A 57,671-nucleotide genomic window follows, 5' to 3' on the forward strand; every position below is an offset into this window, starting at 1 on the left:
CTAAGCGTGAAGCCTGTCCCGAGATGAAGTATCTCATGGAGTAATCCAGTAAGATTCCTTGAAGAAGACAAGGTAGATAGGTTGGGAGTGGAAGTGCCGTAAGGCATGCAGCGGACCAATACTAATAAATCGAGGGCTTATCTTTCAAGAAACTGAAATGTTCAATACAAACGATTTCTTCTGTATAGTTTTGAATGTGCATAACATTCAAAAGAATATCTGGTGACGATAGCTGAGTGGTTCCACCTGTTCCCATACCGAACACAGTAGTTAAGCACTCATACGCCGAAAGTACTTGTCTGGAGACGGACTGGGAGGATAGGGCGTTGCCAGTTTCATGGCGGCTTTGGTGAAGCGGTTAACACACTGGATTGTGGCTCCAGCATGCATGGGTTCGATCCCCATAAGTCGCCCCATTTTTAATATTTAGGGGTATAGCTCAATTGGTAGAGCAACGGTCTCCAAAACCGTAGGTTGTGAGTTCGATTCTTACTGCCCCTGCCATATATACGGAGTGGTACTCAAGAGGCTGAAGAGGACGGTTTGCTAAATCGTTAGGCTGGGTAACCGGTGCGGAGGTTCGAATCCTCTCCACTCCGCCACTTGAAATGATAGGTCATTGCTGAGCAATGGCCTTTTTGTTTATTTCCGCATTTCTCATTTTGCCATAAAAAATGACTGGTCAAACAATTGGCCAGTCGTTTTTTTATTTTACTATATGTTTGCCGCCTAAATAGCGTGGAGCCCAGTAGTCATCTTTGAGCGTATCGACACGTACGCCCCGGCTGGAGCTGGCGTGGATGAATTTATCCTCGCCCAGATAAATACCGCAGTGTGAGGCACCGGCTTCGTAGGTGGTGAAAAAGACCAAATCTCCGGGAACAAGCTGCTGGCTGCTCTTGGTACGCAGTCCCAGCTTGTACTGTTCATCGGCTGTGCGGGGAATATTGATGCCGTTTTTGGCAAAGACGTATTGCAGATAGCCTGAACAATCGAAAGCTTTGGGGGTAGCACCGCCAAATTGATAGGGAACGCCGATATAGGAACGGGCAGTTTTTAATAAGGCATTGACCTTGCTGCGGGCGAGAATCGGTGTATTATTTGGAGCCAATGGCCCTTTCGATTTTAGCGTTGAGCTGTTTTTAGTAGGGAGGGGCTTATGAACATCGCTGCCCCATTTTACCTTTTTGGCCTTTTGCAAAGCCCGCCAGGTGGCATTATTGACGATACCCGTGATGCGGATCTTATTGTCACGCTGAAATTCTGCCACAGCTCGTTCGGTTTCTGCACCATAAATACCATCCACAGAGGATATGGTATAGCCGACAGCCTGCAGTTTTTTCTGCAAGAGCAGTACATCATGCCCATGAGAGCCTTCTTGCAGGGTAGGGGACGCGAAAACCGTCTGGGCAGCAAACATCATGCTAAGTCCCAGGATAGCTCCGGTTTTTAGAGCAAACTTTTTCATCATCATCGTCCTTTCGGCAATATTTTATGCTTGTCTTTCCCGAACATGGTCAAGACCCTGCAGCATCAAGGTAAGTACATGGTCATCGTCAAGGGAATAAAAGGCTTCCTTGCCTGCCTTGCGGAATTTTACCAGCCGGGCAGCGCGGAGCACACGCAGCTGATGGGAAATGGCTGACTGTCCCATTTGCAGGGATTCTGCAATATCGCATACACATAGTTCATCTTCTGCTGCCAACAAAGATAAGAGCTTGATGCGGGTTTTATCCCCGAGAATTTTGAACAGGTCTGCAAGCTCCAGACTGGTTTCATCATCAAGCTTGTGCAGAGTACAGTGCTTAACCTTATCGGGATGAACATGATGTATATCGCAAATATCTGTTGTATTGGTTTCAGACATAAAATTTGTATCCTTCCTAGTTTAGACTTACTGCTAATTATATCACAATTTTTACTGACGGTGAAAATTTTCTTAATACACAGTTAACAAGTTTCCGATCATAAATATCCCTATGTATATCTCATACACACTTAAATATTATTCAGACTAATTGTAATCAATAGAAAAATAAGATATAATTATGTTTGCATAAATTATTTCAGTGAGCTTAGGAGGTATTTATATGTTACTCGCTGGCGGTATTATCGTTGTCCTGACTTTTGCGCTGATTATCAAGAAGATTGAAGCGCGGCTGGTACTCTTTCTGGCAGGCGTTATCATGTGTTTGATTGGCGGTTTGCCGGAAGATATCATGAAAGCCTTTATGAAGGCCATGACGAATAATTCTTTGGTGCCAACTATTTGTACGGTAATGGGTTTTTCCTATGTGATGAAACTCACCGAATGTGACCAGCATCTGGTGCAGTCGATTTCCGGAATTCTCAAAAAGGGACGTACGGTTTTGGTGCCCCTGTCCTTTTTCCTGACTTGGTGGATTAGTCTGGCCATTCCTTCAGCTGCCGGCTGCTCGGCTGCGGTGGGCAGTATTCTGATTCCGACCTTGATTGCCGCAGGTGTCCATCCGGCGATGGCAGCAGCTACGGTGCTGGCCGGAACGTGGGGCAGCGCCATCAGCCCGGGCAATGCCCATAATCCCTTTGTGGCAGATTTAGCCGGTACGGATATGATGACGGTCATCATCAACGAAACGCCGGCATCGATTATTGCATCGTTTGCCTGCATAGCGGTGATGACGGCTTATGCAGTGTTCATGAAAGAAGGTGCCAGTGAAGAACGCCGTGAGGCATATCTGGCCACGCTGGAAAAGGAACAGCACCATGATATGCATGACTTTAAGGTAAATCCGCTGCGGGCTGTTGTTCCTTTGGTACCGCTGTTACTGCTGATTTTGGGTTCCAAGCAGGTTGCGGTTCTGCCGGAAATGAGCGTGGCTCTGTCCATGATTATCGGTGTAGTTTTGGGACTCCTCGCTACCTGGTCCAACGCGCAGGAAGTCTGCAAGAATTTCTTTGATGGTATGGGCAGCGCCTATGCCAATGTTATCGGTTTGATTGTCTGCGCTAGTGTATTCACTACGGGGATGGCAGCAGTGGGCCTTACGGGGGCACTGACGGAAGTGATGAAGGGTTCCCAGTCGGCAGCTGCTGCTGCGGGTACCTTTGGCCCGTTCCTGATTGCTGTAATTTCCGGTTCCGGTGATGCGGCAGCCTTTGCCTTCAATGGTGCGGTGACGCCCTTCGCGGAAAGTTTTGGCATGAGCATTATGGATTTGGGGTCGCTCGCGCAGATTGCCGGGGCGATGGGCCGTTCCATGTCGCCTGTGGCTGGTGCTGCGATTATTTGTGCAGGTCTTGCCAAGGTCAACCCCATGGAAGTTTCCAAGCGCAATGCTCTGCCTTGTCTGGCAGCGGCGTTGGTACTGATGCTGTTCCTGTAATTTTAGCTTGATGGAAGAAGGTATAACAGATGATTAATGAACAGCGTGTATTGGATGAATTTTTGGAACTGGTGCAGATTCGCTGCTCCACCCATGATGAGCGGGAAGTTGCTGACCTGCTCACGAAGCGTCTGACGGATTTAGGCGGCAAGGTTAAGGAAGACAACGCCGGTGAAAAAATCGGCGGCAATACCGGCAATCTGGTAGCGGATTTTCCGGGAACGATAGAGGCACCAACCGTCATGCTGACCGCGCATATGGATTGCGTGGAACCCTGTGCCGGTGTGAAGCCGGTGGTAAAAGACGGCATTATCCGTTCGGATGGCACGACGATTTTAGGCGGTGACGATAAGGCAGGCGTAGTGGCGATTTTGGAAACCCTGCGCCAGCTCAAGGAAAAGAATATTCCGCATGGGCCGCTGCAGGTTGTCTTTACCGTAGCTGAGGAAAATGGCGTACATGGTTCGCAGAACCTTGACCAGAGCCTGTTGCATGCCGATTTTGGCTATACGCTGGATACCCATAATCACCCGGGGAATATGACTTTTATGGCACCGGGCAAGAATCAGATTAAGATTCATATTGAGGGCAAGGCCAGTCATGCTGGTGTAAATCCCGAAGCGGGTATTAATGCGATATGTGCCGCAGGACTATTGATTGCCGATGCCCCGCAGGGACGTATTGATGAGGAAACCACCTGCAATCTGGGCAAAATTGTCGGTGGTTCTGCTACCAATGTCGTAGCCGAAACCTGTGATGTGTTCTACGAAAGCCGCAGCCGCAACAAAGCGAAACTGGATAAGATTACGCAGGAAATCTGCGACCATTTTGTAAACGGCGCGGAAAAGACCAGCTGTAAGATTACAGCCGAAGTCAGTCCGGACTATGGCCCCTATCTGCTGGACAAAGATGCTCCCGCTATACAGATGGCCATTAAAGCAGCTGAAAGGCTGGGCCTGCCGGTGAATCTGGAAGAATCCGGCGGTGGTTCGGACGCAAACCATTTCAATACCTATGGTATTCCTACCGTAGTGCTTTCTGTAGGGATGGAAAATGCTCATACCAAGGACGAATACATTGAAGAAAAGGATTTGTATGATGCCGCCAGATGGGCGCTGGAAATCGTCAAAACCGCAGCGGAAAAGTAAATAGACGAAAAAAAGGCCATGGAGCGGGATTAACTCCATGGCCTTTTAGGGAAGGGATGATAAAAAATTTGAGAAATGGGAAGCAAGAAGGGTGGGATATTCCTTCTTGTTTAGGGAATCAATAAGAGCATGTAACTTGGGGGATTAACCAAGTATCTCTTACCGACAAGCTTATTATAGCGAAGTTTTATGAAAACAATATGTAACTGAGGTTACAAAACACAAAAAAATGATATTTTTTTGCCGAAAAATTTTCAGCTAGCTTTAATATTAGTGTGATAAAATGGAAACGATAAGAAAATTTGGATGTAATGAGGTGATTCCTTTGTTTATTCGCAGCTTGCATAAAAAAATAACTACGATTGTAGCTACCGGTTTAGTGGGGGCTGGTATATGGCTGCCCTTGCCTAAAGCTGAGGCCGTAGATGCCTGGGGAGCGGCGGCACAGGCTTTGGGCGTATTTGCAGCCTATCAGTCCAGCCTGGCCAGTATTTTGGATTTGGGTAACAATGTCAGTGCGCAGGTGCAAAGCCGGGCGCAGGATTTGGAACAGAACGGCCTTGACCCCAATGCCCATGATGTACAGGTGGTCGACCAGGTGATGGAACAGCTGGTTAATAAGGGGGATTACGTGCTGAAGGTTAATTCCCTGCCGTTTATTTGGGCAGTGAACGATAGCAAGGACTTTAATGCGGCCTGTTATCCGACCAATTATATCAGCATTAACCGGGCACTGGTGCGGGGGCTGAATCTCGAACCAGATGAACTGGCGGCGGTATTTGCCCATGAAATGACGCATGGCCTGGAACAGCACAGTGCCAAGAATTATGCCAAGGCCGTAGCCCAGTATATGGGCATGAGCATGATCAATATGGAAACCGGCTCCATGGACTGGAATAAGCTCAATGGGCTGGCAGGTTACTCCATTGCCAAAAACATCACCCTGCCCACGGAGAATGAAGCCGATGAAGGCGGTTTTTACATCATGACCAGCGCCGGTTTTAATCCCGGCGGCGGTGCAGCGGCCATGGCTCGTATGGGATATTATCTCACCTACGAAACCCAGAACTTTTTGGAATATCAGGACCCTGACCCCAAAAAACAGGAACGGGAAAGCTACAGCGATCACCCTGAGACCAGGCAGCGTGAGGAACGGCTGGCAAAACTCATGTCCGACTATGGCTGTGGCCATGTGACGGTGCAGAACAGGCAGGATATCTATATCGATGGCGAAAAACTCCTGACGGTGACGCCCACCTCTGAGGATTACGATAACACTGTGGAAACGGCCTATCTAACGGCTGGTGCACTGGCCAAAGCCTTTCATGACTATGATCGTATTCAAGGCTGGAATTTCCGTACAGATAGTACGGGCCGCATAACCTGTCTGTCCAATGACCGGGTCAATGTTGCATTGTTGGATAATTTGGCGAAAACACAAACTGGCGAAAAATTGCAGGCACTCGTGGAGAAAGCCTATGCGCGTGAAGCGGTTGACGGCGCCCGGAATAAAATGTGGGCGGCTGCTGTGAAACGGGTACAGGCATTGGATAACCGGCGGGAAGATGTGCTCAATGCCGATGGCAAAGCCGTAAAAAAGATGCGGGAAAACGCCGATGCCTACAGCGATTTCGGCTGGGGTGAAAAGGCCAACTTGCAGATGAAACGCGTATTTGCCAGCCGCAAGCTGGACAATCTGGCGGAAAGCCAGGCCATCAGTGCCCGTGCAAAGGCGGTAAATGGTGACTTTGCCGGAGCACTCAGCGAAGCGGATAAGGCCGTAGCAACGGACAGCAAGAACATCTACACCTACCTCAACCGGGCAGATATCTATCATATGCAGGGCGAATGGGATAAAGCCCTGGCCGATTTGGCCAAAGCCAAGGAAATCGACAAGAAAAATGCCATTTCCTATTACCTGGCAGCCGTGATTGAGGACGAACAGGGAAACAGTGAGGCAGCCAAGGCGGATTTTGCCGAACTTTACCGCCTGCAGCCCAAATCGGTGAGCAAAATTCCTGATGTTTATTTGCAGGACATTGCCCCCAAAGAATACAATGCACGGGAAAAGAAAAAAGCCGAGGCGCGGAAAAAATACGCGGAAGAGTGGAAGAAGTCGCATAAAGACAAATAGATAAAAGCGATTGCAGAGGAACTATTGCTGATGCAATCGCTTTTATGATGCAAAAAACATTCAATATATAGGTGTAGTTTCCTCCCTCAAAAGTTATGTATATCTATTAGAAGGTACATTATAATATTATTGGGAGGGGAAACTATGCAAACTTATGCGTATATCCGTGTATCATCGTTAGACCAAAATGAGGCCCGGCAATTGGAAGCAATCCAGGAACTGGCCATACCACAGAAGAACATCTATATGGACAAGCAGTCGGGAAAGGACTTTCATCGGCAAAGTTATCAAAAATTGCTCAAAAAAATGCAGCGAGGGGATTTGCTGTATGTGCTGAGCATTGACCGGCTAGGACGCAATTATAAGGAAATCCAGAATCAGTGGCGTTATCTTACCGAAGATATCGGCGTGGATATCTGCATCCTCGATATGCCTTTGCTGGATACCAGACAGTATAAAGATTTGCTGGGCACTTTTATCGCCGATTTGGTCTTGCAAATCCTGTCCTTTGTCGCCGAATCCGAGCGGGAGAACATCAAAAAACGTCAGTCGCAGGGCATAAGCGCGGCCAAAGCCAAGGGAATCCGCTTTGGCCGTCCCGGAGCCTATGTCCCTAAAAATTTCGCCAGTCTCGTCAAACGTTGGCGTAACCGCCAAATTCCTTTGAAGGTGCTGCTTAAAGCCTGCTCCATCAGCCGGTCTACCTTCTTCCGGCGGATTCAGGAAATGGGGCTCTAACAGCAAAAAATGAGCCTGACCGCTAAATGGTGGTCAGGCTCAAAATTTTATTGGTCATTTGTGGAGATTAGAGGTTTTCAAAGAGTTTTATTTCATTTTTGTAAATGAATTCCTCTTTTTCCGGCAGCCGTCCATGTACCAGGTATTCAAAGGCTTTGTTGACAGCACTGAATCCTTGCCGGTAGGGGTGCTGGTAGATGGTGGCCTTGATGATGCCGAACTGCATCATTTCTACGGTGGTGGGAACGGTGTCGAAGGCGATGATCAAGGGCCGTTTTTCTTCCGGCAACTGCATGACGGCACGGCAGGTGCCGTAGACACCGGCGGCCAAAATGCTGATGGCATTGATTTCCGGATGAGCGGTTAAAAGCTCCTTGGTTTTTTCGTAGGCGTAAATGTCATCATCATTGTTTTCCAGCACGGTTGCCAGCTGAAAATCCGGCAATCGCTGCATGCGGGATTTGAAACCTTCCAGACGGAGGCGATGACCGCGCAGTTTCAGGCTGCCGAGGATAATGGCCAGATTGGCTGTTTTGCCCACGAGCGCTTCCATCAGTGCACAGGATGTTATGCCGCCGTTGTAGTAGTCACTGCCCACATAGCAATGGCGCTTTGTACCTTCAATATCGTTGTTGACGGTTACCACGAAGACGCCTTTGTCAATCATGCGATTGATTTGGCTGACAATAGCTGGGTCATCAATGGGGTTGATGATGAGCGCCTGTACCTGGTCTTCGATTTTTTGCAGGGTTGCTAACTGTTTGGCCGGGTCATAACCTTTCATCGTATGGTATTTTATTTGGACACCATAGATTTGATATTGGGCAGCTGCTTCTTCCATGCCCTTTAGTACATCGTCAAAGAAGGGGTTGTTCTCAGAGGGGATTACAATGCCGATGACTGGTCTTTTTTTTCGGGCTGAAAGTGCTTTGCCGGCAGGGTTGGGGGTATAGCCTAATTCCTTGGCGATTTGACGGATTTTGTCAGCGGTTTCTGAGTTTACCCGGCCGCGGCCATTTAATGCGCGGTCTACTGTGCCTCGGGAAACACCGCATATTTCCGCAATACTTTTCATCGTAACCATGCCTGTACCTCCAGTTAGCTCTTTTATCTATTATTTTAACAAGTAACGTGAATTCAGTCCAGTTCCTTGTAAGTGAAATAATCAAAGTCAGCGGGAAGCGCTGTGCCGGTAATATCAATGGCGTTTATGCCGACGAAAGCACCAGTGAAGAATCCGCCGCCGCGCACATAGTCATCGGAGAGTTTCCAGCTGGGCAGTTCTATGGGCAGGGTGTGGAAGGTTTCGCCATCGAAGGAATAAGCGTATTGGTAGATTCTGCCGCGCACGGATACCTTGAAGTGGACGGTCTTTACTTCATCGGGAATGGGGATTTCTGCTCCGGCAAGCGGCATGGAGAAGGTGCCGTTGTCGGCGGTGACCAAATCGATGATACGGCCTTTTTCTTCGTTCCAGGTCACATGGATGCTGGACCAGTTTTCCGTATTGTAGTAGCAGGTAAGACCGGCCATCTGCTGGAAGGAGTTCGGAGAAAATTCCACGCTGGTTCCAGCATCGAAATTGAAGGACTGCCAGCGGCGGGCAATATGGGCCTGGGTAAATTTGGACTGCAGGGATTCGCGGCCGTACAGGCGCAGGAAGCCGGGACGGGCGGTGAGACTGCCCAAATGCTCACTGAAGGGGATACGCAGGGTCTGGAAGTTGATGTTTAAGGTGTCCTTATCGAAGTCATCGCGTTCTTCGTAAGTCGGTGCCCATTCCTGCTGGGGCAGGTCAGGTGCTTCGACTTCTAAGGAACCCTGCTGACCGCCAACGACTACGGGCCAGCCGTCCTGCCATTCGATTTTTTGGATGGCGGTTTCTCTGCCCAGCGGACAGAAGGCATGCTGTTCGCGTTCGCGGCTGGGGAAGCCGGCGGGGGCAGGCAGGGGTCTGCCAGTCAGATGGGCTAAGTACCACTGGCCGTTTTGCGTTTCGACTAATGATGCATGGCCGCATTTCTGCAGGGGGTTATGGACTTCCTTCCATGCCGACAGCAGGGGATAGTCCGGCTGTATTTCATAGGGCCCGTGGATAGTCTTGCTGCGGGCGATGGTCTCAGAATGCTGATACGTCGTGCCGCCTTCAGCTGTCATGAGGTAATACATATCGTTGATATAGTAAAGGTGGGGACCTTCGGTATAGGCAATATCGGTACCCTTATAGATGATTTCCGGCTTGCCGATGAGTTTTTCTTCGGCTACGGAATATTCCTGCAGGGCAATGCCGTAGAAATTATGATGGTAGACGCGCTGATCCCAGTACATATTGACCAGATATTTTTTGCCGCTGGGGTCATGGAACAGGGAGGCATCAAAGCCAGCACCGTTCAGGAGTATCGGTTTTGACCAGGGGCCTTTTATGTCTTCGGCGGTGGTCAGGTAGTTATGACAATCCTTCCACATGCCGTCTACGACCTTTACATCGGTGTAAATGAGCCAGAACTTGCCATCGGCATAGGAAAGGTCAGGTGCCCAGATGCCGCCGGAATCCGGATTGCCTTTCATATCCAGAAATTCCGTGGTGGAAAGGGGATGGGCAACGAGGTGCCAATGTACTAAATCTTTGGAATGATGAATCTGCACACCGGGGAACCACTCGAAGGTGGAGGTGGCAATATAGTAGTCATCGCCTGCCCGGACAATGCTGGGGTCGGGGTTAAAGCCTTTTAATACGGGATTTTGAATGTTCATCTTGAAGTCTCCAATTTAAACACGTTTTTACAAGGTGCTGGCAGCCAGCTGACTGTCATCTGTGTAATGCTTTTCCTGCTGGTGACGTTGTTCCAGTTCGGTAATGATCTGATGATAGCGCTTATCGTCAAGACCATAGAAGCAGATGTCGATAAAGGCCAGAGCCAAAAAGAGGATGGGGATGATGGTCGTGGTGAGAAGAATGCCTTCCAAAGCTTCCGGTGTCTGTACCTGATTGGCCACATAGCCGAAGTGAGCCAGCATAAAGCCGGGGACAATGCCGCCGAGTGCCAGGCCAAATTTGAAGAAGAAGCCGATGATGGCATAAATCATACCGCTCAGGCGTTTGCCAGTTTTGTATTCGCCATATTCGATGGTTTCGGGAATCAACGCCCACATAAAGCCGCCGGCGACGATAATGCCGCAGGAGCCGATGAAGCGGGCAACCATGATAGCCGTGATGTTTTCAGCAGGCACAACATAGGTAACGGCGCAACCGATGATACCCAGAGCGAGGGAAATGCGCAAGAGATTAATCTTGCCGACTAATTTATTGAACGTGGGGACGAGAGGGAGCAGGAAAAATGCGGGGAGGGTACCGATGAGGCCGTACCACTGAATGAGGTCAGGGCGGTTGCAGTTATAGGTGACGAAGTAGGTGCCGATGGAGTTCATTACCGCCATCATGCCAAAGAGAATGATGAAGAACAGGCTCAGGACAACCAGGGGACGGTTTACCTTGAACTGTTTGAACACGTCGACGAAGCGGAGTTTTTCCTCATTGGAGGGGTCAATCTGAATGCGCTCCTTAGTCTGGGAGAAGCAGTAGAGCAGCAAGAGGGCGCCAACAACGCTGTAAAGGCCCATGGTCACCTGCCAGCCAAAGCGGGATTCCTCACCGGTATAGCTGCCGGAAATCATGGTGACGAGAACGGGGATGCCGAAGGAAACGATAAGACCGCCTAAGTTAGCGCAGAGCATGCGGATGGAGGTCATGCTGACAACTTCCTTGTTGTCACGGGTCATAGCGGCAGTTAGCGCACCATAGGGGATATTGATGGTGGTGTATACCAACGACAGGCCGATGTAAGTCGCATAAGCATAGAGAATGCTGGCGCCTTCAGACAGTGCCGGGGTGCTGAAGCAGAGAATGCCCAGCACCGCAAAGGGGAATGCACCGTAGAGGAGATAGGGACGGAACTTGCCGTACTTAAATGTATGCTTATCGACGAAGGTGCCGACAATGGGGTCAACAATGGCATCCATTACGCGGACCACTAAAAACATGGTCGCCACAATTTCGGCGGGCAGTCCATAGACGTTGGTGTAGAAAAACAGCAGATAACTGCAGACTGTGGTGTAGATGAGATTGCAGGCCAAATCGCCCATGGCGTAACCTGTTTTTTCCCGCATTGACAGCTTGTAATTTTTCAATGCATCCATGTAGTGTTCTCCTTTCGTTTTTACAATATATTCATCCGTTTACAAAGAGAGGTTTTCGCCTTTCAGGCCAATCCAGGCGCCGGATTTATCCAGACCGCTTTCTTCATGGGCGATAAGCCATTTGTTTTCGGCAAACAGCAAACGTTCTTCGCCCTGTGCTTTGCTGGTATCTTCGGTAAGTTCCTCATTGGTGTGCCGCGGCAGAACTACGCCGCAGCGGAATTCTTTGCCGTCAACGCCGCAGGGAGCAAAATGCAGGGTCGTGGCATAGAGTTCCACGGCGGTTCCGGCAGGTACCAAAAAGCATTCGACGTTTTCCGTATCATAGGTATAATCGTTCAGGTCAATATCCTGCTGGAGTCCGACCATCAGTACAAGGTCGGTCGCGGCGATGTCGATTTCCGAGCTGCGGTGATATTCCAACGCATTGAGCTTGTTGTTCCAGCCGCTGCAATGACCAAATTCCACCGGCATCTGGCCGTAAACGATGTTTTCCATGGTCTGGTAAAGGGGAAGCTGTTCAAATTCAGCTACTGATGGTTCGTAAACCACTTCGCCCTGTGCCGTTACGGGATGGGCATTGATTGCCTTTACGAAATCCTGCGTATCGACATCCAAAACGCGGCCATAGATATTGAATTCTTTATCCATTACAGTTTTCATTTGTAACACCTCATTCATTAATCAAATACCGATATTTCTCAGTTTTTTGCCGGCCATCAGATTCTGTTCAATCTTTTCCAGGGAAACATTTTTGGTTTCCGGTACATAATACATGGTCAAAGCGATGAACAGGCCGTTGAGTACGGCATAGAGCCAGAACGTATGGGCAGAACCCAGCGTATCGACCAGGGAGAGGAAGGTCGCACCAACGATGGCGCAGGTAATCCAGTTGGTCATGGTGGAGCAGGCAATACCGAATTCACGGCTCTTTAAGGGCTGGATCTCGGAGCAGAGCACCCAGACAATCGGGCCGGCGCTCATGCCGAAACCGGCAATGCTGACCATCGTCATGATGGCGGCCAGATAGGATACGCTGATGGGGGCATTGCCGGCTTCGAGCAGGGACATGCAGACGCCTACCACAGCCATGGCAAGGGCCATAACGGCAAAACCAACTTTCAAGGCAGGCTTGCGGCCGGATTTATCCACCATCCAGATGGCAATAAACGTGGACAGGGTGAAGACAATACCGTTGATTACGGTACCAATCATCTGTTCTTCGGTAGTGGAGAAACCGGCAAGGCTTAAAATTTTCGGGGAATAATACATGATGACGTTAAAACCGGTGAATTGCTGCATGGCCTGCAACAGCACGCCTAAGAATACTGCACGGCGCACATTGCTGTTGGTCTTGAAGAGCTGCCAGCCGGCTTGTTTTACCTTCAGTGATTCCTCAATGTCAGTCATCTCCTCATGAGCTGCCTGAGGATCGGGGTTAAGACTTTTGATGACCGTATCAGCCTCTTCCTTGCGGCCAACGGCTGCCAACCAGCGGGGACTGTCGGGCAGTTTGGCTACGGTGAGAATCAATACGACGGCGGGGATGGCGATAACCGTCAGCATCATGCGCCAGTTACCGGTGTAGCTGAATGCTGTATCAGAAAGAAAGGCGGCGAGAATACCTACCGTGACCATGAGCTGGTAGCCGGAAATCACCTTGCCTCGGGCGTTTTTATCGGCCATTTCGGCCAGATAAAGGGGAGCGGTATAGGAAGCAATTCCTACGGAAAGGCCCAGAATCAGGCGGGCGGCAATCAGCATATCCGCACTGCCGGCAAGGCCTGAACCTACAGAACCCACAATGAACAGGGCGGCGCCAATCACGAGACTCTTTTTCCGGCCAATGGCTTTGGCCATAAAGGAGGCACAAATCGCGCCGACAGCTGCGCCGACCATCATGGAGCTTACCACCCATTCCTGGGCACTGCTGGAAAGATTCCATTCCTGGCTGATAAACGGCAATGCGCCGGAAATAACGCCCTGATCCAAACCAAAGAGAAGACCTGCCATACCGGCAGCAAAGTAAATGAAAAATTTAAGTCGGGAAGCCTGTTTTTCTAACTCGGTGTTTTCAATTGCTGAAGCAATGTTTTCCACGGTAACAATCCCCTTTCGTTCTGTAAACAGAAATGAAAATTTACAAAGCAGCTAAATCTCCATAGCATTCTTTGAGCTGATCATAAAGCTTGTTGTACAGTTTATGTACCTTGCCATAATATTCATGGGCATCCGGTTTGGGCTGGCAGACCGAAGCCGTACCGACAAATCTCCGGCAGGCCGTGGGCACATCTTCGTAGATACCGGCGGCAACACCGGCTAAAATGGCCGCACCCAAAACCGCTCCGCCGCCTTCGCCGCCTACTTTTACCGGGCAGCCATACATATTGGCCAGCATCTGCCGCCACAGGGGACTCTTGCTGCCGCCACCGCAGGCCATCATATCCTTGACTTTGATGTTCATTTCCTGCAAAATGTTCCAGCAGTCGAGCAGGGAGAAGCTTACGCCTTCCATAACGGCCCGCAGCATATCGGCACGCTTGTGCATAGCGGAAAGACCGAAGAATACGCCGCGGCAGTCTGGGTTGAGGTGTGGTGTGCGCTCACCCATCAGATAGGGGAGATAAATCAGGCGGCGGCTGCCGCGGGGGACGCCGGCAATGGCCTGATTGATGGCATCATAATCCATGTTTTCGGCCAGGTTTTCCCGGAACCACTTCAGGGAAAGGCCGGCTGCCTGCGTGACGCCCATGACGTGCCAGCAGCCCGGCACAGCGCAGCAGAAGGTGTGTACCCGGCCCTGCGGGTCGATAACAGGGGTATTGGTGTGGGCAAAAACTACACCGCTTGTGCCGATGGTGGTAAAGGCCTTGCCTTCCTCAACAATGCCTGTGCCAACCGCTGCGGCAGCATTGTCACCAGCGCCGCCGGCGACAACGCAGTTCACGGAAAGACCAGTTCTCTGGGCAAATTCCGTGGAGATATGTCCGGTGACTTCCGGTGATTCAAAGACTTTGGGCAGAAGATTTTCGTCAATGTCGAGCTTTTCCAGGATTTCCTTTGACCAGCAACGGTTCGGCACATCTAAAAGCTGCATGCCGCTGGCATCGGAAACTTCCGTAGCATATTCGCCGGTCATCACAAAGCGTACATAATCCTTGGGGAGCAGGATATGACGGCAGTTGGCGTAATTTTTGGGTTCGTGGTTGCGTACCCAGAGAATCTTGGAGGCGGTAAAGCCGGTCAGTGCAGGGTTCGCTGTGATTTCGATAAGCCGTTTCGCACCGACTTTGGCGGTGATTTCCTCACATTCAGCAGCTGTCCGCTGGTCACACCAGATAATCGCCGGCCGGATGACATCATTGGCTTCATTGAGCATGACCAGGCCGTGCATTTGTCCGGAAAGGCCGATGCCTTTGATGTCTTCGGCATTTACGCGGCTCTTGGCGATGACTTCACGGATGGTACTGGCGGCAGCTTCTTCCCAGTCCTGGGGATTTTGTTCGGCCCAGCCGTTTTGGGGCTGATACAAGGGGTAGTCCGCAGAAGCTTCGGCAACCGGACGGCACTCCTCATCGTAGAGCACGGTCTTGGTGGCCGAGGTTCCGACGTCTACACCAATCAAGTAATTCATTTCAAGTTCCTCCTAAAATGGTTCTATGATTGCTATTGGCGTGCTTGTGCACGCAAAATAACTGTAATCAATATAGCACAGGATAAAACAAGAATCAATACTTTTTGTGTGACAATTTTTTATTTTATGTGACCTTAGAAAAAACCACTAATAATATTAAACCTGGAAAATATTTTTATAGACCAATAAAAATCAAAATAAAACGATTGACAAGTGAATCCTATGGTGCTATGCTTTGTACATGGTTGGCGTGCACAAGCACGCAAGACCGTATTACATTCCATCCAAATCATTATGTGTCAAAAAAGGAGCGCTTAAACATGAGTAAGCTGACGAACATCCCTTCGGTCAAATGTGGTATTATTTCCGTAAGCCGTGACTGCTTTATTATTTCCCTGTCGGAAAATCGCCGTAAAGCAATTGTCGAGGCTTATGGCCAAAAATATGGTGAACTTTATGAAGTGCAGAAAACGGTAGAAAATGAAAAGGATATGTTAGAGGCTGTGGCAGAAGCCAAGGAAGCGGGTTGCAATGCGCTGGTGGTATTCCTCGGCAACTTTGGCCCGGAAACGCCGGAAACGTTGATTGCCAAGGTTTTTGACGGCCCGGTTATGTATGTGGCAGCTGCAGAAGAAACGGGCAAGAATCTCATCAATGGCCGTGGCGATGCTTACTGTGGTATGCTCAACTGCTCCTATAATCTGGGGCTGCGTCATCTGAAAGCCTTTATCCCGGAATATCCGGTAGGGACGGCTGAAGAACTAGCCAAAATGATTGCGGAATTCCAGCCGGTAGCGCGTACGCTCTTAGGTCTCAAAGACCTCAAAATCATCACCTTTGGCCCGCGTCCGCAGGATTTCTTCGCCTGCAATGCGCCGATTCAGCCGCTCTATGACCTCGGTGTGGAAATCGAGGAAAATTCGGAGCTGGATTTACTGGTGGCTTATCGTGCGCATCAGAATGACCCGCGCATCAAGGACGTGGCGGAGGACATGGCTAAAGAACTCGGCCAGGAGGGCAATCCTTATCCGGAGATGCTGCCCCGTATGGCACAGTTTGAGCTGACGCTCCTGGATTGGGCTGAGGAGCACAAAGGTGCCCGCAAGTATGTGGCCTTTGCCGATAAGTGCTGGCCGGCCTTCCCGAAGGAATTCGGTTTTGAACCCTGCTATGTCAACAGCCGTCTGGTCAGCCGTGGCATTCCGGTATCCTGTGAAGTGGATATCTATGGTGCGCTCAGCGAATACATTGGCCTCTGTGTCAGCGGGGATGCCGTTACGCTCCTGGATATCAACAACTCTGTACCGAGAGACATGTTTGAGGATTCCATTAAGCCGTTTGGGCTGTACAAGTTGGAAGATACCTTTATGGGCTTCCATTGCGGCAATACGCCACTCTGCAAACTGCGTAAAGGCGGCGTGAAATACCAGCTCATTCAGAACCGTCTGCTCGAAAATGGCGGCACGCCGGACTTCACGCGCGGTACGCTCGAAGGCGATATTGCCGATGGAGACATCACGTTCTTCCGCCTGCAGAGCACTTCGGACGGTCAGCTTAGAGCCTATATTGCGCAGGGTGAAATCCTGCCGGCAGCCACGAATTCCTTTGGCGGCATTGGCATTTTTGCCATTCCGGAAATGGGCCGATTCTATCGTCATGTGCTCATTGAAAAGCGCTTCCCGCATCATGGTGCAGTAGCTTTCGGCCATTATGGCAAAGCTATCTATGATGTGCTCAATTACCTTGGTGTTGCGGATATTTCCTATAATCAGCCTGCGGGCAATCTTTATCCTACGGAAAATCCCTTCCATAAATAATATATACTAACAACGTTTAATCCCCTTGGCGGTTGGACTGTGGCTTGGCAGCAGCAGTTCAGCCGTTTTTTTTCTGCACTTGCCTGAATTGACTTATGTACCTGTCTTTGTTAATATTGTAAGGTAGGTTTAATAATAGGATTGGAGTGATTTTGTTTGCTGGGATTTCTCAAAAGATTCTTAGGCGACAATAACGATAAAGAGATTGCCCGTTATCGCGAGGTTGTCGAAAAAATCAACGCCCTGGAGCCGCAGATGGCGAATCTGACGGATGACAAGCTGACGGGTTATACGAGAAAATTTAAGGAGCGTCTGGCTGAAGGTGAAACGCTGGACGATTTGCTGCCGGAAGCCTTTGCGGTAGTGCGTGAAGCTTCCCGCCGTACGCTGGGCATGCGTCATTTTGATGTGCAGATGATTGGCGGTATGTGCCTGCATGAAGGCCGTATTGCAGAAATGCGTACCGGTGAAGGTAAGACTTTGGTCGCAACGCTGCCGGTATACCTCAATGCGCTGACGGGCAAGGGCGTGCATGTGATTACGGTCAATGACTATCTGGCCCGCCGCGACAGCGAGGAAATGGGCAAGCTCTATCGTTTCCTGGGGCTGACGGTTGGTCTTGTGGTGCACGATATGGACTTTCCGGAACGCAAGTATGCTTATAGCTGCGATGTAACCTTCGGTACGAACAATGAGTTCGGTTTTGACTATTTGCGCGACAACATGGTCATTTATCCCGACCAGATGGTACAGCGGGAACTCAATTACGCCATCGTCGATGAAGTGGACTCCATTCTCATCGATGAAGCGCGTACGCCGCTTATTATTTCCGGCCCGGGCGCAAAGTCCACGGATATGTATGCGACCATGGCCCGCGCTGTTGCTACGCTTAAAGAGGGCGTGGATTACAAGGTCGATGAAAAGCAGAAGACGGTGGCGCCGGACGACAGCGTTGTGCCCAAAATTGAAAAGATGCTGGGCATTAGCAATCTCTATGCACCGGAAAATATCGAGCTGTCCCATTGCTTCACGGCAGCTCTGCGTGCCAAGGCGCTCATGAAACGTGACCGTGATTATGTGGTACGCAATGATGAAGTCATCATCGTCGATGAATTCACGGGCCGTCTGATGGAAGGCCGCCGTTATTCCGATGGTCTGCATCAGGCTATCGAGGCCAAAGAGGGCGTGAAGATTCAGCGTGAATCCCAGACGCTCGCGACGATTACCTTCCAGAACTACTTCCGTATGTACAACAAGCTCTCCGGTATGACCGGTACGGCCAAAACCGAGGAAGACGAGTTCCTGAAGATTTACAATCTGCCGGTAATCGTGGTGCCGACCAACCGTCCAGTACAGCGCATTGACCATCCGGATCTTATCTATAAGAACAAGGCGGCCAAATACCGCGCTGTGGGCAAGTTCGTCAAGGAACTGCACGAGAAGGGACAGCCGGTGCTTATCGGTACGACCTCCATTACGCAGTCGGAAGAACTCAGCAATGTGCTCAAGAAAAACGGTATTCCGCATAACGTATTGAACGCTAAGTTCCATGAAAAGGAAGCAGAAATCATCGCCGATGCCGGTCAGCGTGGTGCCGTTACCATTGCCACTAACATGGCTGGCCGTGGTACGGATATCAAGCTCGGCGAAGGTGTGCCGGAACTCGGCGGCTTGTTCATCGTGGGTACGGAGCGCCATGAATCCCGTCGTATCGACAATCAGCTGCGCGGCCGTTCCGGCCGTCAGGGAGACCCCGGTGCATCCCGTTTCTTCCTGTCCTTGGAAGACGATTTGTTGCGTCTGTTTGCTTCCGATAGAATTGCCGGCATGATGGATAAGCTGGGCATGGAAGAAGACGAACCGATTGAACATAAGCTCATCACCAACTCCATCGAACATGCACAGAAGAAGGTCGAAGCGCGTAACTTCGATATCCGCAAGCACGTGCTCGAATACGATGATGTCATGAATCAGCAGCGTGAGGTTATGTACGGCGAACGCCGCAAGATCTTGCTCGGCGAAAACCTGCGTGAAAACATCATGGGCATGGTCAATCATATCATCAAAGATGAGATGAACCAGTATGCCAATGAACAGCTCTATCCGGAAGAATGGCAGCTCGATGGCCTTATCGAGGATGCCGAAAAGATTTACGCGCCGGCAGGTGCTTTGAAGAAGGAAGAACTGGTTGAGCTTTCCCGCGATGAACTGAAGGAAAAACTCGAACAGACGGCTGCCGATGGCTATCATCAGCGTGAACTGCTGTTCGGTGAAGAGAATATGCGTGAGCTCGAAAAGGTTGTTATGCTCCGCGTAGTCGACAGCAAGTGGATGGAACATTTAGACCACATGGATATGCTGCGTGACGGCATCAACCTGCGGGCTTATGGCCAGCGCAATCCGCTCGTGGAATACAAGATTGAAGCGCTCGATATGTTTGAGGAAATGGAATCGGCCATCATGGACCAGATTGCTTCCCTGATGTATCATGTGAGCATTGTAACGCCGCAGCAGCAGGAAGCTGAAGCGGAAGGTCGGCCGGTCGAAGCCAGTGTCACGCAGAAGCAGAAGATGGAAGAAACCATTAAGGCACAGCGCTCTCAGTTGTCTGACCACCTGAGCAGTGCTCAGGCCAGCCATGGTGATGAAGTCAGCACGGCAACGGCACACAAGGCACAGGCTGCAGAAAAAGTCGGCCGCAATGACCCCTGTCCCTGCGGCAGCGGCAAGAAATATAAAAATTGCTGTGGGCGCAATAAGTAAGAAAGGTGTAAAGAATGCTTGAAGATTTGAAACCCCGCTTAGGCGAACTCAAGGAAAAACTCGACCATATGGGCGAGTCTTTGGAAATTCCCCGCAAGGAAGAGAAAATCGCCGAGCTCGAATATAAGATGGGCGAACCCACGTTTTGGGATGATGCGGAAGCCGCCCAGAAAATCAATCAGGAACTGGCGGACTTGAAATCCAGTGTGGATAAGTATAAGTCCCTGGTATCCAAGCACGAAGATGCGGAAACCCTGCTGGAAATGGGTCTTGAAGAAGATGACCCCAGCATGGAAGATGATGTGAAGTCCGAACTCGATGAAGTGGCCGAAGGTCTTGAAGCTTTGCAGCTCGAAGTGTTGCTTTCTGGCCCCTATGATGGCAATAATGCCATCCTGACCCTGCATGCTGGTGCGGGCGGAACGGAAGCTCAGGACTGGACGCAGATGCTTCTGCGCATGTACGGCCGTTGGGCTGAACGCCATGGTTTTACCGTGGAAACAGCCGATTTGCTGCCCGGTGATGAAGCGGGCGTAAAATCCGCTACGCTCTTTATCAAGGGCCATAACGCTTATGGCTTCCTGAAATCGGAAAAAGGCGTACATCGTCTCGTGCGTATTTCGCCCTTTGATGCCAATGCCCGCCGTCATACGTCGTTCTCGGCCTGCGATATCATGCCGGAAATTGACGATGCGGTGGAAGTGGATATCAACATGGCTGATGTGCGCGTGGATACCTATCGTGCATCTGGTGCCGGCGGTCAGCATATCAACAAGACGTCCTCGGCTGTGCGTATGACCCATGAGCCGACGGGCATCGTGGTACAGTGCCAGAACGAACGTTCCCAGCTGCAGAACCGCGAGCAGTGTCTCAAAATGCTCCGCGCCAAGCTCTTTGAACTCGAAATGGAAAAGAAGGAAGCAGAGCTGGCGAAGCTGGAAGGCGACCAGCAGAATATTGAATGGGGCAGCCAGATCCGCTCCTATGTGTTCCAGCCCTATACCATGGTCAAAGACCACCGCACGAGCCAGGAAACGGGTAATGTGCAGGCGGTTATGGATGGGGATATTGACCCCTTTATCCGCGCATTTTTGGCGGCAAAGGCCAATCACGAAATTTAAGCATTTCGATAAGCCTTCCCGGAGGGGAAGGCTTCTATTTTGAGGGGGAGGGCTGATTTTGCGAAAAGGCTTGACTATTCTGGGTGCTTTATTCATAATAATAATCGTGTTTAGTGAGACGCTGCTTCCCTGGCTGGCCAATGTGACCTTGCAGACCCGCATGAATGAGCGCCTTTCGACCAGTGATTCCCAGGTAGCGGCAGACAGCCAGCCGGGGCTTCTGCTTCTCTTTGGGCAGATACAGCATATGCATGCTGTGGCACATCAGGCCAAGGTGGGGCAGGTCTATTTCCGGGAAATCAGTCTTTCCGGGGAAAATGTGCGCCTGAATGTCGGGGATTTGCTGCAGGCGGGAAAGGTCGCGCTGAGGTCCGCAGATAAGCTGGTCTTAAAGGGCGTGGTCGATGAGGAAAATCTGCAGGAAGCCCTGACCCGCAAACTGGAAAAGGTGGAAAATGTTCAGGTCAGCATTAAGCCGGAGCGTGTATTGGTTACGGCCAATACCAAGTTATTGGGCCGTGTGGTGGACATTGAACTGGAAGGGAATGTCATTGAAGACAGTGGTTCCCTGTATTTTCAGATGACGCATTTGGCCTTTAAGAACAGCCGCATTGGTACGGCAAAGTTGGGGGATATGTTTGGCAATATCCAGCTGGCACCGCCGAGCAGGCTGCCCATGGGGATGCAGATAAACGATGTGCAGCAGACCGATGGTGCTATTGTGGTTACGGCTGCGCGAGATAATGTGGAATAAGGTGGAAAGAGGATAATGAAGGATTTTAAGTATAACCGGGGATTGGTACTGGTTATCATAGTCGGTTTGATCGCGGCGCTTATGATAAGTTTTGCCCGGCATGATGTGGAGGAAGCGAATCGTCAGATTGATTTGGCAACCAATTATGAGGACTTGCTGGAACTGGCTGATCGGGAAGGTCTGCCGGCAGACGAGGTGCTGGCTAAGGCCAAAGAGGCAGGAATCACCTCGCTGGCGGTTTATGATACCACCTTTAAGAAGCTCAATGCCAATGGCAAAGCTACGGCCATTGCCGGCAGCGAGATTCTGGCCAATTATCATAGTGGCACTTTATCTGACTCAATGTGGCGGCAGCTGGTCGCCAATGGCAAAATTCAGGGTAACGAAATCTACATCGTGGGGCATGATGCCCGTACCTGGAAAGAGCTTAAGGAAGATGTGCCCCGCCGCTTAGGCAAGGAACGTGTGGAACTTTTGCAGGTGGGCAGCGAAGAAGTGATGGCGGTCAAGGCACACTTTGAGTCCTTTGTGAAGATGGATATCGGTATGCCCACAGATGAAATGGAAGCGGTGAACAAAGCCGGTTTTCACGTCATCGCTCGTCCCAGCAATTTCAGCCAGTGCACCGATGACGATGTAAAAGCCATGTTCAAGCGTTTGGACGGCATAGATGTTTCCGAAGTGGTCTTCTCCGGCTCGCAGGTATTAGGTGCGAATAAAGCCCTGCAGACCACGGTTGATGAAATGAAGGCCCGCAACCTGACCATGGGACTGATTGAGGGGGTGACCCAGCTGCAGTTCTACAAGCAGGACGGCATGGACGAAGTGGTTAAGGGCATTGGTTATGATAAAGTTGCCCGCCTGTACGCTATTCCTAAAGATGAACAGCCGAAACTCAAAATCGATACGGCGGTGGAACGCTGGGCAAATACCGATGAGGAGCGCAATATCCGCATTGATTTGCTGCGCATTTACGATAAGCCCTCGCCGAATATGAGCCTGATGGAAACCAATATGCAGTATTTCCAGGATACGCATGATATCCTGGTTGCCCATGGCTATACGGTCGGCCCTTCTGGTACGTATGCTGCATTCTATCCGAGCAAATTCCTGCGTGCGCTGGTGATGGCCGGCGTAGCTGCAGCAGCAGTGCTGTACTTGAGCCTCGTTATTCCGTCGCTTAATACGGCCGTGAAAAAACAGTGGCTGCTTTTTGCTGTGTTTGCCCTGTGTGCAGCAGTGCCTGTACTGATGGGAACCGGTGCGAAAATCCGGGTGCTCGCAGCTTTGGCCAGCGCCAATTTATTCCCTGCGCTGGCGGTTATCTTCCAGTTGGATAGAATCCGCTATCTGCGGGATAAGATTTCCCTGGGCTTCGGCAAGATGCTCGTTACGGGGCTTGTTGCCCTCTTTGTAACCGGAGCACTTTCCTATATCGGCGCGGCTTATCTTTCCGCTTCTTTGGCCGATACGGAATATCTGCTCGAATTCCAGATTTTCCGCGGAATTAAGCTGACTTTCGTACTGCCGCTGATTCTGGTGGGCATTGCCTTCCTGCAGCGCTTTGATATCTTCGATGGCCGGATGGACGATACAGATGGCGTGATGAATCAGCTCAAAAAGATTCTGGATATGCCGGTGAAGATTAAGACGCTTTTCCTGATGTTTGCCGTGCTGATTGCCGGTGTCGTCTTTGTGGCCCGCAGCGGTCATACCTCCGGTATGCCGGTTTCGGCTACGGAACTGAAGTTCCGGGCATTCTTGGAACAGGCATTCTATGCCCGTCCGCGTACCAAGGAGCTTTTGATTGGGCACCCCGCCTTTATGCTGGCGGTGATGGCGTTCTGGCGCAAGTGGCCGACGATGGTCTTCTTCGGCCTGGTACTGATTGCGACCATCGGTCAGGGGTCTATGGTTGAGACGTTTGCCCATATGCGGACGCCGGTTTACATGTCCTTTATGCGCGGCATTGGGGGCATTGTCTTAGGTGCCGGAATTGGTGCAATTGCCATGATGCTGGTGCAGCTGTGGCAGACGGTTATTTCACGAGCAAAGGAGCGTAAAGCAGCGTAATGAGCAGAATCGTCGTATCGGGGTATTACGGCTCAAAAAACGCCGGAGATGAAGCCATGCTGGCTGCCATGCTGGAAGTTCTCGGCGACCTCGACCCAAAACTTCATATTACGGTGATTTCTGCCGACCCGGAGGACACCCGGAAACGTCATGGTGTTGATGCGATTTCCTGGCTGGGATTTCCGGCCATTATCCGGGAACTTCGGAAAGCTGACCTCCTTATCAGTGGCGGCGGCAGCTTGCTGCAAAATGTCACCAGCCGCCGCAGTCTTTACTATTATATGTTCATCATCATGCTGGCACATATTCTGGGAACCAAGGTTATGCTCTATGCACAGGGCATTGGCCCTATTATCGGCCGGGTAGCCCAGCTGGCCATGGGCTTTTTGGGCAATCATGTGGATTTGATCACGGTTCGGGACGAAGGTTCCTTGCGGGAACTGGCCCGGCTGGGTATCCATAAGACCGCTATTGAATGTACTGCAGATCCGGTGCTGGCGATTCACCCGGTGGGCAAAGAAGCCGGCAGAGCCATCTTCAAGGCCTATAATGCCGATGGTGCTAAACCGGTTCTGGGGATTTCGGTGCGGGAATGGCAGGGCTGGCGTCATTATAAGGAAGTCCTCGCGGAGGTTTCCGATATGGTGGTGCGGGAACTGGGGGCACGTGTAGTATTCATTCCCATGCAGTTCCCCGATGATGTAAAGGCGGCGCAGGCTATAGCGGCCCTTACACATGAAGAATGCACGGTATTGAAGGACGAATACACGACCAGCGAGTTCCTCTCATTGGTGGGCAATATGGACTTGATGCTGGGCATTCGCCTGCATGCCTTAATATTTGCCGGTGTAATGGGCGTGCCGATGCTGGGGATATCCTATGATCCCAAGATTGACCGTTTTTTGTCCTCCATTGGTGAGGAACCGGTGGGAAATCTGCGTGATGTAACCGCTGAGGAACTCATGGCGGAAATTCGCCGCAAATGGAATGACAAGCAGACCTTCCGGCAGAGAAACGGCGAGCTTTTGGCAGAACTTCGGGAGCTGGCTGCCCATAATGCGGAGCTGGCCGTAAATTTAGCACATAAGTAATGAATAAAACCTGCTCCGTACATTAGGGGCGGGTTTTTGTTTTGTTAGGGGGAATTTTTTTGCCCAATCATCACGATATGACCTATGAACACTTGCAGGCCCTGCGGCAAAATCACGCTGCCTGGCGGTTGCTGCGGGCGGACTACGCGCCTTTGGCAGCAGCATTTTTCTATCAGGTGTTTATTGCGCCTAAGCGGCGGGGGATTGAAGCGCAGGAGCTTTTGGATGCTCTGGATATGTTTCTCTACGATTGCAGTCAGCAGGACGGCGCATTTGCCCGCTCACCCAAGGATTATCTGGAAATGTGGGCAGACAGCAGTTACGGCTGGCTGCGCAAGTATGAATATCACGGGGATTGGTATTACGATTTGACGGCACCCGCTCAGAAGGCTGTGGAGTGGCTGGCGGGGCTGCAAAAGCAGGAATTTATCGGTACGGAGTCCCGTCTGCGTACGGTGTTTAACCTGCTGCATGAGATTGAGCAGGAAACGGATACCAATGCTGAACATCGTCTGGCCTGTTTGCGAGGGCAGGCGGAAAAGATTGCGGCAGAAATCCAGACAATTGAAGATACGGGGGAAGTAAGACCCCGCTTGGACGAGGTGCAGATAAAGGAGCGCTTCTTACAGGCTGAATCCACAGCCAAAGCGATACTGGCGGATTTTCGTGAGGTTGAGGAGAACTTCCGTGAACTGACCCGTCAGGTACAGGCTGATGTGGTGAAGTGGACCAAGGGAAAAGGGGAACTTTTAGAAAAGATTTTCAGTGAGAGCGACATTATCCGCAAATCTGAGCAGGGGCGCAGCTTTATGGCATTCTGGCGTTTTTTGATGTTCTCTCAGCAGCAGGATGATCTGCGGGAAACACTGGAGCGAGTGGAAAATACGCCGGCGGTGAAGGCGCTTGTTCAGGAGCACAGTCTGGCGGATATCCATCATGAATGGGTACAGGCGGCTGCTGCCGTGCAAAAGACCCTGGCGCAGCTTTCTGCGCAGATCCGCCGCTATGTCGATGAGGATTATCTGCGGGAAGAACGCAGTATTTATCAGCTTATTGGGCGCATTGAAAGCAAGGCTGTGGACAGGCGTAACGAGATGCCGCAGGGCGTGTTTATGGAAATGGATATTCTGCCCAAGGTGCAGCTGCCCATGGAGCGCCGGTTGTTTGCTCCGCCGAAGAAGACGCGGCTGGACAGCCCGGAACTGGTGGCCGGTGATGGCAGCCACGGCAGTATCGAAGCGATTTTTAATCAGGTTGTTGTGGATAAGGAAAAATTAAAGGCGAATGTGCAGGCGTGTCTGCAGGAACGGGCCGAGATAACTTTGGCTGAGGTTTTGGCGGTTTACCCCTTGGAACATGGACTGGCAGAACTCTTGGGCTATATGGTATTGGCCAGTAAGGAGCAGGCGGCTGCTTTTGCCGAGGATAAGCTGGAACATATTGTCTTTGCCCGTGATGGACATAAATTACAGGCGGTCTGCGAGCAGATTACCTTTCGGAGAGGAGCAGGGAGTTTTTGAGTACAGCAGAAGAAATCGCAGAGCGCAGCGAAGAAAATTTTTCGCGGGCGGCGATTATGTTATTAAAGGGAATTGTGAGCCGGGGAAAAGATGAGGTCCTGTGGCAGAGTATTGTAAATGAACGGGCAGCGCTGGGGGATTATTTCCATCGTTTAGGACTGGTGCTGATTCTTGATGAAGTTGATGAATACGCTTATTTGCAGCAGGAGGAAAACAGCAGCCTGCCTCATCTGGTGCAGCGTTATCCGTTGAGTTACCCGGTGTCCATGCTGTTGGTCGAACTGCGCAAGGCTTTAGGTCAGCAGGATACGGCCAGCGGTGATACCCGTCTGGTGCTGAGTTTTGCTGATATCATGCGGCGCATGGAGCCGTTTTTGCCCGTGAACACCAATGAAATGAAATACCGCCAAAATATTGAGCATATCATCAACCAGGTTGTGCAGCTGGGTTTTTTACAAAAGATAAAGGGCGGGGAAGAAAACTATGAGGTGCGGCCGGTGCTGCGCCGTTTCGTTGATGCCCAGTGGCTCAGTGACTTTGCCGCCAAACTGGCTGAGTATGAAGAGCATGGACAAAAGCTCCATGCCGGCAGCGGTACAGAACAGGCTGAGCGAGACGACAGCAGAGAGGAGGGGTTGTTAGGTGGATTTGTTCACCATGAATAATGCGGCAGAGGTGCCGCTGGGCTTTCGGCTGCAACGGCTGGAAGTTTATAACTGGGGAACCTTTGATGAGCAGGTATGGTCTTTGGAACTGAATGGGGAAATGTCGCTTCTGACCGGTGATGTGGGTTCAGGCAAGTCTACACTCGTAGATGCTCTGTTGACGCTGCTCGTACCGCCCCGCAAGGTAACGTACAACAAGGCTGCCGATGCCAGCGCCAAGGAACGCAGTCTGGCCTCCTATGTGCGGGGGTATTATGGCCAGAAACGTACGGAAAATGGCGGTGGCCGTCCGGAAGCCCTGCGTGATAAAAATAAGTACAGCGTGATTCTGGGGGTGTTCGCGGACAAAAACTTTGGCCGTACCGTGACGCTGGCGCAGGTATTTTGGTTCCCTGATGAAACGGCAGCTTCACCCAAGCGTTTTTATGTGCTCGCCCAAAAAACGCTGTCCATTACGGACAGATTTTCCGGTATCGGCGGAGATATGCGCACCTTCCGCAAAAATTTGGAACGAGACAGTTTTATCAAGACCTTTGATGATTATCCCCAGTATGGGCATGAGTTCCGCAAGATTTTTGGTATCCGGCAGGTACAGGCGATGGATTTATTCCAGCAGACCGTATCCATGAAAAAAGTGGACAGTTTAACCAGTTTTGTGCGGCAGAATATGCTGGAAGTGCCGGATACGGAGCAGGAAGTGCAGCTCATGCTGCGGCAGTATCACGATTTGGAAGCGGCCCATCAGGCGGTGCAGAAGGCCAAACAGCAGCAGAAGATGCTTCAGCCCATCGAAAAACTTGGACAAAGCTATGCAAAAGCCAGCCGCGAACAGGCAGAAACGCAGGCCATGCAGGCGGTTTTGGAAAGCTGGTATGCCCAGCAGGATTATCAGGCGCGGGCAGAGCAAATGACCTCCATGGAACAGTCGTTGAAACAGCTGGAACAGAAGATTGCTGAACAAAGCAGGCTGGTACAGGAGAAGCAGGGCGAACTTACTGCGTTACAGGGAAATATTGCCCGCAATGGCGGCGCCCGTCTTGATGAGGTGCGCCATCAGCTGGATATGGTCACGGAGAAAAAAGCCCGTTGTGAAGAAAAACGGGAAAGATTCCAACAGGAACTGTCCCTGCTGGATATGGACATACCGGCAGATGAGCAGTCGTTTGTCACTGTTCATGAGCACATGAATCAGCGTAAGACGGAATTGGAGGAACGACAGGAAGAATTAGGGCGTGAGGCAAGTGAGATGCGGGCCAATCGTCTGGAGATGGAACAGGAAGAACGGCGCATTCAGGCAGAAATCGATTCTCTGGCGCAGCGTAAATCCAATATCCCGCAAAAATTTATTGCAATCCGGGAAGAAATTTGCAGGACTTTGGATTTGGCTGAAAGTGAAATGCCTTTTGCCGGCGAATTGATTGCAGTCAAGGAAGAGGAAGCCGAATGGGAAGGCGCTATTGAACGGCTTTTGCACAGTTTTGGCATCTCACTCTTGGTGCCGGAGGCTCATTATGGCGAGGTCGCTGACTTTATGGAACAGCATGACCTCAAGATGCGCATGGTTTATTTCCGGGTGCCAGCCTATCCGGAACAGGTTCATGACAATGCAGCCGATGATGCCGTGTGCCGGAAACTGCAGCTCAAGGAAGACAGTCCCTTGTCGGCCTGGCTGGAAGCGGAACTGCTTACCCGCTTTAATCATATTTGTTGTGAAAGCATAAAGGAATTCCGACAGCAGCGGTTTGCCCTGACTAAGGCTGGTCAGGTGAAGGCAGGAGGCAAACGGCATGAAAAAGATGACCGGCATGATATCCATGACCAGCGTCATTATGTATTGGGCTTTTCCAACCTGAAGAAGATACAGGCACTGCAGGACGAAATCATCAGCAAGCGGGAAGAACAGGACTTTTTCCGTCAGAAGGAAAATCAGGCCAAACGGGCAGGGCAAAAACTGCGTAAGCAGAGCGAGGCCATTGTCCGGGCAGAAGTGGTGGCCTCTTTTACTGAAATCAATCTGGAGCCTTTGCAGCAGCGAATGGCACAGCTGCAGGAGCAGGTAGAGAAACTGCAGGTGGAAAATGATGTTTTACGGCAGCTGCAGGAAGAGGAACAGCAGCTGAAAGCCGAAATTGGCCGGGAATATGCCGGTCTGGAAAGTGCGCGGAACCAGCGCAGTCAATTAGAAGAGCGCATGCGGCAAACGAAGAATGAAATGGTTAACGATGAGGAGATTTTCGTGGGAACCGATGCGGCTGAACGGGAAAAGGGATATCCACTGCTGCAGCATTATGCTGCACTGGCCCTGGAAAAAATGGGCAGCCCGCAATTTGATCCGCAAAAACGCAGTATCCAGCAAAAAGAGTATAACCAGTGGTTAAATGCTCGGGCACATCAGGCAGGTGAAGACAAGCGCAAAAACGGTGAAGAACTGGTTACGGCGATGACGGAATTCCGTCAGGCCTATCCGGAGGCGGGCAGTGAACTGCTATCTGATCCGGACAGCTGTGCAGATTATGTGACCTTGCTGCAGCGGCTGCAGGAAGATGATTTGCCGAAATTTGAAAGCCGGTTCAGTCATCTTTTGCGGGAGAACACCATTAATCAGATTGCGCTCTTCCAGACGCATTTAGACGAGGCCTGTCATGAGATTCGTGACCGTATTGCGCTGATTAATGATTCATTGGCAGAAATTGACTACAACGAAGGTCGTTATATTCAGATTGAGTGCAATCCGGCAGTCAGTGATACGATAAGTGCTTTTCGCCGGGAACTGCGGGCCTGTACCGATGATGCCCTGTGTGATAATCAGGAAAACAGCTACAGCGAGGAAAAATTCCAGCAGGTAGCTAAAATCCTGGAACGACTGCAGGGCCGGCCGGGCATGACGGAGATTGATGCCCGCTGGCGGAATGAAGTCATTGATGTACGCAACTGGTTTGTCTTTGCCGCTTCGGAATTATGGCGTAATCCGGTATCCGGCACGGATGCGGAATATGAACATTATACGGATTCCGGCGGCAAATCCGGCGGGCAGAAGGAAAAACTGGCCTATACCATTCTGGCTGCCAGCATCGTCTACAATTTCGGTCTGCGGGGCCGCAGGGTGGGCGAACAGTCCTTCCGCTTTGTCGTGATTGATGAAGCATTCTTAAAGAGCTCCGATGAATCGGCAAGGTTTGGTCTGGAGCTTTTCCAAAAACTCGACTTGCAGCTGTTGGTGGTTACGCCTTTATTAAAGATTGCCACCATTGAGCCTTTTGTCCATCATGTAGGCTTTGTTTACCAGCGTGATGAGGAACACCGCTCCTACTTGCGCAACCTTACCATTGCGGAATTGCAGACAGAGAGAAACGCCCATAACCAAACGTGAATAGTTCGTGAGGAAGTATACAATAAACATTTTCATGAAATATTAATGAAAAAATAATGATATAATGCATTAAAATAAGCTAAATCAGAAAAATGACCATCAATCGAAAGGCGATTGATGGTTTTTTCTTTAATTTGTATGAAAATAGCAATCAATTAGCAGATTTTGAATAAACTTTCCTAGTGCAAAAGTCCTAAACCTGTGATATGGTTTAGCAAGTGTTCGGGATAACACTGTGGGATAAGACGTAAGTACACTCGAGCGGCCGCAGGGATACGGCCAATGTAGAAAGGCATGTGAGGAAATGAGATTGAAAGATGTTCGGATTGGAGCGAAGATTTTGGTGCTGGTGGTTATCGGCATCGTCGGTATGGCAATTTTGAGTTTTTCAGGTTACAGTGCAATGAGCAAGGCGGGGGATGACCTTGACAACATGTACAATCGTAAGCTGAAAGCAACCCGTATGCTGGGCGATGAAATCAACTATATGCGTATGATTCAGGTACGCATCGTAAAGCATATCATCGACCCCAAGGATGCAAAGATTAATGCCTCGATTGATGAGGCCATGAACAGTTATGAAACGAAGTGGCCGGAGTATAAGGAGCTGGGAATGCGTGCTGAGCAGGCCGCTGCCGAAATTCCTAATACGGAGAAAAAATGGGCAGAGTATAAAAATGGCATTCGGGAAGCCCGTAAGCTGGCTGATGCCGGTAAGCCTCAGGAAGCCTGGAACTATTACAAAGGCGTGGAAGCCGGTGTAACACAGGATCTTTTAAAGAGCTTGGTGGTTTTGCAGAAAGTGGCAGATGACAATGCCGAGGCCCTCAATGAGGAAATTGCAGAACGCAATGCCAGTGAAATGTATTTGATGATCATTACGACTGTGCTGTGTTTTGCTGTACTGATGGGGATTGCCTTCTTCATCGTCCGGGATATTGTGACGAATCTGGACCGGATGGTTATGGAATGCAACCGCATGAAAGATGGGGACTTCAGACTCAATGGTTCTTATGAGCCGCGTGGTGACGAAATCGGTCAGATGGAAGCGGCTATGCAGGATATGCGCAAGACGCTTAATAAGCTGATGCGTCATGTCAGTGAATCCTCTGAACAGCTGGCTGCATCTTCTGAGGAACTTACCGCCAGCGCCGGTCAGGCTGCACAGGCCGCAACGCAGGTGGCCCAGTCCGCTACGGAAGTCGTTGAGTCCGTAGAACATCAGCAGCAGTCCGTAATGGACAGCAATGAAGCGGTTCAGAGTGCTGAAGCATCTGTAGAAGAAATCCGCCAGAAATCCGACCAGGTAGAGGCAAATTCCAATGCAGCGGCAACGCGTGCGGAAAAGGGCAATCAGGCAATCGATGCTTCTGTCCGTCAGATCAAGGACGTTGAGGAAACCGTTACGGCTTCGGCTAAGATGGTTGACCGTCTGGGTGAGCGTTCCAAGGAAATCGGCGAAATCGTAGATACCATGACGGGGATTGCGGAGCAGACCAACCTGCTCGCGCTGAATGCTTCCATCGAAGCTGCCCGCGCCGGTGAACATGGCCGCGGCTTTACGGTAGTAGCAGGTGAGGTTGGCAAGCTGGCACAGGAATCCAAGGAGTCCGCTGAAAAAATCGCCAGAATCATCAAGGAGATTCAGGGCGATACGGAAGAAGCCGTGCTCTCGATGCGTGCGGGCCGGGAAGCGGTAGTCGAAGGTGCACAGAGCGTAGAATCCCTGCGTACCATGTTTGAGGAAATCAATCAGCTTGTAGTCGGTGTATCCGGCGAAATCACGCAGGTAACGGAATCCATCAATGCCATGGCCGATGCGACCAACGATATCGCCAGCGAAATGAACGATATCAACAGCTACAGCGGCAAGGTGGCCAGCGAAATGCAGGCCGTATCCGCTGCTACGGAAGAACAGTCTGCTTCGGCTGAAGAAATTGCTGCAGCCAGCGAGTCCCTGGCAAAACTTGCGCAGGACCAGCAGGAAGCATTGTCTAAGTTCCGTTTTTAACATCGAGCAATAAAGACGCGCGGTGACTGGTAATACCTTTCCTTCGCCATAGACAAGCTTGTCAAAAGCTGCGGAAAGGCATCACCAGTCACCGCGCTTAGTGCGTACATGGATTCCGGCGTGGTGCTAAGACGCCCGAGGGGGCCGGTCATATTTTTCCTCTGCTTAGACAAGCTTGTCAAACGCGACGGAAAAACACGACCGGCCCCCTCGGGCTTAGTGCATGCATTACATGGATGTGTAAAGGCGCGCAGCGGCTGGTAATAACGTCACTTCGCCATAGACAGGCTTGTCAAAAGCTGCGGAAAAACATCACCAGTCTCACGGGCTTATTGCGTACATTACAGTTATATGTTAAGACGATTCAAGAGGGCTAAAACTAAGGCGGGAGGGAGAGGCGATGGCTTTCGGCAGCGTTTGACAAGCCTGTCTAAGCAGACGAAAGTCATTGCCTCTCCCTTCCGCCGCCTTTCGCCTCGAAAAAAATTTTCTTAATCAAAAAAAAGCAAGCCGCGTTATGCAGCCTGCTTTTTGGGGGTTATTTCTTTTCCTTGCGGTCTTTAGCGCGCTTTTTAGCGGCTTCTTCTTTTGCCTTTACTTTGTCGCTGATTTTCTTTTCTTGCTGGAACTTGGCGTAATCTACGCCCATGCTGGCTAGTTTGTGTTTGATGGCCATCATCGGGTGGGACAGGAACATGCGTTTCTGCGTGCCGTTCATAATGGCCATGAATTCCTGTGCCTGTTTGGCGCCAAAGCACATAGCGGCACGGTCACAGCGGTCGCAGATGGGCTTGGTGATGCCGTATGGACAGCGGTTCATCTTGGTCATCACCGTGGCGAGCAGTGCTGTGCATTTGGGGCAGAGCTTATCGTCCTTGGTGTCATGGTGTTTGTGGCAGTAAAGGCCGAAGGTCTTTTTGATGTTTTCCTTTTCCTTCGGAATATTGTTTTTGATTTCTACCGGCTTGCGCTTGGGCAGAAAACGCGAAAAAATGCTCATGGTCGTATCACCTTTCGATTATGGATATATAATACACCCTCTTATTTTAATGGCATTTTAGGATAAAAGCAAGGGCAAGGGTGGAATACTCTTGACCTGCCGTGGTTTTTTAGTATAATTTAAAGTGTAAGATTGTATTTCGTAAAGAATTGAGGGTGGAGAAAATAGAATTCATTAAGACTCACGGGAAAGTTATTACCAATATCCTCGTTGTCCTTTTGGTCATTTTGGCAGTTTACACCAAATTGCAGGAAAATGGTATGGAGTCCCTGTTCAAACTGACGGATTTGTATATTTTGGCAGGGGGCATTTTGGGGCTGCTGGTGATTCGTTTTATCGGCAAGCGTAAAAAATAAGTTTTTATAACGAGGTGCGGCAGCATTAAGGAGGCCAATATGGCAGACCAGCATGGTGGGAGCCTCCCTGCCGAAATGGGCGGGATGCAGGCACAGTCCCTGAAAAAAATATTAAGCAACACCATAAACACCATAGAAGATAACAAAACACAGATTTTTGAAATCTACGAGACTGCCCGCTCGGAAGTGGAAAGCAGCCGCAAGCTGCTCGAGGATTTGCGGGAGCAGACCCGGAAGACCATAGAACGGGTCGATGCCCTCTCCAAACAGGAGCAGCAGGAAAAGCAAAAGCTGGTCAAGGTCAGCAGCAACTTTCAGAATTATTCTGAGGAAAAGGTGCGGGAAAGCTATGAAGCGGTAAAAAATGTGCAGGTATCCTTGGGCGTGGAACGGGAGAAGGAAGCAAATCTCCGTTCCCAGCGGGATAAGCTGGAACTGCGCCTGCGGAATTTGCAGATTATGCTGGCTCAGGCAGAGCATTTGGCCCTGGCTGTTGGTTCAGTTCTTTCCTATTTAAGTACACAGGTCAATGGCGTAATCTGGAAAATCGAAGCCGTACAAAAGGAAAAATTTGTGGGAGCACGGATTATCAAGGCGCAAGAGGAAGAACGCTACCGTATTTCCCGGGAAATTCATGATGGGCCGGCGCAGGATTTGGCCAACCTTATTTTCCAGACTTCGATTGCTGAAAAACTGGTGGACTATGACCCGGACGAAGCCAAGCACACCTTACAGGAACTGCGTCAGCAGATGCGGGACTGTTTGGGCAGTGTGCGGGAAGTTATTTTCGATATGCGCCCCATGGCTCTGGACGATTTGGGACTGGTGCCGGCACTTAATCAGCTTATTGGCCGTCTGGCTTCGCGGGGGACGCTGGCTATTGATTATTCCATGGACGGCAAGGTATATGATTTGCCCAAGCATGTAGAGATAGCTATTTTCCGCATTGTGCAGGAGGCACTGAATAATATCTGTCATCATGCGGAGGTGGACAGGGCAAAGGTCAGGTTATTGTACTCCAAAACGGCAGTATCGGTACTGGTGGAGGACAATGGCAAGGGCTTTGACCCGGAGGCAAAACCGGAAGCCTTAGATGAAAATGGTGAACCTTTGCCGCCGGAACTTGCGGAAGCACATAACCATTTTGGTTTAATGGGCATGGAGGAAAGGGCCAGAATTATCGGCGCGGATTTTAAACTCACGTCTGCACCGGGCGAAGGCACGCGGGTACATCTGCGTGTACCACTGCAGGTCCCGCAGGATGACACCAAAGAGGTAAAGGTAATCAAGACTCCCGAAAAAAAGGGCAGAGGTAAATGACAACAGAGCAAAACCAATTGCGAGCGCCGGTTGCGGAGGCGATGAAAGCCTACGCGGGAGACGGCGCTCTCGCATTTCATACACCGGGGCACAAGCAGGGGCTGGGGGCACATCCACTCCTGCGGCAGCTTATAACCCCGCAGGGATTAAAAGAGGAAGTCTCCCTGATGGAGGAACTCGATGACCTCCATGAACCGACCATGTGCATAAAAGAAGCGCAGGAACTTGCGGCGCAGCTCTATGGAGCCGATGCCGCTTATTTCATGATTAACGGCACGAGCGGGGCCATCCATGCGATGATTATGGGAACGCTAAGCCCCGGCGATACGGTACTGGTGCCCCGCAATGCGCATCGTTCAATGATTGGTGCACTGATTCTGGCCGGTGTTACGCCAGTTTATATTCAGCCACGTATTGATAAAGTTTTGGGAATTCCCATGGGGCTGGAATTAAAAGATATCGTGGCAACGGCAGACGAACACCCGGAAGCCAAAGCGCTTTTGCTGGTCTATCCTACGTATTATGGCGTAACCATTGATCTGGCGGCTGTGGCAGCGTTTGTTCATAGTCGTGATATGCTGCTGCTGGTGGATGAGGCACATGGCCCTCATTTGAAATTCAGCGATAAGCTGCCGCAGCAGGCATTAGATGCTGGCGCGGATATGGCGGCACAGAGTACCCATAAGATTTTGGGCTCTATGACGCAGACCTCCATATTACTGGCGCGTTCGGCTCGCGTGGATTTGGAGCGGGTGCGCTCGGCGGCCAGCCTTTTGCAGTCCACGAGTCCCAATCAGCTGTTATTGGCGTCACTTGATATTGCCCGCCTGCAGATGGCCGAGCAGGGAACGGAACTAGTAAACCGGGCGGTAAACCTCGCGGAAAAACTGCGGCAGGCGGTCAATGAAATTCCCGGCTTGTGTAGTTTTGGGGCAGATTATCTGCCAGACGGTGAGTCATTGGATTTGACCAAGGTCACGGTAAGTGTCCGCAGGCTGGGCATTACCGGTGTGCAGGCCGAGTCCATTCTGCGCCATCAGTATAAGATTCAGTGTGAGCTGTCCGATGCCTACAATCTGCTCTTTATCATTTCCTATGCAGATACGGAAGCACAGGTACGGATTTTGACCAATGCCCTGCAGGGGCTGGCTGAGCAGTTTGCCGGGGCGCAGGAACTTGTCCTGCCCGTGGAGATTCCGCCGGTACCTTCTTTGGGGCTTGAACCGCGGGCGGCGTTTTTTGCCGGACGGGAGACTATCGACTTTGAGGAAGCGGCTGGCTGTATTGCCGCTGAACAGGTGATGTTCTATCCGCCGGGAATTCCCATATTGGCGCCCGGCGATGTGATTGAACCGGCGGCCATGTACTATATCCGCAGTATGCAGCAATTGGGGCTGAAAGTCGTTGGCCCCGCGGATACGACACTCAAAACCATCCAAATTGTGAGGGATAAGAACAGATGAAAGGCAAGTTAATCATAATTGAAGCTGGCGACGGCAGCGGCAAGGCAACACAGACCAAGGCACTCTACGACCATCTGAAAGCAGATGGTCATAAGGTACACCGCATTGAGTTTCCCGATTATGCCGATGATTCCTCGGCGCTCGTGCGCATGTACTTAGGCGGCGCCTTTGGCGAAAAGGCAGCCGATGTGAATGCCTTTGCGGCATCGACCTTTTTTGCCGTTGACCGGTTTGCCTCCTATCAGCGCAAGTGGCGCGATTATTACGAGGCTGGCGATATCATTTTGGCTGACCGCTATACTACGAGCAATATGGTGCATCAGGCCGTAAAACTCACGGATAAAGACGAGCGGGAGGCTTTTTTGGACTGGCTCTGGGATTTTGAGTTCGTCAAAATGGGCCTGCCGGTGCCGGATAAGGTGATTTTCCTCGATATGGCACCAGAGGTAGCCGATAAGCTCATTGCGGCCCGGGCTGAGGAAACAGCAACGAAAAAGGACATTCATGAGCGGGATACCGCTTATTTGCACCGCTGTCACGCAGCTTATCTAGAACTGGCCGACAAATATAAATGGGATAAAGTCATTTGCAACGCCGGGGAAGATCCCCGTAGTATTGATGCAATCCATCAGGAGGTTTACACGCTGGTGGAGCAGATGTTAAAGAAGTAAGGAGTTACCATGATAAAGGAAGTTTTGGTGGTGGAGGGCAAGATGGACGTTGTGGCCATCGACAAGGCCGTGGAGGCCGATTGCATCATCACCGAAGGATTTAATCTCAAAAAACAGGCGTTAAAAAATATCGAGCAGGCTTATAAAAAGCGGGGCATCATCATCATGACGGACCCGGACTCGGCAGGCGAGCGAATTCGTAGCTATCTCACTAAGCGCTTCCCCAATGCCAAGCACGCCTTTGTGCCGGTGGAAGATGCCACGGATAATGACGATATCGGCATCGAACAGGCAAAGCCTGACGCCATTCGCAAGGCCTTGGAGAAAGTCCGCACCATGGACTGGGAGCCGACCAATAATTTCAGCGGGGCAGATTTAATCGTCAATGACCTGTCCGGAGCAAATGCCGCCGCCAGCCGCCGGGCAAAATTGGGTGCGAAGTTGGGCTTGGGCTTTGCCAATGCCAAGACCTTTTTGAAGCGGCTCAATCATTACGGCGTGACGCGGGAAGAATTTGAACGTGCCGTAGCAGAACTGAATGCAGAAGGGGAGGAAAACGCATGAGCGAAAAAGCCATACAGCCGAAAATTGCCAGCCGGGAAGTGACGACCCATATCCTGAAGGCATTTGGCCTGCGCATGAGCAAGAAACTGGGGCAGAATTTCCTGATTGATGCCGGCATCGTGCAGGGTATTGTGGATGCGGCGCAGATTGAGGAAGGCGACCGCGTGCTGGAAATCGGCCCCGGTATCGGCACGCTGACGCAGGGGCTGGCAGAAGCCGGTGCCGATGTCACGGCGGTGGAGCTGGATAAGAAGCTGCCGGCAGTTCTTGCGGAAACCCTCAAAGGTTACGATAATGTACGCATTGTGCCGGGCGATATCCTCAAGGTCAATATCCCTGAAATCATGGGGGATAAGCCCTTCAAGGTGGCGGCAAATCTGCCCTACTATATCACGACGCCGATTCTGATGGCGCTACTGGAGCGTCATCTGCCCATCACCCATATGGTCACCATGGTGCAGAAGGAAGTGGCCCTGCGCATGGTGGCAAAGCCGGGCGGCAAGGATTACGGCGCGCTGTCCGTAGCCGTGCAGTATTACACTGAGCCGGAAATCGTGCTCGATGTACCGCCGCGCTCCTTTATTCCGGCGCCGGAAGTCGACAGCGTGGTTATCGCTTGCAAGGTGCGGGAAACGCCGGCCGTTGCGGTACAGGATGAAAAGATGTTTTTCCGCGTGGTCAAAGCCGCCTTCGGTCAGCGTAGAAAGACGCTGGCTAATGCGTTAAAAGGCGGTGGACTGCCCAAAGAGCAGGTGCGCGATGCCATGGAACGTGCCGGCATTGACCCGACGCGGCGCGGGGAAACGCTTTCGCTTACGGAATTTGCGCAGCTTGCGGATGCGTTTAGTGCGCTGGGATAAGTTAACATCTATATGCTAAGACGCCCGTTGGGGCTGGTAATATTTTCCTTCGCCATAGACAGGCTTGTCAAAAGCTGCGGAAAACATCACCAGCCCCAACGGGCTTATTGCGTGTGATTACAGGCATTGATTTTGTTTACGTCGTGGCGCGAAGGACGCCCGGGGGCGGATAATATTTTTCCTCTGCTTAGACAGGCTTGTCAAACGCGCCGGAAAAGCATCACCAGTCCACGGGCTGTTTTCGTGCGTACTGGCATATAGTAGGTATTAAGCCCGGCGATAGGGGGATGGCTTTCGGCAGCGTTTGATGAGCCTGACCAGGTGGGAGAAAGCGTATAGCAGGCACTAAGTCAGAGGTCAGGGGATGCCTTTCGGGAACGTTTGACAAGCCTGTCTAAGTGGACGAAATGTATCCCCTGACCTCTGACGCCTTATCACCACGATGTAAACTGAACGCTCAGCGGAGAAATAAACTTGCAAAAAATGCCTTAATGCTCTTGCTACTATGCAAAAAATGTTATACAATTAGGTTCGTGTATTGTATTAGGAAAATATTTCGCTAATGTATAGCAGAAAGCAGGTAGGTTATGGCTGAATCGATTTGGTCCATCCTGCCGCCAGTTATCACTATTTTACTGGCTTTGTGGACAAAGGAAGTCTACATGTCCCTGATCGTTGGTATCTTCTCCGGTGCCATGCTCTTTACAGGGGGCAACTTCTTAGAATCCACGCTGACCATGTTTAAGGTTATGGCGGACAAGGTGGGCGGCAATGTCAACATCTTGGTATTTTTGGTAATTTTAGGTATCTTAGTGGCGGCAATTACCCGTAGCGGTGCCACCAGTGCTTATGGTGAATGGGCAGCGCGCACGATTAAAGGCAAGCGTCAGGCTTCCCTGATCACGGCTCTTTTGGGTCTGGTCATCTTTATTGATGACTACTTCAACTGCCTGACCGTAGGTACGGTTATGCGTCCGGTGACGGATAAGTTTAAGATTTCCCGCGCCAAGCTGGCCTACATCATCGATGCTATGGCAGCACCTATCTGCATTATCGCACCGGTGTCGAGCTGGGCGGCGGCTGTTGGTTCGTCTCTGCCGGAAGGCTCGGAGATTGATGGTTTCTCGCTGTTTATTCAGACGATTCCGTTTAATCTCTATGCATGGCTGACGCTTATCTTCCTGTTCTTCATCATTTGGACGGGCAAGGACTTTGGGGCGATGGCGCATGATGTCAAGCGCAGCAATGAGCATTTTGAGATTCCCAAGGAATATCAGGAAAGCGGCGAAGTACACAAGGACCAGCAGGGCAATGGCCAGATAATTGACTTGATTTTGCCGCTTTTGGTGCTGATTGCCGCCTGCGTTTACGGCATGCTCTATACCGGCGGGATTCACGAGGGCAAGAGCATTGCCGATGCCTTTGCGGATTGTGATTCTTCCAAGTCCTTGGTGCTGGGCTCCTTTATCGCCTTTGTATTTACGGGTCTGCTCTACCTGCCCCGCAAGGTGATTACGTTCAATGCCTTCTGTGACAGCTTTGGCTGGGGCTTCAAGGCCATGACACCGGCTATCTTCATTCTGTGCCTGGCTTGGACGCTTTCGGGTATTTGCAGTGACAAGTATCTGAATCTGGGCGGCTTTGTCGGCGGCATTGTCAGCGCGAATGCGACTTTGATTATGCTTTTGCCGCCGATTTTCTTCCTCGTGGCCATTGGTCTGGCCTTTGCGACCGGCACGAGCTGGGGAACCTTTGGTATTTTGATTCCTATTGCGGTAGCTGTCGTAGGGGCTGACCCGCAGATGCTGACCATCTGTGTGGCCGCTATCCTCTCCGGTGCTGTGGGCGGTGACCATGCTTCGCCGATTTCCGATACCACGATACTGGCGTCAGCCGGTGCGCAGTGTGACCATTTGGACCATGTGAGCACGCAGCTGCCCTACGTTATGACCGTGGCAGCCTGCTCGCTGATTGGTTATGTGGTGGACGGCTTTACCGGCAATGGCTGGATTGGCCTGGGGACGGCGCTAGTTTGTCTCTGTGTTGCGATGACGGTTATTTCCGCTAAAGTAAAATCGTTGGATAAATAAAATAACATTATATATAAAGGTGCGCATTACAGCGATCTACTAAGACGCCCGCTGACTGATAATACTTTCCCTCTGCTTAGACAGGCTTGTCAAACGCGACGGGAAAGCATCATCAGTCAGCGGGCTTATTTAGTGCATGCTGGTATTGTATTACAACGATATATTATTATACGCAAACTTCCTTGCTGCAATATTATGTGTCAAGGGAGTTTTTGTTTACCGTTTTTTCCGTCACAAGATTTCATCCCCCCATGGGGCTTATAAAAATGGAAAAAATTTTGTATGATTAAATTATTATATGCATGGGGGCGATAACGAGCATGAATTATGCGTTTAAGCGCTTAATACAGCTGATACCGATTCTGTTTGGCATTACGTTTCTATCTTTTTTGCTGATGTATATGGCGGGCAGTGATGCCGTGACGGAAATGTACAGCAACCGCGGTGTGGAAGTCGCGCAGGAAATCATTGACGAGCGCAAGGCGGCTTTGGGACTTAATCTGTCCTTTGGCGAACAGTATATAAACTGGCTCTGGGCCATGTTGCATGGCGATATGGGGGTTAGTTTCGTCACGGGGGAAAACGTGCTCAAGGCGTTCCTGCGAAAACTGCCGGCAACGCTTATGCTTACGGGGCTGTCTATTGCCCTGACGTTGCTTATCTCCCTGCCCTGTGGCATACTGGCGGCGATACGCCATGACCGGGGGATTGATTTAATTTTGCGCTTTGGCAGCTTTATGGGCAATGCCATGCCCAATTTCTTTGTGGCCATGCTTCTGATGGAGTTTTTGGGCATTCAGCTGGGGCTTTTGCCGGTAATTTCGAGCGGTACGGACTTTGAAAGTGCTTTGCTTCCCACGCTTACGCTGGCTATAGCCATGTCGGCTAAATATATGCGGCAGGTGCGCTCGGCGGTGCTTGAAGAATTGGGCAAGGATTATGTGCTGGGGGCCAAGGCGCGGGGGATTAGCGACAGCGTTATCCTTTGGAAAAATGTAATGAAAGCGGCAATGCTGACCATTATGACCCTGCTGGCGCTTTCGATTGGCAGCCTTTTGGGGGGCACAGCCATTGTCGAGAGTATATTTATGTGGGACGGCGTGGGGAAACTGGCGGTAGATGCCATCAATATGCGGGATTATCCCATGATTCAGGCCTATGTAATGTGGATGGCGATTATCTATGTGCTGGTGAATCTTGTGGCGGATTTGCTCTATCACGAGCTTGACCCGCGGATTCGTCTGGGGGTGAATGGGAAATGAGTCAGTCAGCGGCACCAACGATTCGCCTGCAAAATGTGCGGAAGAATACCTTGCAGCGGAAGTTGTATTTCTTTGGCGCTCTGGCTCTGCTATTGGTTGTAGCGTCGTTTTTCAGTGAGCAGCTTTGCCCATATGACCCGTATATGCAGGATATGAGTCTGACGAAAGCAGCACCATCAGCTGAGCATCTTTTGGGGACAGACCGCTATGGGAGGGATATGCTTTCGCGGGTTATCGCGGGCAGCAAGACCAGTATTTTTTCGACCTTATTGTTGGTGAGTTTTATCACGCTCTTTGGCAGTCTTATCGGTATTATCTGTGCCTGGATGGGCAGGAAAACAGACACGGTTCTTATGCGCCTGTCGGATATGTTCCTCGCCTTTCCGGGGCTGGTATTTGCGCTCGCCGTAGCTGCCGTTTTAGGCGGCGGTGTACACAATGCGATTTTTGCTTTAGCTGCCATTAGCTGGCCCAAATATGCGCGGCTGGCGCGCAGTCAGACTTTGGCCTTGCAGGCCGCGCCCTTTATGCAGGCGGCGAAGATGGCGGGGAGCGGCACCTTTAAGCTCATTTATAAGCATGTCATTCCCAATATCTCTGGGCCGATTCTTGTCACGGCGGTGCTCGATATCGGCACGATGATGATGGAACTGGCGGGGCTGTCTTTTTTGGGGCTGGGTGCAAAGCCGCCTATCCCGGAATGGGGGAGCATGATGAGCGATACCCGCAATCTCCTGCCCACCCAGCCCTGGGTGACGCTGGCACCGGGCTTTGCGATTTTCTTTTCCGTGATGATTTTTAATCTGCTCGGCGATACGGTGCGGGATTATCTCGACCCGAAACGGAGGTAACGATGGCAGAAATAATCCGTTATGAACAAGTGGATATTCACTACAATGGCGCACGCGCTGTCCATGATGTCAGTTTTTCCGTGGCTGAAGGGGAAATCCTCGGCATTGTGGGGGAAAGCGGCAGCGGCAAGTCTACGCTCCTCAAAGCGGCTATGGGGATGCTGGGCCGTGAAGGGCTGGTGACCCGCGGCGATATTTATTACAAGGGACTGGATTTGCCGGATATCAGCGACAAGGAACGGCAGAAAATCAGCGGTGCGGAAATCGGCATGATTTTTCAACAGGCGGGCAGCAGCTTTTGTCCGATTCGCCGCATCGGCACGCAGATAAAGGAAATGATGGCGGCGCATGGCTATACCGATGCGCGGGCCGTGGAAATAGAAGCCTGCGAACTGCTGCATAAATTCGGCTTTGCCGAGCCTAAGCGCATTTTTGCAAGTTACCCTTTTGAACTCTCCGGCGGCATGCAACAGCGGGCGGCGGTGGCGGCGGCCATGCTCTTAAAGCCCAAAATCCTGCTTGCCGACGAGCCGACCTCGGCCCTCGATGTTACCGTGCAGAAACAGGTCATTGAGGAAATGCTGCTGGCGCGGGAACTGTTTGGCACGGCGATTATTTTGGTCACGCATAATATCGGCGTCATCCGTGCGATGGCCGATACTATGCTCGTGCTTCATCAGGGGGAAGTGATGGAATATGGCAAAGCCAAGGAAATCTTAAATAGCCCGCAATCGCCGTACACGCAAAAACTGTTGGCGGCGGTGCCCAGGCTCAGGAGGTCAGGAGTAACCTATGGACAAGATTCTGCAAGTCAGGCATCTTAAAAAGATTTTTCCCCGGCAGGAGGGCGGCGAAATCGTCGCGGTGGATGCTGTGAGTTTTACGCTTTCGGCAGGGGGAAAACTCGCCATTATCGGCGAAAGCGGCAGCGGCAAGACCACTGTGGCGCGCATGATTGCCCGCCTGATTCCGCCGACTGCGGGCAGGATTTTTTTGGCGGGCGAGGAGATTACGCAGGCCAAGGGGGCGCAACTCAAAAAGGCGTATGCCCAAATGCAGATGGTGTTCCAAAATCCTGTGGACAGCTTCGATCCCAGGTGTACACTCGGGGATGGCATCAGCGAAAGCCTGATTAATCACGGCAGGAGCCGGGAACAGGCCAAGAAGATAACCGAGAATCTGCTGGCACTCTGTGGACTGCCAGCAGATTTTGCTGACCGCTATCCGCATGAGGTCAGCGGCGGCCAGTGCCAACGGGCGGCAATCGCCCGTGCCCTGGCGATTGAGCCGCAGCTTGTGATTCTCGATGAAGCGACTTCGGCACTGGATGTGACGGTGCAGGCGGAAGTTTTGTCCCTGCTCAACCGTCTGCAGCAGGATAGGGGCATGGCCTATCTCTTTATCTGTCACGATATCGCCCTGGTGCAGGATTTTTGTGATAGGGTAATCGTGATGAATAACGGCAGGATTGTTGAAGAAGGTACACCCGATGAGGTGATTAACCATCCGCAACAGGAATATACGCAAAAACTGATTGACAGCGTGTTGTTATAATAGATTTATGTAAAACAGGAAGGGAGTTTTTGGCAAATGAAATGGAAAAAACTGTTGGCTGCAACCTTGGCGCTGGGCATAAGTGCCGTTGTAATGGCTGGCTGTGGCAGCGACAAGGCCGCAAGCAATGGGGAAAAGGCGCTGGTTATCGGCGATACCACCTTTAACAGCTCCAACGAGGAACCGGATGTCAATCCGCATAATGCCTATGCTGGCTGGGCCTGCATCCGCTATGGTATCGGTGAGACGCTTATAAAGTACTCCGACAAGATGGAGCTTCAGCCCTGGCTGGCAACCAAGTGGGAAAATGTGGACGAGTTTACCTGGAAATTCACCCTGCGGGATGATGTAACCTTCTCGAGCGGGCGCAAAATGGATGCTGCAGCCGTAAAGCAGTGCCTTGAGCACCTTATCGCGAATAACAAGCGGGCGGCACAGGATTTGAAGATTGCTGCTATCGAGGCCAACGGTCAGGAACTAATCATCAAGACCACGGAGCCGAGACCGGCACTCTTAAACTATCTTGGCGACCCCTACGGCTGCATCATTGATGTGGATGCCGGCTTTGAACAGGGCATCGTAGCTGGTACTGGCCCGTACATTGCCACAGATATCAAGACGGATGACCATCTGGTCTTGAAGAAAAATGAGCATTATTGGGGCGGCACGCCGAAACTCGACAAGATTACCATTCGCACCATTACGGACGGCAACACGCTTTCGAGTGCCCTGCAATCCGGCGAAGTCCAGGCTGCTTACGGCATGGCCTATGAAAGCTATCCATTGTTCAAGAATGACAAATACAATATCTCCCAGATTTCTACTTCCCGCTGCTTCTTCGGGAAGATGAACTTTGACCCGGATTCGGTCTGCGCAGACCCCGCAGTGCGTCAGGCCATCGCGATGGGCATTGACAAGGAAAACTTCGTGGCCAAACTCTTGGACGGCAATGGTTTTCCGGCTAACGGCGTATTCCCCGCAGGCCCGGCCTTTGGCGGCGACAAGGTAAAGGCCGAAAAATTTGACCTTGATGGCGCCAAGAAGGTACTGGAAGCTGCCGGCTGGGTGGATACGGATGGCGATGGTATCCGCGAAAAGAACGGCAAAAAACTCGTGATCAAATGGCTGACCTATCCGAGCCGTCAGGAACTGCCGCTGCTGGCTGAATCCGCACAGGCAACATTGAAGGAAATCGGCATGCAGGTGGAAATCAACAACACCGCCGACAACAATCAGGTGGTCAAAGATACCAAGGCCTGGGATGTCTATGCCATGGCCAATGTACAGGCACCGACCGGCGACCCGGAATACTGGTTCACGGTGTTTGCAACCTCCAATGCTACCAAGAATCAGGGTAAGTACAGAAGTGCCCGTCTCGACGCATTGGAAAATCAGTTGAGCCGCGAATTTGACCCGGCCAAGCGTGCACAACTGGCGCTCGATATGCAGCAGGTCGTGCTCGATGACCATGCGTTTGTGTTCTGCTCCTTCCTCAAGATGAGCATGATTTCCAAGGCCAATGTGAAAAATTATACATCCCATGCCTGCGATTACTATCAGGTGACGGCGGATTTGGATGTGGAGTAAGCAGCAGGAAAAAATATATTGATGGATAAACTCCGTTGGTGTGTAACTTTATGCACTAACGGAGTTTTTAGGTAAATTGCAGTTTGTCGGGGAGTTCAGTTCGTGGTAAAGGTATCTTGTTCATACGTGGTCAGGGGCGAACGGGGGAGTACTTTTTCTGATTCCGCTAAACGACCCTCCCTGAAAGAAATCGCTATTTAGCTATATGCGCCGGGCAGGCCGGCGGCGCGTCTTTCAACGTGCTTTCTAGTTGCTGCCTGCGTCGGGCCGGCCTTCACTGCGTTCAGGCAGTCGCTCCTACAGAAAAAGCACTCCCCCATTCGCCCCAAGTTACGGATTAGCCCATTGCCACGGACTCGTTGCTCCCGTAACAAAAACATCGATGTACTTGTTGCTTATCATCACAACATCGCCACATATGATACATACATAACTTTGGTGGGAGAGCAGTTTATTCAGCCAAAGCTGCGATTTAGCCCATTGCCACGAACTCTTTGCTCCCGTAACAAGAACATCGATATACTTGTTGCTTGCCATCACAACATCGCCAGATGTTACATACATAACTTTGGTGGGAGAGCAGTTTATTTATCCGAAGCTGCGATTTAGCCTGTTGCCACAAACTCGTTGCTCCTGTAACAAGAACATCGATGTACTTGCTGCTTATCACTACGAAAATGACGGTTTGTACGGACATCACTTAGGGCGGAGGTGGTGATGCTTTTCGCCGTGGAACGACTGTCCGAACGCAGTGAGGACTGGCCCACAAACAAAAAGTTCCTAGAAGTTGAGCTGAACATACGCGCCGCCGGCCTGCCCGGCGCAGGTGCCTAAAAAGCCCATACATTTCCTTGTGGGTCATTCAGTGTAACGGCGAAAAGTATTACCACCTACGCCCAAACTGAGCTGTAACAAATAAATTCAATCTCGTAAGAACATCGATAAACTGCAATTTGTAATTTGAGCAGCAAATGAATAAATATACTGAAAACTTATATAAACATGAAAAATGACTTGATGTATTCGTTGGGGTTATGCTATAATAGCGCAAGTGAATATATTAAAATTATTCTCATGGGTGGCATTTTGTATGCAAATTTCTTTTGTAAAAATGCATATGGATGCTTTTTTTATTGGGAATAAGAGAGGATGTGTCTAATGAAAGACGAGATTTTTAGCGTACTGCAACGTGTCGGCCGCAGTTTCATGCTGCCGGTTGCGGTATTGCCGATTGCAGGTCTTTTGCTGGGCCTTGGTGCTTCGTTTACCAACCCCACGACAATCAAGACCTATGGACTAGAAGCCATCTTTGGTGATGGCACGATGCTGCACTCTTTGCTTACCGTTATGAGTGCGGCTGGCGGTACGATTTTTGGCAACTTGCCGATTATCTTTGCCGTGGGTGTAGCCATTGGTATGGCTAAGGCCGAGAAGGAAGTAGCAGCACTGGCAGCCATGATTTCCTTCTTCGTCATGCATGTTTCCTGTAATGCTATGCTGCAGCTGACGGGCAAAATCCTGGCCGATGGTTCCATTGCGCCGGGCGTGCTCGAAGGTACGATTGCTTCTAGCTGCGGCATCATGTCCCTGCAGATGGGCGTATTTGGCGGTATTATCGTTGGTATCGGTGTAGCCATGCTGCACAATCGCTATTATAAGATTGTTCTTCCCGATGCGCTGTCCTTCTTTGGCGGCTCCCGCTTTATCCCCATCGTATCTACGGTGGTTTTCCTGTTCGTGGGGATTGCCATGACCTTTATCTGGCCGATTGCGCAGGATATCATCTTCGGTCTCGGCAATGTGGTCACGGGTACGGGCTATATCGGTACGCTGATTTTCGGTATTGTTAAGCGTGCGTTGATTCCGTTTGGTCTGCACCATGTATTCTATCTGCCGTTCTGGCAGACGGGCGTGGGCGGCAGCATGATGATTGATGGTCAGCTCGTTCAGGGCGGTCAGAACATCTTCTTTGCTCAGCTGGCTTCGCCGAATGTGGCACATTTCAGTGCTGACGCAACCCGGTATTTCTCCGGTGAATTTATCTTCATGATTTTCGGTCTGCCCGGTGCAGCTTTGGCTATGTACCGCTGCGCTCGTCCCGAAAAGAAAAAGGTGGCTGGGGGTCTCTTGCTGTCTGCAGCCCTCACGTCCATGCTCACGGGTATCACGGAACCGATTGAGTTCTCCTTCCTGTTTGTTGCTCCGCTGCTGTTCGGTGTACAGGTAATTCTGGCCGGTGCAGCGTACATGATTGCCCATATCCTGAATATCGCCGTAGGTCTTACCTTCTCCGGCGGTCTTCTCGACTTGTTCATCTTCGGTATTCTGCAGGGCAATGACAAGACCAGCTGGATGCTGATTATCCCGGTTGGTATCATCTATTTCTTCCTGTATTACTTCGCGTTCTCCTTCTTAATCAAGAAGTTCAACTTCAAGACGCCGGGCCGCGAAGAGGATGACGAAGAAACCAAGCTCTACACCAAGGCTGATGTCAATGCCCGCAAGGCTGGCGAAAACGGCACTGATGAACTGAGCAGCACGATTGCCCGCGCTTTGGGCAGCAAGCGCAATATCACTTCTGTGGATTGCTGTGCAACCCGTCTGCGCTGCTCGGTAGCCGATTCTTCGCTCGTTGACCAGAAACTCTTGAAGGCCACCGGTGCTTCCGGCGTTATCGTCAAGGGTACGGGCGTACAGGTTATCTATGGCCCGAAGGTTGCTGTGATTAAGTCCAATCTGGAAGAATATCTGGTAACGGCTCCGGAAGTTGAAGCAGGCGCAGAAGCTCCGGTAGTGGAAGAACCTGCTGTACAGGAAGAAACGCCTGTGGCTGTTCATGGCGACCATGAATTCTACGCACCGGTAGCTGGTACGGCGCATGCCATCACGGAAGCTCCGGATGCAGCTTTTGCCGGCAAGATGATGGGCGATGGCTTCTTCATTGCTCCGGCTGATGGTACGGTTGTGGCTCCCTGCGATGCCGAAGTCATGTTTGTGTTTGATACGAAGCATGCCATTGGCATGAAGGCCGCTGACGGCACGGAATTCCTGATTCACTTCGGCGTGGATACGGTAAAACTGGGTGGTCAGGGCTTTGAAACCTTTGTCCAGCAGGGTCAGCAGGTCAAGAAGGGCGATAAGCTCATGCAGGTTGACCTCGATTACGTCAAAGCCAATGCACCTTCTGATGTCTGCCTGGTAATCTTCACCGGCGGTCAGGCGGTTCATGTGGAAAAATCCTATGGCATCAAGGCTCTTGACGCTGTAGCAACGTATTAAAATCGCATAATAAAATCAGCGCTCTGCGGGAAAAAATCCTGCAGGGCGTTTTTCTTGCGGTATATGGGCCCATTCCTTTACTTTGCCCCCTATCTTTGTTATACTTAGGAAGTTGAATTTTTGAGTTTAGCTTATATTTTATGAGGAGCAGGTAATCATGCGGCAAAGGCGCAGGGGAAAGCGCAGTTATAAGCGGGTAAAGTGGATATTGGGCATTGTATTGGCGGTGCTGGTGGCGATAGCCGGTGTGATGGCAGCAAGGCATCATAATGGTGATGGCGGGGAAACTACGGTCGTGGACGGTGGTCTGGTCAAACACGAGCACATCACCCATGTGCTGCTATTGGGCGTTGACCGCCGGGAAGGCGATGTGGGGCGCAGCGATACCATGATGGTCGCAGCGCTTGACGAAGACAAGGAAAAGGCATCGTTGCTTTCTGTTCCGCGCGATACGCGGGTGCAGATTGAGGGCAATGATTATGAGAAAATCAATCATGCTTATGCCTATGGTGGTCACAAGCTGAGTCAGGAAGCCGTGGAAAAACTGCTGGGGGCGAAGATTGACCACTACATCATCATCGATACCAAGGCTTTTGAACGGATTATCGATGCGCTCGACGGCGTGGATATCAACGTGGAAAAGCGCATGTATTACGAAGACCCCTGGGATGATAATGGGGGGCTCGTGATTGACCTTTATCCCGGCGAGCAGCATATGGACGGCAAAAGAGCTATCCAGTATGTGCGCTATCGTGACGGTGAGGGCGATATTGGCCGTATTGGCCGCCAGCAGAAGTTTATGAAGGCGGTGCTGGCCAAGATTATTTCTCCTTCAGTACTGCCTCGTCTGCCTAAACTGGTGGAAGAAATCAAATCGGCCATTCAGACGGATATGAGTTTGGCGGAACTGGTGGAATTTGCAGGCAAGATGAAAAACATCCACGATAATGGCTTGTCTGCCCAGATGGTACCGGGACAGCCGGCCTATATCAAGGACGTCAGCTATTGGATTCCCGATATTACGGATTTGCGCGAACTTATGGCTGAGCAGTTGGAGTTGACGCTCAGTGATGAAGATAAGGAACGGGCGCAGCAAGATGAAGATGCCTATATGGGCACCCTGCCGAAGGGCATGCAGCTGCTGGCGAAGTCCAAGAGCAACGGCAAGGTGGAAACGGACGATACGGCCAAAGAGAAGGAAAAGACCGAGCCCATGAAGCCCAATGAAATATCGGTTATGGTCATCAACGACAGCGGCATCAATGGTGCGGCGGCTGAAGTGGCAGAGATTCTGCAGCGCAAAGGGTTTATTATCTCGGGCGTGGAAACGGGCAAGACCAGTTCCCGTGCGCAGACCACGATTACCACATCCACCCGCAATACGGATGTATTCTATGGCATGCCCTTTACCTGTGTGATTATGGACGGGGGCAGTTCCAATCAGGCTGTGGTGCATATCGGACTGGATTACAGGAAATAATCAAGACGGAGCATAGCTCCGTCTTTGTCTATACTTTAAGGAGAATTTATTTTGGGTATATTGAAGGTTAACGGCCTCAAGAAGGCCTTTGGCATAGATGAACTTTTCCATGATGTGAATTTTGAGGTGCGGGGCGGTGATAAGGTCGGTCTGGTCGGCGCCAATGGTGCGGGCAAGACCACCCTGATGAAGATTCTCATGGGGCAGGAAGAAGCTGACGGCGGTTCCGTGCAGCTTGACCCGGCCGAAACTATCGGCTACGTCCAGCAACAGGCGGATTTTGGCGAAGGCACACTCTATGATGAATTCCGCCGGGCCTTTGATGATATTATTGAGCTCGGTGAGCGCAAGCGTTCCTTGGAAAAGCGCATTGCTGCTGGGGAAGAAGAACTTCTGGACACCTACGGCAAGGTCGTGGAGCGCTTTGAACAGTTAAACGGCTATGAATTTGACAGCCGCATCAAAAAGGTTGCCTATGGGCTGGGCTTTACGGATGAGGATTTCCAAAAGAATGTCGAACATTTCTCCGGCGGTCAGAAGACGCGTATCTGTCTGGCCAAGGCTTTGCTTCGCGAGCCGGATTTCCTCTTTTTGGACGAGCCGACCAACCATCTCGACATTGGGATGATTGAATGGCTTGAAGGTTTTCTGCGCACCTATCGCGGTGGCGTGCTCATCATCTCCCATGACCGCTATTTCCTCGACAAGGTGGCCACCCGCATGGTGGAACTGGAAAATCATACCGTCACCAGCTATGAGGGCAACTACACCTACTTTATGCGGGTCAAGACGGCCCGGCGGGAGGCGCTCAAATCCGCTTACGAAAAACAGCAGGAACATATCAAAAAGACGGAGGAATATATCCGCAAGTACAAGGCGGGCATCAAGTCCAAGCAGGCCAGGGGACGACAGAGCCAGCTCAACCGCCTTGAGCGCATTGTGCTGCCGCCGGAAGCCGCGTCCTTTAATTACTTTGCCTTCCATAAGCCGCCTGAATGTGCACAGCGTGTGGCAGAACTGGAAGAAGTCACCTTTGGCTATGGCAGTGAGCCGGTATTTAAGGACTTGTCCCTGCTGATTCGCAATGGTGACGGCGTGGCGCTCGTTGGCCCCAATGGTGCGGGCAAGACCACCCTGCTCAAAGTCCTCGTAGGTGAGCTGGAAGCCGCCAAAGGCCGGATAAAAATTGGCAGCCGGGTGAAAATCGGTTATTTTTCGCAGCAACATGAAACTTTGCATATGGATATGACGGTGCTCGATGAAATCATCTACACCTATGGTGTAGACGAGGAACAGGCCCGCCGTTATCTGGGGGCTTTCCTGTTCCATGGTGATGAAGTCCTGCGCAAGATTGGCGACCTCTCCGGCGGCGAGCAGTCCCGCGTGGCCTTTTTGAAGCTGATGCTTACAGGCGCCAACTTCCTGATTTTGGACGAACCGACCAACCATTTGGATATTCCCGCCAGAGAAGCGGTGGAGGAAGCCCTGATGGCTTATCCCGGCACATTCCTCGCGGTATCCCATGACCGTTACTTCCTCGACAAGGTGGCTAACTGCACCCTGGAACTCGATAACGGTCAGCTTACCGAATACAGCGGCAATTACAGCTACTATCTGATGAAGAAAGAAGCTGAACGTGAAGCCGAGGAAGAAGCGCGCTTAGAAGCAGAAGCAGCAAAACATGCGGAGAAAAAAGCTGCAAAGCCTGCAGCCGTTGAGCAGCAGGACGCCGCCGAAAAAGCCGCCGCCAAGGAGCGGGCGGAAGCCGGCAAGATTCAGAGCATGAGCGATGCTAAGCGCACGGAAATGATTCAGCGCGCCGAAGCGGAAATCGCCATGGCCGAAGCGGAATTAAAGGGACTGGAATTTCAGATGAATCAGCCGGAAGTACAGGCTGACCCTGCAGAAAGTCAGCGCATTGCCGAAGAATATGCCGCCAAGGAAGCGGAAATCGAAGAGCGCTATGCCAAGTGGGAACGGCTGGCAGCCAGCGAATAAATTGCTTTACGGCAGGAGGGAGTAAAGTTATGGCTAATAAAAACGAACAGATGGCGCTGGGCTTTGCACCGGGAGCCGTACAGGAAGAAATCGAAGGTTTGGTCGACAGCATTATCTTTGCCAGTGAAGATGGCAAATTTGCCGTTTTTCGCCTGCAGCCTAGCGGACAAAACAGCCGTGTGACCGTGACCGTAAGCTGTGAACCGCCGCTGGTTGGACAGCAGGTACATCTTACTGGTTCCTGGGTTACGCATCCCCGCTTTGGCCAGCAGTTCAAGGCGGCAAGTCTGCGGTTGGAAGCGCCGACCAGTGTAGAAGGCATAGAGCGCTTCTTAGCGTCCGGCGTTATTGATGGTGTGGGCCCGGCTATGGCTAAGCGCCTCGTGGCCAAATTCGGCGCCGATACACTCGATATTATCGAGCAAAAGCCCAAGCTGCTGGAAACGGTGGAGGGCATTGGCAAAAAGACTGCGCAGAAGATTGTCGCGTCCTATACCGCCCAGTCGGAACTGCGGGAAATCATGCTCTGGCTCGAAAGCCATAATGTCTCGGGGGCGCTTGCGGCACGGATTTTCAAGAAATACAGTTCCTTTGCCTTGGAGGTGCTCGAAAACCATCCATATAAACTCGCACAGGAAGTGGAGGGTATTGGCTTTGCTACCGCCGACGCCATTGCCGCCAGTCTCGGCATGGCCGGTGATGATGAAAACCGCGTGGCGGCCGGCATTGACTATGCCCTGCAGCAGATTTCCACCAACGGCCATTGCTGTATTCCCGAACAGCCCTTGATTGACCGCACGGCAAAACTCTTGCGGGTAGACCCGCTGCGCGTGGGCGAGGTGCTCAAAAAGCAGCTGAAACTGCAACGGTTGGCCGTAGAATCCGTAGGCGGAACGACGCTTATCTATTCGCCCTATCTCTATCGGGCAGAGAAAAAAGTTGCCCGCAAGCTCCTGTACTTGCAGCGCTATGCCGATGTGCTCAATGTGGAAAATCCTGAGGGGCTGGTGGCGCATTGGGAGGAATTGACAGGGCTTGATTTGGCCAAGGCACAGAAAGAAGCCATGGTAGCGGCGCTTACGCACGGTATACTCGTGCTGACCGGCGGCCCCGGCACAGGCAAGACCACCGTGGTGCGGGGCATGATTGATATGCTGGAAATGGCCGGTCTTGAAATCCTGTTGGGCGCACCGACAGGCCGTGCCGCTAAGCGTTTGGCTGAAGCCACAGGGCGCAAGACCATGACGGTACACCGTATGCTCGAAGCGCAGGGCGGGCGGCAGGACGATGGTTCCTCGATGTTTGCCAAGGACGCAGACGAGCAGTTGGAGGCTGATGCCATCATTTTGGACGAGGTGTCCATGATGGATATTGTGCTTATGCAGCATTTCTTGGATGCTGTGCCCGACGGCTGTCATGTAATTCTCGTGGGCGACGTAGACCAGCTGCCCGCCGTTGGCCCCGGCTCGGTACTCAAGGACATTCTGCGCTCGGAGGTCATTCCTTCGGTGCGTTTGACGGAAGTCTACCGCCAAAATGAGGAAAGCACCATTGTCTTAAATGCCCATGCCATCAATGCCGGAAGATTGCCGCTGTGCAAACCTGCCGGAGATTTTCAGTTTTGGGAAATCGCTGACCCTGCGGAAGTCGCGCAAAACATCGTGCACCTCTGCAAAGAGATTTTGCCCAAGCAGGGCTGGAATCCCCTGACTGATGTGCAGGTGCTCTCGCCCATGCACCGCCAGGAATGTGGCGTGGAAAACCTCAACAAACTTCTGCAGGAGGCACTCAATCCGCCTGCTGAATACAAGGCCGAATACAAGAACAGCATCCGCACCTTCCGCCTGAATGATAAGGTCATGCAGACCAAGAACAATTACAGCAAAATGGTCTTTAACGGGGATATCGGCTTTATCACCGCTGTGGAGTCCGACCATATCACCGTCCAGTTCAGCGAAGATTTGCAGGTGGACTATGAGAAAAATGAACTGGTAGAACTGCAGCTGGCCTATGCCATGAGCGTGCACAAGAGCCAGGGCAGTGAATACCCCGTGATTATCCTGCCGCTGACGTCGGGACATTATATCATGCTGCAAAGAAATCTTCTCTACACCGCTGTAACCAGAGCCAGTAAGCAGGTTATTCTCTTAGGCACGAAAGCTGCTCTTAACACCGCTGTAGAAAACGACAGAACCCGCAAGCGCTATACCCTGCTCGCCGAACGGCTGGCGGGAGCGCTGAATGAATAATGCACAAAAAAACTGACAAGTCAAATCTGACCTGTCAGTTTTTTATTGCCCTAAAGGCTTATTTCTTGATAATCAATGCCATAAACACTAAATCTTCCGTTTTGGACGGGTTGGCGATGCCGTGTTTTTCGCCGTCCGGGCAGAAGGTGGTGCTGCCTGCGCCAATGGTTACTTCTTTGCCGTTGTCGTTGTATAGGGCGGTGCCGGAGAGGATGTGGTAAGTCTCCGTGTTGCCATGGTGTTCATGTACCCCGATGGAGCAGAGGGGCGGGATGATGACCTTGGCGTACATATCGCACTTGCCGTCGAGTTCCTCCGGCGTCAAGAGTTTCACGATGGTGATAGTGCCCTGACCATCTGCTTTGTTGGTTGCCTGAAGCGGATTCGGTTCAATAAAAGCCATGTTAAAGCCTCCTTTGGTTTATTTCTTCTTCCGCAGAACTACGGCACTGCGGGCAGGAATGTAGATTTTAAGCCATTCCTTACCGTCTTTTTCGTAGAGCGGGTCGAAATTGGTTTTGTGAACTACGCTGTCGTCAGCCAGGCCGTTGCCGCCGAATTCCTTGGCATCGGTGTTGAGCACGACTTCGTATTCTCCTTTGGGCACGAGGAAACCGTAGTCCGGGAAGGACTGCGTGGGGGAGAAGTTGAAGACGAAGACGAGGTCGCCACGGCTGTAGGCGAGAACCTGGTCGCCGTCGTTGTGCCAGATTTCGACAACCGGCTGCTTCTGAATGTTTTTGACCGTCTTGAGGGTGGCGAGCATTTCCCGGTCGAAGTCGCCAAGATAATGATAGCAGAGTTTTTTATCATCGACAAGGTGCCACTGACGGCGGGCATATTTATAGCTCCAGCCGTTGCCTTCACGCGGGAAGTCAATCCATTCGGGATGGCCGAATTCGTTGCCCATGAAGTTCAGGTAGCCGCCGTTAATCGTCGAGGCCGTGACCAGACGAATCATCTTGTGCAGGGCAATGCCGCGGTCAACCATGCCGTTGCGGTTGTCCTTGGAGAAATGCCAGTACATATCGGCATCAATCAGGCGGAAGATGATGGTCTTGTCGCCTACGAGTGCCTGGTCATGGCTTTCGGCGTAGGAGATGGTCTTTTCATCGGCGCGGCGGTTGGTCATTTCCCAGAAAATGCTGGACGGATGCCAATCTTCGTCCTTCTTTTCCTTGATGGTCTTAATCCAGTAATCCGGCACGTTCATGGCCAGACGATAGTCAAAGCCGTAACCGCCGTCCTCGAATTTGGCTGCGAGCCCCGGCATGCCGCTGACATCCTCCGCGATGGTGATGGCATTGGGCTTGATTTCGTGAATGAGTTTGTTGGCCAGCGTCAGATAGCAGATGGCGTTGTCGTCCTGATGGCCGTTGAAGTAGTCGCCGTAGTTCATAAAGGCTTCGCCGAGTCCATGGCTGTAGTAGAGCATGGAGGTGATGCCGTCAAAGCGGAAACCATCGAAATGGAATTCTTCCAGCCAGTATTTGCAGTTGGACAGCAGGAAGTGCATAACATCGTCCTTGCCGTAGTCAAAGCACAGGCTGTCCCAGGCCGGATGTTCGTGACGGTCACCGGGATAGAAGAACTGGTTGGGGTCGCCGCAGAGGTTGCCGAGGCCTTCCACTTCGTTCTTGACGGCATGGCTGTGGACGATATCCATGATAACTGCCAGCCCCATCTTGTGGGCGGTGTCGATGAGTTCCTTCAAATCTTCCGGCGTTCCGCAGCGGCTGCTCGGTGCAAAGAAGGAGCTGACATGGTAGCCAAAGCTGCCATAATACGGATGTTCCTGAATGGCCATAATCTGAATGCAGTTGTAGCCGTCCTTTTTGACCCGGGGCAGGATATTCTTGGTGAATTCCTTATAGGTACCGACCTTTTCTGCATCCTGTGCCATGCCGACATGGCATTCATAGATGAGGAGCGGTGCGGTAGTGGGCTTGAATTTGGCATCGTGCCAGGTATGTTTCGTGCGCGGATTCCAAACCTGCGCAGAGAAAATCTTGGTTTCTTCGTCCTGTACCACGCGCGTAGCCCAGGCAGGAATGCGTTCCCCTTCGCCGCCGCGCCAATGGACTTTCATTTTGTACAGGTCTTTGTGTTTGATTTTACCTGCGGGAATCTTGAGCTCCCAATTACCGGTGCCCGGAATGTGGTGGCAGCGGAATTCTTCCTTTTCCTGCCAGTCGCTGAAATCACCAATCAGGTAAATGTCCAGCGCATTCGGTGCCCATTCACGGAACACCCAGCCGCGTCCCTGTTTGTGCAGGCCGTAATAAAGGTGTCCGGTGGCAAAATCCGAGAGTTTCTTTTTGCCGTTTTGCGTGAGCTGATTGATTTTCCAAACCGCATGTTCGTGACGTCCGCGGATTGCGTCCTCATAGGGTGCCAGCCATTCATCGTTGGCGATAATCCCCAGCTTTTTGTTATTAGCCATAATTCATACCACTGCGGCCTGACCCGCAGTGACTATCCCCCTATCTGAAATAAAGATAATAAAAAGCTACTTAAACATTATAACATAAATTTTCATAAAAATGACGGAAAGGGAAATATTATTGCCATAAAGACAAATTGCGGTTTAGGACATTTTGCCTTGCATTATAAGCCGGTTTCGGCTAAAATAACTGGATATCTGTCTTCCATTGGTGTGAGGACGGATTTTTTCTTGAAGGAGTTT

Annotated in this window: 42 protein-coding genes, 3 tRNA genes and 2 rRNA genes; 35 read left to right on the forward strand and 12 right to left on the reverse strand. The window is 51.2% G+C overall.

Annotated features, from left to right (window positions below):
- From G598_RS0106005 to G598_RS0106025, 5 genes are all read left to right on the forward strand, one after another.
- Positions 1-145: ribosomal RNA gene (locus G598_RS0106005) — 23S ribosomal RNA — on the forward strand; the annotation flags it as partial.
- Positions 146-218: 73 nt separating this feature from the next.
- Positions 219-335 (forward strand): 5S ribosomal RNA (gene rrf, locus G598_RS0106010).
- A gap of 5 nt (positions 336-340) precedes the next feature.
- Positions 341-416: transfer RNA gene (locus tag G598_RS0106015), tRNA-His, on the forward strand.
- 12 nt (positions 417-428) lie between these two features.
- Positions 429-504 (forward strand) — tRNA-Trp (locus tag G598_RS0106020).
- A 7-nt stretch (positions 505-511) separates the two neighbouring features.
- A tRNA-Ser gene (locus G598_RS0106025) sits at positions 512-602 on the forward strand.
- A 104-nt stretch (positions 603-706) separates the two neighbouring features.
- On the opposite strand, the gene G598_RS0106030 is transcribed toward G598_RS0106025, so the two are convergent.
- Positions 707-1,468, reverse strand: a complete 762-nt coding sequence (locus G598_RS0106030) for a C40 family peptidase (protein ID WP_051180011.1) — start codon at positions 1,466-1,468, stop codon at positions 707-709.
- Between the two features lie 24 nt (positions 1,469-1,492).
- A complete protein-coding gene (locus tag G598_RS0106035; protein ID WP_080656963.1) occupies positions 1,493-1,867 on the reverse strand; it encodes an ArsR/SmtB family transcription factor in 375 nt (124 codons plus the stop codon).
- A gap of 223 nt (positions 1,868-2,090) precedes the next feature.
- Here G598_RS0106035 and dcuC point away from each other — a divergent pair, with 223 nt between their 5' ends.
- The 4 genes from dcuC (at position 2,091) to G598_RS0106055 (ending at position 7,385) form a co-directional block, all read left to right on the forward strand.
- On the forward strand, positions 2,091-3,365 hold the full coding sequence (gene dcuC, locus G598_RS0106040; protein ID WP_026766180.1) for a C4-dicarboxylate transporter DcuC: 1,275 nt from the start codon (positions 2,091-2,093) through the stop codon (positions 3,363-3,365).
- 29 nt (positions 3,366-3,394) lie between these two features.
- The gene (locus G598_RS0106045) at positions 3,395-4,513 is read left to right on the forward strand and encodes a M20/M25/M40 family metallo-hydrolase (RefSeq protein ID WP_026766181.1); all 1,119 of its coding nucleotides are present in this window, start codon (positions 3,395-3,397) and stop codon (positions 4,511-4,513) included.
- Between the two features lie 340 nt (positions 4,514-4,853).
- Positions 4,854-6,647 carry a M48 family metalloprotease gene (locus G598_RS0106050; protein WP_026766182.1) on the forward strand — a complete coding sequence of 598 codons (1,794 nt, stop codon included), beginning with the start codon at positions 4,854-4,856 and terminating at the stop codon, positions 6,645-6,647.
- 144 nt (positions 6,648-6,791) lie between these two features.
- Positions 6,792-7,385 carry a recombinase family protein gene (locus G598_RS0106055; RefSeq protein ID WP_026766183.1) on the forward strand — a complete coding sequence of 198 codons (594 nt, stop codon included), beginning with the start codon at positions 6,792-6,794 and terminating at the stop codon, positions 7,383-7,385.
- Positions 7,386-7,452: 67 nt separating this feature from the next.
- On the opposite strand, the gene G598_RS0106060 is transcribed toward G598_RS0106055, so the two are convergent.
- From G598_RS0106060 to xylB, 6 genes are read right to left on the reverse strand one after another with little or no spacing between them, the layout of a single operon-like run.
- Positions 7,453-8,469 carry a LacI family DNA-binding transcriptional regulator gene (locus G598_RS0106060; protein ID WP_026766184.1) on the reverse strand — a complete coding sequence of 339 codons (1,017 nt, stop codon included), beginning with the start codon at positions 8,467-8,469 and terminating at the stop codon, positions 7,453-7,455.
- Positions 8,470-8,522: 53 nt separating this feature from the next.
- Positions 8,523-10,139 (reverse strand): glycoside hydrolase family 43 protein, encoded by a 1,617-nt coding sequence (locus G598_RS0106065; RefSeq protein WP_026766185.1) that lies wholly within the window; start codon positions 10,137-10,139, stop codon positions 8,523-8,525.
- 27 nt (positions 10,140-10,166) lie between these two features.
- Positions 10,167-11,582, reverse strand: coding sequence for a glycoside-pentoside-hexuronide (GPH):cation symporter (locus G598_RS0106070; RefSeq protein WP_026766186.1), 1,416 nt, complete (start codon positions 11,580-11,582; stop codon positions 10,167-10,169).
- Positions 11,583-11,621: 39 nt separating this feature from the next.
- Complete coding sequence (locus G598_RS0106075) at positions 11,622-12,245, reverse strand: DUF4867 family protein (protein WP_026766187.1); 624 nt, start codon at positions 12,243-12,245, stop codon at positions 11,622-11,624.
- 21 nt (positions 12,246-12,266) lie between these two features.
- A complete protein-coding gene (locus G598_RS0106080; RefSeq protein WP_419185350.1) occupies positions 12,267-13,673 on the reverse strand; it encodes a sugar porter family MFS transporter in 1,407 nt (468 codons plus the stop codon).
- Between the two features lie 49 nt (positions 13,674-13,722).
- On the reverse strand, positions 13,723-15,216 hold the full coding sequence (gene xylB / locus G598_RS0106085) for a xylulokinase (RefSeq protein WP_026766189.1): 1,494 nt from the start codon (positions 15,214-15,216) through the stop codon (positions 13,723-13,725).
- A gap of 320 nt (positions 15,217-15,536) precedes the next feature.
- Here xylB and G598_RS0106090 point away from each other — a divergent pair, with 320 nt between their 5' ends.
- The 10 genes from G598_RS0106090 to G598_RS17230 all read left to right on the forward strand — a co-directional run bounded on the left by G598_RS0106090 (position 15,537) and on the right by G598_RS17230 (position 32,401).
- Positions 15,537-17,033: an L-fucose/L-arabinose isomerase family protein gene (locus G598_RS0106090; RefSeq protein WP_037363388.1), complete on the forward strand. Its 1,497-nt coding sequence runs from the start codon at positions 15,537-15,539 to the stop codon at positions 17,031-17,033.
- Between the two features lie 156 nt (positions 17,034-17,189).
- The gene (secA, locus tag G598_RS0106095) at positions 17,190-19,796 is read left to right on the forward strand and encodes a preprotein translocase subunit SecA (protein ID WP_026766191.1); all 2,607 of its coding nucleotides are present in this window, start codon (positions 17,190-17,192) and stop codon (positions 19,794-19,796) included.
- A gap of 14 nt (positions 19,797-19,810) precedes the next feature.
- A complete protein-coding gene (gene prfB, locus G598_RS0106100; protein WP_026766192.1) occupies positions 19,811-20,917 on the forward strand; it encodes a peptide chain release factor 2 in 1,107 nt (368 codons plus the stop codon).
- A gap of 106 nt (positions 20,918-21,023) precedes the next feature.
- Entirely contained in the window at positions 21,024-21,671 is a 648-nt protein-coding gene (locus tag G598_RS0106105; protein WP_157833285.1) for an LmeA family phospholipid-binding protein, read from the forward strand.
- Positions 21,672-21,686: 15 nt separating this feature from the next.
- On the forward strand, positions 21,687-23,744 hold the full coding sequence (locus tag G598_RS0106110; RefSeq protein WP_026766194.1) for a DUF5693 family protein: 2,058 nt from the start codon (positions 21,687-21,689) through the stop codon (positions 23,742-23,744).
- Positions 23,744-24,835 carry a polysaccharide pyruvyl transferase CsaB gene (gene csaB / locus G598_RS0106115; RefSeq protein WP_026766195.1) on the forward strand — a complete coding sequence of 364 codons (1,092 nt, stop codon included), beginning with the start codon at positions 23,744-23,746 and terminating at the stop codon, positions 24,833-24,835. Before G598_RS0106110 ends, csaB begins: the two co-directional genes overlap by 1 nt.
- 59 nt (positions 24,836-24,894) lie before the next feature.
- Positions 24,895-26,355 (forward strand): DUF3375 domain-containing protein, encoded by a 1,461-nt coding sequence (locus tag G598_RS0106120; RefSeq protein ID WP_026766196.1) that lies wholly within the window; start codon positions 24,895-24,897, stop codon positions 26,353-26,355.
- Positions 26,352-27,020, forward strand: a complete 669-nt coding sequence (locus G598_RS17225) for a DUF4194 domain-containing protein (protein ID WP_051180013.1) — start codon at positions 26,352-26,354, stop codon at positions 27,018-27,020. The genes G598_RS0106120 and G598_RS17225 overlap by 4 nt, the downstream gene beginning before the upstream one ends.
- Complete coding sequence (locus tag G598_RS0106130) at positions 26,998-30,390, forward strand: ATP-binding protein (protein ID WP_026766197.1); 3,393 nt, start codon at positions 26,998-27,000, stop codon at positions 30,388-30,390. Before G598_RS17225 ends, G598_RS0106130 begins: the two co-directional genes overlap by 23 nt.
- 304 nt (positions 30,391-30,694) lie before the next feature.
- Positions 30,695-32,401: a methyl-accepting chemotaxis protein gene (locus tag G598_RS17230; RefSeq protein WP_080656964.1), complete on the forward strand. Its 1,707-nt coding sequence runs from the start codon at positions 30,695-30,697 to the stop codon at positions 32,399-32,401.
- A gap of 538 nt (positions 32,402-32,939) precedes the next feature.
- Here the strand turns inward: G598_RS17230 and G598_RS0106140 are convergent.
- Positions 32,940-33,401, reverse strand: coding sequence for a nitrous oxide-stimulated promoter family protein (locus G598_RS0106140; RefSeq protein WP_026766198.1), 462 nt, complete (start codon positions 33,399-33,401; stop codon positions 32,940-32,942).
- Between the two features lie 149 nt (positions 33,402-33,550).
- On the opposite strand from G598_RS0106140, the gene G598_RS0106145 reads away from it, so the two are divergent.
- From G598_RS0106145 to G598_RS0106200, 12 genes are all read left to right on the forward strand, one after another.
- Positions 33,551-33,757: a hypothetical protein gene (locus G598_RS0106145; protein ID WP_211221517.1), complete on the forward strand. Its 207-nt coding sequence runs from the start codon at positions 33,551-33,553 to the stop codon at positions 33,755-33,757.
- A gap of 39 nt (positions 33,758-33,796) precedes the next feature.
- A complete protein-coding gene (locus tag G598_RS0106150; protein WP_026766200.1) occupies positions 33,797-35,077 on the forward strand; it encodes a sensor histidine kinase in 1,281 nt (426 codons plus the stop codon).
- Positions 35,074-36,540, forward strand: coding sequence for an aminotransferase class I/II-fold pyridoxal phosphate-dependent enzyme (locus tag G598_RS0106155; RefSeq protein ID WP_037363392.1), 1,467 nt, complete (start codon positions 35,074-35,076; stop codon positions 36,538-36,540). The genes G598_RS0106150 and G598_RS0106155 overlap by 4 nt, the downstream gene beginning before the upstream one ends.
- Positions 36,537-37,211 carry a dTMP kinase gene (locus G598_RS0106160; RefSeq protein ID WP_026766202.1) on the forward strand — a complete coding sequence of 225 codons (675 nt, stop codon included), beginning with the start codon at positions 36,537-36,539 and terminating at the stop codon, positions 37,209-37,211. The genes G598_RS0106155 and G598_RS0106160 overlap by 4 nt, the downstream gene beginning before the upstream one ends.
- A 9-nt stretch (positions 37,212-37,220) precedes the next feature.
- Positions 37,221-37,775 carry a ribonuclease M5 gene (rnmV, locus tag G598_RS0106165; RefSeq protein WP_026766203.1) on the forward strand — a complete coding sequence of 185 codons (555 nt, stop codon included), beginning with the start codon at positions 37,221-37,223 and terminating at the stop codon, positions 37,773-37,775.
- On the forward strand, positions 37,772-38,635 hold the full coding sequence (rsmA, locus tag G598_RS0106170) for a 16S rRNA (adenine(1518)-N(6)/adenine(1519)-N(6))-dimethyltransferase RsmA (protein ID WP_026766204.1): 864 nt from the start codon (positions 37,772-37,774) through the stop codon (positions 38,633-38,635). Before rnmV ends, rsmA begins: the two co-directional genes overlap by 4 nt.
- Positions 38,636-39,222: 587 nt before the next feature.
- Positions 39,223-40,725 carry a Na+/H+ antiporter NhaC family protein gene (locus G598_RS0106175; RefSeq protein WP_026766205.1) on the forward strand — a complete coding sequence of 501 codons (1,503 nt, stop codon included), beginning with the start codon at positions 39,223-39,225 and terminating at the stop codon, positions 40,723-40,725.
- A gap of 320 nt (positions 40,726-41,045) precedes the next feature.
- Positions 41,046-41,987, forward strand: a complete 942-nt coding sequence (locus tag G598_RS0106180) for an ABC transporter permease (RefSeq protein ID WP_026766206.1) — start codon at positions 41,046-41,048, stop codon at positions 41,985-41,987.
- Positions 41,984-42,838, forward strand: a complete 855-nt coding sequence (locus tag G598_RS0106185; RefSeq protein ID WP_026766207.1) for an ABC transporter permease — start codon at positions 41,984-41,986, stop codon at positions 42,836-42,838. The genes G598_RS0106180 and G598_RS0106185 overlap by 4 nt, the downstream gene beginning before the upstream one ends.
- A gap of 2 nt (positions 42,839-42,840) precedes the next feature.
- Positions 42,841-43,662 (forward strand): ABC transporter ATP-binding protein, encoded by an 822-nt coding sequence (locus tag G598_RS0106190; RefSeq protein WP_026766208.1) that lies wholly within the window; start codon positions 42,841-42,843, stop codon positions 43,660-43,662.
- Complete coding sequence (locus G598_RS0106195) at positions 43,631-44,392, forward strand: ABC transporter ATP-binding protein (protein ID WP_026766209.1); 762 nt, start codon at positions 43,631-43,633, stop codon at positions 44,390-44,392. The genes G598_RS0106190 and G598_RS0106195 overlap by 32 nt, the downstream gene beginning before the upstream one ends.
- A gap of 36 nt (positions 44,393-44,428) precedes the next feature.
- Positions 44,429-45,979, forward strand: a complete 1,551-nt coding sequence (locus G598_RS0106200; protein ID WP_026766210.1) for an ABC transporter substrate-binding protein — start codon at positions 44,429-44,431, stop codon at positions 45,977-45,979.
- Between the two features lie 330 nt (positions 45,980-46,309).
- On the opposite strand, the gene G598_RS19725 is transcribed toward G598_RS0106200, so the two are convergent.
- Positions 46,310-46,543, reverse strand: coding sequence for a hypothetical protein (locus G598_RS19725; protein ID WP_157833286.1), 234 nt, complete (start codon positions 46,541-46,543; stop codon positions 46,310-46,312).
- A 594-nt stretch (positions 46,544-47,137) separates the two neighbouring features.
- Between G598_RS19725 and G598_RS19305 the strand changes: the two genes are divergently transcribed.
- The 4 genes from G598_RS19305 (at position 47,138) to recD2 (ending at position 54,985) form a co-directional block, all read left to right on the forward strand.
- On the forward strand, positions 47,138-49,258 hold the full coding sequence (locus tag G598_RS19305; protein ID WP_080656965.1) for a PTS sugar transporter subunit IIABC: 2,121 nt from the start codon (positions 47,138-47,140) through the stop codon (positions 49,256-49,258).
- A 157-nt stretch (positions 49,259-49,415) separates the two neighbouring features.
- A complete protein-coding gene (locus G598_RS0106215; RefSeq protein WP_026766211.1) occupies positions 49,416-50,738 on the forward strand; it encodes an LCP family protein in 1,323 nt (440 codons plus the stop codon).
- Positions 50,739-50,789: 51 nt separating this feature from the next.
- Positions 50,790-52,736 carry an ABC-F family ATP-binding cassette domain-containing protein gene (locus tag G598_RS0106220; RefSeq protein ID WP_026766212.1) on the forward strand — a complete coding sequence of 649 codons (1,947 nt, stop codon included), beginning with the start codon at positions 50,790-50,792 and terminating at the stop codon, positions 52,734-52,736.
- A gap of 29 nt (positions 52,737-52,765) precedes the next feature.
- The gene (gene recD2 / locus G598_RS0106225; RefSeq protein WP_080656966.1) at positions 52,766-54,985 is read left to right on the forward strand and encodes an SF1B family DNA helicase RecD2; all 2,220 of its coding nucleotides are present in this window, start codon (positions 52,766-52,768) and stop codon (positions 54,983-54,985) included.
- 58 nt (positions 54,986-55,043) lie between these two features.
- Here the strand turns inward: recD2 and G598_RS0106230 are convergent, their stop codons facing one another.
- Complete coding sequence (locus G598_RS0106230; protein ID WP_026766214.1) at positions 55,044-55,388, reverse strand: cupin domain-containing protein; 345 nt, start codon at positions 55,386-55,388, stop codon at positions 55,044-55,046.
- A gap of 18 nt (positions 55,389-55,406) precedes the next feature.
- Positions 55,407-57,428, reverse strand: coding sequence for an alpha amylase C-terminal domain-containing protein (locus G598_RS0106235; RefSeq protein WP_026766215.1), 2,022 nt, complete (start codon positions 57,426-57,428; stop codon positions 55,407-55,409).
- Positions 57,429-57,671 lie beyond the last annotated feature (243 nt).

The sequence above is a fragment of the Selenomonas ruminantium subsp. ruminantium ATCC 12561 genome, from assembly GCF_000424065.1.
In the GTDB taxonomy this organism is placed as follows: Bacteria; Bacillota; Negativicutes; order Selenomonadales; family Selenomonadaceae; genus Selenomonas_A; species Selenomonas_A ruminantium.

Bases quoted from the DNA above. Each gene is read 5' to 3' on its own strand.
- G598_RS0106200 (WP_026766210.1), top strand. From the start codon at position 44,429: ATGAAATGGAAAAAACTGTTGGCTGCAACCTTGGCGCTGGGCATAAGT.
- G598_RS0106235 (WP_026766215.1), bottom strand. From the start codon at position 57,428: ATGGCTAATAACAAAAAGCTGGGGATTATCGCCAACGATGAATGGCTG.
- G598_RS0106155 (WP_037363392.1), top strand. From the start codon at position 35,074: ATGACAACAGAGCAAAACCAATTGCGAGCGCCGGTTGCGGAGGCGATG.
- G598_RS0106140 (WP_026766198.1), bottom strand. From the start codon at position 33,401: ATGAGCATTTTTTCGCGTTTTCTGCCCAAGCGCAAGCCGGTAGAAATC.
- G598_RS0106150 (WP_026766200.1), top strand. From the start codon at position 33,797: ATGGCAGACCAGCATGGTGGGAGCCTCCCTGCCGAAATGGGCGGGATG.
- G598_RS0106045 (WP_026766181.1), top strand. From the start codon at position 3,395: ATGATTAATGAACAGCGTGTATTGGATGAATTTTTGGAACTGGTGCAG.
- G598_RS0106230 (WP_026766214.1), bottom strand. From the start codon at position 55,388: ATGGCTTTTATTGAACCGAATCCGCTTCAGGCAACCAACAAAGCAGAT.
- G598_RS0106215 (WP_026766211.1), top strand. From the start codon at position 49,416: ATGCGGCAAAGGCGCAGGGGAAAGCGCAGTTATAAGCGGGTAAAGTGG.
- G598_RS0106110 (WP_026766194.1), top strand. From the start codon at position 21,687: ATGAAGGATTTTAAGTATAACCGGGGATTGGTACTGGTTATCATAGTC.
- G598_RS0106055 (WP_026766183.1), top strand. From the start codon at position 6,792: ATGCAAACTTATGCGTATATCCGTGTATCATCGTTAGACCAAAATGAG.
- xylB (WP_026766189.1), bottom strand. From the start codon at position 15,216: ATGAATTACTTGATTGGTGTAGACGTCGGAACCTCGGCCACCAAGACC.
- G598_RS0106180 (WP_026766206.1), top strand. From the start codon at position 41,046: ATGAATTATGCGTTTAAGCGCTTAATACAGCTGATACCGATTCTGTTT.
- csaB (WP_026766195.1), top strand. From the start codon at position 23,744: ATGAGCAGAATCGTCGTATCGGGGTATTACGGCTCAAAAAACGCCGGA.
- G598_RS0106075 (WP_026766187.1), bottom strand. From the start codon at position 12,245: ATGAAAACTGTAATGGATAAAGAATTCAATATCTATGGCCGCGTTTTG.
- G598_RS0106035 (WP_080656963.1), bottom strand. From the start codon at position 1,867: ATGTCTGAAACCAATACAACAGATATTTGCGATATACATCATGTTCAT.
- G598_RS0106070 (WP_026766186.1), bottom strand. From the start codon at position 11,582: ATGGATGCATTGAAAAATTACAAGCTGTCAATGCGGGAAAAAACAGGT.
- G598_RS17230 (WP_080656964.1), top strand. From the start codon at position 30,695: ATGAGATTGAAAGATGTTCGGATTGGAGCGAAGATTTTGGTGCTGGTG.
- rnmV (WP_026766203.1), top strand. From the start codon at position 37,221: ATGATAAAGGAAGTTTTGGTGGTGGAGGGCAAGATGGACGTTGTGGCC.
- G598_RS0106195 (WP_026766209.1), top strand. From the start codon at position 43,631: ATGGACAAGATTCTGCAAGTCAGGCATCTTAAAAAGATTTTTCCCCGG.
- G598_RS19725 (WP_157833286.1), bottom strand. From the start codon at position 46,543: ATGTATGTAACATCTGGCGATGTTGTGATGGCAAGCAACAAGTATATC.
- recD2 (WP_080656966.1), top strand. From the start codon at position 52,766: ATGGCTAATAAAAACGAACAGATGGCGCTGGGCTTTGCACCGGGAGCC.
- rsmA (WP_026766204.1), top strand. From the start codon at position 37,772: ATGAGCGAAAAAGCCATACAGCCGAAAATTGCCAGCCGGGAAGTGACG.
- G598_RS0106065 (WP_026766185.1), bottom strand. From the start codon at position 10,139: ATGAACATTCAAAATCCCGTATTAAAAGGCTTTAACCCCGACCCCAGC.
- G598_RS0106160 (WP_026766202.1), top strand. From the start codon at position 36,537: ATGAAAGGCAAGTTAATCATAATTGAAGCTGGCGACGGCAGCGGCAAG.
- G598_RS19305 (WP_080656965.1), top strand. From the start codon at position 47,138: ATGAAAGACGAGATTTTTAGCGTACTGCAACGTGTCGGCCGCAGTTTC.
- G598_RS0106030 (WP_051180011.1), bottom strand. From the start codon at position 1,468: ATGAAAAAGTTTGCTCTAAAAACCGGAGCTATCCTGGGACTTAGCATG.
- dcuC (WP_026766180.1), top strand. From the start codon at position 2,091: ATGTTACTCGCTGGCGGTATTATCGTTGTCCTGACTTTTGCGCTGATT.
- G598_RS0106190 (WP_026766208.1), top strand. From the start codon at position 42,841: ATGGCAGAAATAATCCGTTATGAACAAGTGGATATTCACTACAATGGC.
- G598_RS0106090 (WP_037363388.1), top strand. From the start codon at position 15,537: ATGAGTAAGCTGACGAACATCCCTTCGGTCAAATGTGGTATTATTTCC.
- G598_RS0106185 (WP_026766207.1), top strand. From the start codon at position 41,984: ATGAGTCAGTCAGCGGCACCAACGATTCGCCTGCAAAATGTGCGGAAG.
- G598_RS0106060 (WP_026766184.1), bottom strand. From the start codon at position 8,469: ATGGTTACGATGAAAAGTATTGCGGAAATATGCGGTGTTTCCCGAGGC.
- G598_RS0106175 (WP_026766205.1), top strand. From the start codon at position 39,223: ATGGCTGAATCGATTTGGTCCATCCTGCCGCCAGTTATCACTATTTTA.
- prfB (WP_026766192.1), top strand. From the start codon at position 19,811: ATGCTTGAAGATTTGAAACCCCGCTTAGGCGAACTCAAGGAAAAACTC.